General features: G+C 63.8%; 46 protein-coding genes, 5 tRNA genes and 15 pseudogenes (1 of these 66 running past the window's edge). 43 read left to right on the top strand and 23 right to left on the bottom strand.

All coding sequences use genetic code 11. The annotated features are described in order from the left end of the window. The 14 genes and pseudogenes from IPK20_21510 to IPK20_21445 all read left to right on the top strand — a co-directional run. Positions 1 to 876: the 3' portion of a phosphoglycerate dehydrogenase gene (locus IPK20_21510; protein ID MBK8019009.1), read on the top strand. The gene continues 306 nt to the left of window position 1, outside the view; the window shows 876 of its 1,182 coding nt (coding positions 307–1,182); its start codon lies beyond the left edge, outside the window; its stop codon occupies positions 874 to 876. A 6-nt stretch (positions 877 to 882) separates the two neighbouring features. Then, a complete protein-coding gene (gene pheA / locus IPK20_21505; protein MBK8019008.1) occupies positions 883 to 1,950 on the top strand; it encodes a prephenate dehydratase in 1,068 nt (355 codons plus the stop codon). Between the two features lie 2 nt (positions 1,951 to 1,952). Next, on the top strand, positions 1,953 to 3,068 hold the full coding sequence (locus IPK20_21500; GenBank protein MBK8019007.1) for a histidinol-phosphate transaminase: 1,116 nt from the start codon (positions 1,953 to 1,955) through the stop codon (positions 3,066 to 3,068). 42 nt (positions 3,069 to 3,110) lie between these two features. Beyond that, on the top strand, positions 3,111 to 3,968 hold the full coding sequence (locus IPK20_21495; GenBank protein ID MBK8019006.1) for a prephenate dehydrogenase/arogenate dehydrogenase family protein: 858 nt from the start codon (positions 3,111 to 3,113) through the stop codon (positions 3,966 to 3,968). Then, a complete protein-coding gene (locus IPK20_21490) occupies positions 3,965 to 5,935 on the top strand; it encodes a bifunctional 3-phosphoshikimate 1-carboxyvinyltransferase/cytidylate kinase (protein MBK8019005.1) in 1,971 nt (656 codons plus the stop codon). Before IPK20_21495 ends, IPK20_21490 begins: the two co-directional genes overlap by 4 nt. Positions 5,936 to 6,116: 181 nt before the next feature. Then, entirely contained in the window at positions 6,117 to 7,835 is a 1,719-nt protein-coding gene (gene rpsA, locus IPK20_21485; protein ID MBK8019004.1) for a 30S ribosomal protein S1, read from the top strand. 9 nt (positions 7,836 to 7,844) lie between these two features. Next, on the top strand, positions 7,845 to 8,219 hold the full coding sequence (locus IPK20_21480; GenBank protein ID MBK8019003.1) for an integration host factor subunit beta: 375 nt from the start codon (positions 7,845 to 7,847) through the stop codon (positions 8,217 to 8,219). Between the two features lie 41 nt (positions 8,220 to 8,260). Further along, entirely contained in the window at positions 8,261 to 8,524 is a 264-nt protein-coding gene (locus tag IPK20_21475; GenBank protein MBK8019002.1) for a LapA family protein, read from the top strand. Beyond that, positions 8,524 to 9,699: a lipopolysaccharide assembly protein LapB gene (lapB, locus tag IPK20_21470; GenBank protein ID MBK8019001.1), complete on the top strand. Its 1,176-nt coding sequence runs from the start codon at positions 8,524 to 8,526 to the stop codon at positions 9,697 to 9,699. The genes IPK20_21475 and lapB overlap by 1 nt, the downstream gene beginning before the upstream one ends. Further along, positions 9,648 to 10,418, top strand: coding sequence for an orotidine-5'-phosphate decarboxylase (pyrF, locus tag IPK20_21465; GenBank protein MBK8019000.1), 771 nt, complete (start codon positions 9,648 to 9,650; stop codon positions 10,416 to 10,418). Before lapB ends, pyrF begins: the two co-directional genes overlap by 52 nt. Positions 10,419 to 10,511: 93 nt before the next feature. Continuing rightward, positions 10,512 to 11,834 carry a UDP-glucose/GDP-mannose dehydrogenase family protein gene (locus IPK20_21460; protein MBK8018999.1) on the top strand — a complete coding sequence of 441 codons (1,323 nt, stop codon included), beginning with the start codon at positions 10,512 to 10,514 and terminating at the stop codon, positions 11,832 to 11,834. Between the two features lie 16 nt (positions 11,835 to 11,850). Beyond that, positions 11,851 to 12,813, top strand: a complete 963-nt coding sequence (rfaE1, locus tag IPK20_21455) for a D-glycero-beta-D-manno-heptose-7-phosphate kinase (GenBank protein MBK8018998.1) — start codon at positions 11,851 to 11,853, stop codon at positions 12,811 to 12,813. Between the two features lie 96 nt (positions 12,814 to 12,909). After that, positions 12,910 to 13,907: pseudogene (rfaD, locus tag IPK20_21450) on the top strand (ADP-glyceromanno-heptose 6-epimerase). Then, entirely contained in the window at positions 13,904 to 14,494 is a 591-nt protein-coding gene (locus IPK20_21445; GenBank protein MBK8018997.1) for a pyridoxal-phosphate dependent enzyme, read from the top strand. Before rfaD ends, IPK20_21445 begins: the two are co-directional and overlap by 4 nt. Positions 14,495 to 14,605: 111 nt before the next feature. Here the strand turns inward: IPK20_21445 and IPK20_21440 are convergent, their stop codons facing one another. Continuing rightward, positions 14,606 to 16,447, bottom strand: a complete 1,842-nt coding sequence (locus tag IPK20_21440; GenBank protein MBK8018996.1) for a phosphoenolpyruvate carboxykinase (GTP) — start codon at positions 16,445 to 16,447, stop codon at positions 14,606 to 14,608. A gap of 255 nt (positions 16,448 to 16,702) precedes the next feature. On the opposite strand from IPK20_21440, the gene IPK20_21435 reads away from it, so the two are divergent. Beyond that, the gene (locus IPK20_21435; protein ID MBK8018995.1) at positions 16,703 to 17,482 is read left to right on the top strand and encodes a 3'-5' exonuclease; all 780 of its coding nucleotides are present in this window, start codon (positions 16,703 to 16,705) and stop codon (positions 17,480 to 17,482) included. Between the two features lie 26 nt (positions 17,483 to 17,508). After that, positions 17,509 to 18,789: a 23S rRNA (uracil(1939)-C(5))-methyltransferase RlmD gene (gene rlmD / locus IPK20_21430; protein ID MBK8018994.1), complete on the top strand. Its 1,281-nt coding sequence runs from the start codon at positions 17,509 to 17,511 to the stop codon at positions 18,787 to 18,789. Between the two features lie 84 nt (positions 18,790 to 18,873). On the opposite strand, the pseudogene IPK20_21425 reads toward rlmD, so the two are convergent. Then, positions 18,874 to 19,559 (bottom strand): annotated as a pseudogene (locus IPK20_21425) (Bax inhibitor-1/YccA family protein). Between the two features lie 185 nt (positions 19,560 to 19,744). Here IPK20_21425 and IPK20_21420 point away from each other — a divergent pair. Continuing rightward, positions 19,745 to 19,834, top strand: a tRNA-Ser gene (locus IPK20_21420). 218 nt (positions 19,835 to 20,052) lie between these two features. Here IPK20_21420 and IPK20_21415 read toward each other — a convergent pair. Then, positions 20,053 to 20,859, bottom strand: a complete 807-nt coding sequence (locus tag IPK20_21415) for a spondin domain-containing protein (GenBank protein MBK8018993.1) — start codon at positions 20,857 to 20,859, stop codon at positions 20,053 to 20,055. Between the two features lie 197 nt (positions 20,860 to 21,056). On the opposite strand from IPK20_21415, the gene IPK20_21410 reads away from it, so the two are divergent. The 3 genes from IPK20_21410 to IPK20_21400 all read left to right on the top strand — a co-directional run bounded on the left by IPK20_21410 (position 21,057) and on the right by IPK20_21400 (position 24,605). Further along, on the top strand, positions 21,057 to 21,764 hold the full coding sequence (locus IPK20_21410; GenBank protein ID MBK8018992.1) for a response regulator transcription factor: 708 nt from the start codon (positions 21,057 to 21,059) through the stop codon (positions 21,762 to 21,764). Then, positions 21,761 to 23,254 carry a HAMP domain-containing histidine kinase gene (locus IPK20_21405; protein MBK8018991.1) on the top strand — a complete coding sequence of 498 codons (1,494 nt, stop codon included), beginning with the start codon at positions 21,761 to 21,763 and terminating at the stop codon, positions 23,252 to 23,254. Before IPK20_21410 ends, IPK20_21405 begins: the two co-directional genes overlap by 4 nt. Before the next feature lie 328 nt (positions 23,255 to 23,582). Continuing rightward, the gene (locus IPK20_21400; protein MBK8018990.1) at positions 23,583 to 24,605 is read left to right on the top strand and encodes an endonuclease/exonuclease/phosphatase family protein; all 1,023 of its coding nucleotides are present in this window, start codon (positions 23,583 to 23,585) and stop codon (positions 24,603 to 24,605) included. Between the two features lie 23 nt (positions 24,606 to 24,628). On the opposite strand, the gene IPK20_21395 is transcribed toward IPK20_21400, so the two are convergent. Beyond that, complete coding sequence (locus IPK20_21395) at positions 24,629 to 25,417, bottom strand: SDR family oxidoreductase (GenBank protein MBK8018989.1); 789 nt, start codon at positions 25,415 to 25,417, stop codon at positions 24,629 to 24,631. A gap of 303 nt (positions 25,418 to 25,720) precedes the next feature. Here IPK20_21395 and IPK20_21390 point away from each other — a divergent pair, with 303 nt between their 5' ends. Next, on the top strand, positions 25,721 to 26,338 hold the full coding sequence (locus tag IPK20_21390) for a PEP-CTERM sorting domain-containing protein (GenBank protein ID MBK8018988.1): 618 nt from the start codon (positions 25,721 to 25,723) through the stop codon (positions 26,336 to 26,338). A gap of 258 nt (positions 26,339 to 26,596) precedes the next feature. Here the strand turns inward: IPK20_21390 and IPK20_21385 are convergent. Beyond that, positions 26,597 to 26,860, bottom strand: a pseudogene (locus tag IPK20_21385) (transcriptional regulator). 372 nt (positions 26,861 to 27,232) lie between these two features. Here IPK20_21385 and IPK20_21380 point away from each other — a divergent pair. The 10 genes and pseudogenes from IPK20_21380 (at position 27,233) to raiA (ending at position 34,018) form a co-directional block, all read left to right on the top strand. Continuing rightward, positions 27,233 to 27,309: transfer RNA gene (locus IPK20_21380), tRNA-Pro, on the top strand. A 39-nt stretch (positions 27,310 to 27,348) separates the two neighbouring features. Next, positions 27,349 to 27,425: transfer RNA gene (locus IPK20_21375), tRNA-Arg, on the top strand. Positions 27,426 to 27,506: 81 nt separating this feature from the next. After that, positions 27,507 to 27,582: transfer RNA gene (locus tag IPK20_21370), tRNA-His, on the top strand. 45 nt (positions 27,583 to 27,627) lie between these two features. Then, positions 27,628 to 29,527 (top strand): annotated as a pseudogene (locus IPK20_21365) (ATP-binding cassette domain-containing protein). Positions 29,528 to 29,599: 72 nt separating this feature from the next. Continuing rightward, a pseudogene (gene htpX / locus IPK20_21360) lies at positions 29,600 to 30,485 on the top strand (protease HtpX). 158 nt (positions 30,486 to 30,643) lie between these two features. Next, the gene (locus IPK20_21355; GenBank protein ID MBK8018987.1) at positions 30,644 to 31,720 is read left to right on the top strand and encodes an AI-2E family transporter; all 1,077 of its coding nucleotides are present in this window, start codon (positions 30,644 to 30,646) and stop codon (positions 31,718 to 31,720) included. Positions 31,721 to 31,738: 18 nt separating this feature from the next. Beyond that, positions 31,739 to 31,930 carry a putative motility protein gene (locus IPK20_21350; protein MBK8018986.1) on the top strand — a complete coding sequence of 64 codons (192 nt, stop codon included), beginning with the start codon at positions 31,739 to 31,741 and terminating at the stop codon, positions 31,928 to 31,930. A 92-nt stretch (positions 31,931 to 32,022) separates the two neighbouring features. After that, entirely contained in the window at positions 32,023 to 32,487 is a 465-nt protein-coding gene (locus tag IPK20_21345) for a MaoC family dehydratase (GenBank protein ID MBK8018985.1), read from the top strand. Between the two features lie 21 nt (positions 32,488 to 32,508). Beyond that, positions 32,509 to 33,272 (top strand): annotated as a pseudogene (locus IPK20_21340) (SDR family oxidoreductase). A 375-nt stretch (positions 33,273 to 33,647) separates the two neighbouring features. Continuing rightward, positions 33,648 to 34,018 (top strand): annotated as a pseudogene (gene raiA, locus IPK20_21335) (ribosome-associated translation inhibitor RaiA). Between the two features lie 31 nt (positions 34,019 to 34,049). Here raiA and IPK20_21330 read toward each other — a convergent pair. From IPK20_21330 to IPK20_21315, 4 genes and pseudogenes are all read right to left on the bottom strand, one after another. Beyond that, positions 34,050 to 34,454: a DUF1566 domain-containing protein gene (locus IPK20_21330; protein ID MBK8018984.1), complete on the bottom strand. Its 405-nt coding sequence runs from the start codon at positions 34,452 to 34,454 to the stop codon at positions 34,050 to 34,052. A gap of 124 nt (positions 34,455 to 34,578) precedes the next feature. Next, the gene (locus IPK20_21325) at positions 34,579 to 35,046 is read right to left on the bottom strand and encodes a DUF1566 domain-containing protein (GenBank protein MBK8018983.1); all 468 of its coding nucleotides are present in this window, start codon (positions 35,044 to 35,046) and stop codon (positions 34,579 to 34,581) included. Between the two features lie 111 nt (positions 35,047 to 35,157). Then, positions 35,158 to 36,021 (bottom strand): HupE/UreJ family protein, encoded by an 864-nt coding sequence (locus tag IPK20_21320; protein ID MBK8018982.1) that lies wholly within the window; start codon positions 36,019 to 36,021, stop codon positions 35,158 to 35,160. Beyond that, positions 35,972 to 37,489: pseudogene (locus IPK20_21315) on the bottom strand (fibronectin type III domain-containing protein). Before IPK20_21315 ends, IPK20_21320 begins: the two are co-directional and overlap by 50 nt. 347 nt (positions 37,490 to 37,836) lie before the next feature. Here IPK20_21315 and IPK20_21310 point away from each other — a divergent pair. Continuing rightward, positions 37,837 to 38,247 (top strand): hypothetical protein, encoded by a 411-nt coding sequence (locus tag IPK20_21310; GenBank protein ID MBK8018981.1) that lies wholly within the window; start codon positions 37,837 to 37,839, stop codon positions 38,245 to 38,247. Here IPK20_21310 and IPK20_21305 read toward each other — a convergent pair. Together IPK20_21305 and IPK20_21300 are read right to left on the bottom strand one after the other, a co-directional pair. Beyond that, positions 38,216 to 38,920, bottom strand: coding sequence for an alpha/beta hydrolase (locus IPK20_21305; GenBank protein ID MBK8018980.1), 705 nt, complete (start codon positions 38,918 to 38,920; stop codon positions 38,216 to 38,218). The genes IPK20_21310 and IPK20_21305 overlap by 32 nt on opposite strands. Before the next feature lie 192 nt (positions 38,921 to 39,112). Beyond that, positions 39,113 to 39,188 (bottom strand) — tRNA-Arg (locus IPK20_21300). Between the two features lie 55 nt (positions 39,189 to 39,243). Between IPK20_21300 and IPK20_21295 the strand changes: the two genes are divergently transcribed. The 8 genes and pseudogenes from IPK20_21295 (at position 39,244) to IPK20_21260 (ending at position 47,069) form a co-directional block, all read left to right on the top strand. Next, positions 39,244 to 39,801, top strand: a complete 558-nt coding sequence (locus IPK20_21295; protein ID MBK8018979.1) for a YaeQ family protein — start codon at positions 39,244 to 39,246, stop codon at positions 39,799 to 39,801. Positions 39,802 to 39,905: 104 nt separating this feature from the next. Further along, a pseudogene (locus IPK20_21290) lies at positions 39,906 to 41,798 on the top strand (ATP-binding cassette domain-containing protein). 271 nt (positions 41,799 to 42,069) lie between these two features. Further along, the gene (locus IPK20_21285) at positions 42,070 to 42,510 is read left to right on the top strand and encodes a DUF2189 domain-containing protein (GenBank protein ID MBK8018978.1); all 441 of its coding nucleotides are present in this window, start codon (positions 42,070 to 42,072) and stop codon (positions 42,508 to 42,510) included. Positions 42,511 to 42,805: 295 nt separating this feature from the next. Further along, positions 42,806 to 44,226: pseudogene (locus IPK20_21280) on the top strand (DEAD/DEAH box helicase). A gap of 126 nt (positions 44,227 to 44,352) precedes the next feature. Continuing rightward, entirely contained in the window at positions 44,353 to 44,640 is a 288-nt protein-coding gene (locus tag IPK20_21275) for a transglutaminase family protein (protein MBK8018977.1), read from the top strand. Between the two features lie 59 nt (positions 44,641 to 44,699). Then, complete coding sequence (locus IPK20_21270) at positions 44,700 to 45,686, top strand: tetratricopeptide repeat protein (GenBank protein ID MBK8018976.1); 987 nt, start codon at positions 44,700 to 44,702, stop codon at positions 45,684 to 45,686. 33 nt (positions 45,687 to 45,719) lie between these two features. Further along, on the top strand, positions 45,720 to 45,980 hold the full coding sequence (locus tag IPK20_21265; protein MBK8018975.1) for a DMT family transporter: 261 nt from the start codon (positions 45,720 to 45,722) through the stop codon (positions 45,978 to 45,980). A 24-nt stretch (positions 45,981 to 46,004) separates the two neighbouring features. Beyond that, positions 46,005 to 47,069, top strand: a complete 1,065-nt coding sequence (locus IPK20_21260) for a class I SAM-dependent methyltransferase (protein ID MBK8018974.1) — start codon at positions 46,005 to 46,007, stop codon at positions 47,067 to 47,069. 379 nt (positions 47,070 to 47,448) lie between these two features. Here IPK20_21260 and IPK20_21255 read toward each other — a convergent pair whose 3' ends face one another. Further along, the gene (locus IPK20_21255) at positions 47,449 to 47,622 is read right to left on the bottom strand and encodes a VacJ family lipoprotein (GenBank protein MBK8018973.1); all 174 of its coding nucleotides are present in this window, start codon (positions 47,620 to 47,622) and stop codon (positions 47,449 to 47,451) included. A 266-nt stretch (positions 47,623 to 47,888) separates the two neighbouring features. Here IPK20_21255 and IPK20_21250 point away from each other — a divergent pair. Continuing rightward, positions 47,889 to 48,663: pseudogene (locus IPK20_21250) on the top strand (SDR family NAD(P)-dependent oxidoreductase). Positions 48,664 to 48,712: 49 nt separating this feature from the next. Continuing rightward, positions 48,713 to 50,181: pseudogene (gene gabD, locus IPK20_21245) on the top strand (NADP-dependent succinate-semialdehyde dehydrogenase). A 226-nt stretch (positions 50,182 to 50,407) separates the two neighbouring features. Here gabD and IPK20_21240 read toward each other — a convergent pair. The 9 genes and pseudogenes from IPK20_21240 to IPK20_21200 form a co-directional block, all read right to left on the bottom strand. Continuing rightward, positions 50,408 to 51,035, bottom strand: a pseudogene (locus IPK20_21240) (2-dehydro-3-deoxy-6-phosphogalactonate aldolase). 7 nt (positions 51,036 to 51,042) lie between these two features. Further along, positions 51,043 to 51,438: a 2-dehydro-3-deoxygalactonokinase gene (locus IPK20_21235; GenBank protein MBK8018972.1), complete on the bottom strand. Its 396-nt coding sequence runs from the start codon at positions 51,436 to 51,438 to the stop codon at positions 51,043 to 51,045. Beyond that, on the bottom strand, positions 51,435 to 51,602 hold the full coding sequence (locus tag IPK20_21230) for a 2-dehydro-3-deoxygalactonokinase (protein MBK8018971.1): 168 nt from the start codon (positions 51,600 to 51,602) through the stop codon (positions 51,435 to 51,437). The genes IPK20_21235 and IPK20_21230 overlap by 4 nt, the downstream gene beginning before the upstream one ends. A 39-nt stretch (positions 51,603 to 51,641) precedes the next feature. Further along, positions 51,642 to 51,917, bottom strand: a complete 276-nt coding sequence (locus IPK20_21225; protein ID MBK8018970.1) for a 2-dehydro-3-deoxygalactonokinase — start codon at positions 51,915 to 51,917, stop codon at positions 51,642 to 51,644. 6 nt (positions 51,918 to 51,923) lie between these two features. Then, positions 51,924 to 52,088, bottom strand: a complete 165-nt coding sequence (locus tag IPK20_21220) for a hypothetical protein (GenBank protein MBK8018969.1) — start codon at positions 52,086 to 52,088, stop codon at positions 51,924 to 51,926. Between the two features lie 7 nt (positions 52,089 to 52,095). Then, positions 52,096 to 52,572, bottom strand: a pseudogene (locus IPK20_21215) (RraA family protein). Positions 52,573 to 52,653: 81 nt separating this feature from the next. Continuing rightward, positions 52,654 to 53,190, bottom strand: coding sequence for an alpha/beta hydrolase (locus IPK20_21210; protein MBK8018968.1), 537 nt, complete (start codon positions 53,188 to 53,190; stop codon positions 52,654 to 52,656). Positions 53,191 to 53,530: 340 nt separating this feature from the next. Beyond that, positions 53,531 to 54,148 carry a cytochrome c4 gene (locus tag IPK20_21205; GenBank protein ID MBK8018967.1) on the bottom strand — a complete coding sequence of 206 codons (618 nt, stop codon included), beginning with the start codon at positions 54,146 to 54,148 and terminating at the stop codon, positions 53,531 to 53,533. Between the two features lie 72 nt (positions 54,149 to 54,220). Continuing rightward, positions 54,221 to 55,483 (bottom strand): annotated as a pseudogene (locus tag IPK20_21200) (PQQ-binding-like beta-propeller repeat protein). An 885-nt stretch (positions 55,484 to 56,368) separates the two neighbouring features. On the opposite strand from IPK20_21200, the gene IPK20_21195 reads away from it, so the two are divergent. Next, a complete protein-coding gene (locus IPK20_21195) occupies positions 56,369 to 56,605 on the top strand; it encodes a hypothetical protein (GenBank protein ID MBK8018966.1) in 237 nt (78 codons plus the stop codon). Positions 56,606 to 56,950: 345 nt separating this feature from the next. On the opposite strand, the gene IPK20_21190 is transcribed toward IPK20_21195, so the two are convergent. Together IPK20_21190 and IPK20_21185 are read right to left on the bottom strand one after the other, a co-directional pair. Beyond that, complete coding sequence (locus tag IPK20_21190) at positions 56,951 to 57,154, bottom strand: hypothetical protein (protein MBK8018965.1); 204 nt, start codon at positions 57,152 to 57,154, stop codon at positions 56,951 to 56,953. 286 nt (positions 57,155 to 57,440) lie between these two features. Beyond that, positions 57,441 to 57,671: hypothetical protein (locus tag IPK20_21185; GenBank protein ID MBK8018964.1), on the bottom strand; the 231-nt coding region annotated here is incomplete at its 5' end.

Here is a 57,671-nt window from a genome sequence, read left to right as displayed (position 1 = left end):
AACGTGCTGCCCGCGGTGCGGTTCGTGGATGGATTGACGGCCACGGGCGACGATCTGGACAAGAAGGTCGAGGACGGCAAGAAGCACTTCGCGGGAATCGAACTTCCACACCATACGCTGGGCATCATCGGCCTGGGAAAGATCGGCAGCCTCGTCGCGGATACCGCCATCAAGCTCGGCATGAACGTCATCGGCTTCGATCCGGAGATCACCGTCGAAGCCGCGTGGAGTCTTCCCTCGCAGGTGCGCAAGGCACACAGCATCGAGGAACTGCTGCGGTTGTCCGATTTCGTATCCCTTCACGTGCCCCAGCTTCCATCGACCAGGAATCTGATCGGCCGGGAGCGGATTGCCGGCATGCGCAACGGTGCCGTGCTGCTCAACTTCTCGCGCGAGGCCATCGTCGACGTGGACGCCGTGCTGGAGGGCATCGCGGCCAAGAAGCTCAAGGCCTACGTCTGCGACTTCCCGAACGAGAAGTTCCGCGGCAACCCCTGCGTGCTGGCGCTGCCGCACCTGGGCGCGTCCACGCGCGAGGCGGAGGAAAACTGTGCCGTCATGGTCGTGGATCAGATCCGTGACTACCTCGAACATGGAAACATCGTGAACGCGGTGAACTTCCCCGTGGCTGCCATGCCCCGGGAGTCTCCCTACCGGGTGGGCATCGCCAATGCGAACGTGCCCAACATGCTGGGGCAGATCTCGACGGCCATGGCGCAGGCGGGACTGAACATCCACAACATGCTGAACAAGTCGCGTGGCGACATGGCCTACACGGTCGTCGACGTGGACAGCCCGGTGCCTCCGGCGGTCATCGGCGGCATCCGGGCGATCGAAGGCGTATTGTCCGTCAGGTACCTGCCAGCGGAGGTGTGATCGTCCGTGGACGAGAAGATTCTGCAATTGCGTAACCGGATCGACGAGATCGACGCCCACGTGCTCGCGCTCGTCAGCGAGCGGGCGCGATGCGCCCACGACATCGGACAACTGAAGGGCGAGTCCGCGGTATACCGGCCGGAGCGCGAGGCCCAGGTCCTGCGCCGTCTGGCGGATCTGAATCAGGGCCCCCTGTCGTCCAGTGCCATTCAGCATCTGTTCACCGAGATCATCTCGGCGTGCAGGGCGCTGGAGAAGACGCCCCGCGTCGCGTACCTGGGGCCCAAGGGCACCTACAGCGGCGACGCCGTGCTGAAGCAATTCGGCAGCAGTGCAGATCCTGATCCCTGCACGTCGATCGGGGAAGTCTTCCGGCGCGTCGAGTCGGGCTTTGCCAATTACGGCGTCGTGCCCGTCGAGAACTCCACCGAAGGCGGTATCGGCGTCACGCTCGATCTGCTGCTCAGCACCAGTCTGCAGATCTGTGCCGAGGTGCTGCTTCCCGTCCACCACTGTCTTCTGTCGAACGGCGGATCGCTGCAGTCGGTGACTGTCGTTTACGCCCACGCGCAGGCTCTGGGACAGTGCAGCGAATGGTTGTCGCACCATATGGCCAGCGTGTCGCGTGTCCCCGTGGCGAGCAATGCCGAAGCGGCCCGGCGAGCATCCGAGGAGCCCGGATCCGCGGCCATCGCATCGGCGGGCGCTGCGGAGATCTACGGCCTGTCCATACTCGCGCAGAACATCGAGGACGAACCGTCGAACACCACGCGGTTCCTCGTCATCGGGAAGCAGGACGTGGCGCCCTCCGGCCGCGACAAGACGTCGCTCGCCATGAGCGCGCCCAACCGTCCCGGGGGGCTGGTGCAGTTGCTCGCACCGCTCGCGCGTCACGGTCTCAGCATGTCGCGCCTGGAATCCCGGCCATCGCGCACCGGCGTCTGGGAGTACGTGTTCTTCCTCGATCTCGAAGGTCACCAGCGCGATGCCGGCGTGAGTGCTGCGCTCGCCGAGCTGCAGGGGGTGGCCGGTTTCCTGAAGATTCTCGGTTCCTATCCCGTCGCACCGAATTGACCATGATCGACGCCTGCGAAATCGCCCCCGCCTGGATCCGTTCCTTCGCCGCCTACGTTCCGGGCAAACCCTCCAGGGAACTGGCCCGCGAGATGGGGCTGGACGAGTCCTCGATCGTGAAGCTCGCCTCCAACGAGAACCCGCTCGGGCCCAGTCCTGCTGCGGTGCAGTCGATGCGTGCGGCGCTGGACGATATCGCGCGGTACCCCGATGGGAACGGGTTCGAGCTGAAGGAGGCCATCGTCCGGCACTACGGCGTCTCCATGGGGCAGCTCGTCCTGGGCAACGGGTCCAACGACGTCCTGGAACTCGTGGCGCGGACGTTCCTGACGCCGGGGACGAGTGCCGTGTATTCCAAGCATGCATTCGCGGTGTACCCGCTCTCGGTCCAGGCCATGGGCGCCATCCATCTGGAAACGCCCGCGCAGAATTTCGGCCATGATCTCGAAGCGATGGCTGCCGCCGTGCGGGACGACACGCGCGTCGTCTTCATCGCCAATCCGAACAATCCCACCGGCACGTTCGTCACGGGTGAGGCGCTTCAGCGCTTCCTGGGCCAGGTTCCACGACGCGTCATCGTGGTCCTGGACGAGGCGTACACCGAATATCTCCCCGTGGCGGACCGCTACAACAGCCTCGAATGGCTCGGGACGTATTCCAATCTCGTGGTGACGCGCACGTTCTCGAAAGCGTTCGGCCTGGCTGGACTGCGAATCGGCTTTGCCGTCGCTCACCCGGACATCGCGGATCTGATGAACCGCGTGCGGCAACCCTTCAACGTCAACGCCGTGGCCCAGGCCGGCGCTATTGCAACACTGCAGGACAAGGACTATCTGGCGCGCGGCCGTGCGCTCAACGCCGACGGCATGGCCCAGATCATCGCGGGCCTGACTAAACTCGGCATCGACTACCTGCCTTCTCGTGGCAACTTCATCTGTCTTCGCGTGGGACCCGCCGGCGAGATCTATCAGAAGCTGCTGCATCTGGGTGTGATCGTCCGGCCGGTCGGGGGGTACGCCATGCCGGAGTGGCTCCGGGTGAGCATCGGCCTGCCCGCGGAGAACGAGCGCTTCCTCGGGGCGCTTTCCGAGGTGCTGGGCGGCGCCCGGCACCGCTGAACTCTTGCAGCACGGTACGTGAAGCCATTCCTTCGTGCCGCCATCATCGGCGTCGGTCTCATCGGGGGTTCCTGTGCGATGGCGTGGCGCAAGGCCGGTTGCGTCGAGCGGATCGTGGGCATCGGGCGTGGCCGTGCCAACCTGGAACGTGCGCTGGAACTCGGTGTGATCGACGAGATCGCGGCGGACACCGCGTCCGGCGTGTCCGGTGCGGACGTGGTCCTGATTGCTGTTCCCGTGGGTCAGCTGGCCGGAGTGCTGCGTGACGCCGTGCCTGCGCTGGATAGGGACGTGGTGATCACGGACGGAGGCAGCACCAAGCAGGACGTGGTGACGGCGGCGCGGACCGGTCTGGGCAAGCATCTGCCCCGATTCGTGCCGGCACATCCCATCGCCGGCGCTGAGCGTTCAGGCGTGGACGCGGCCCGGGCCGATCTGTACGTCGGCCGCAACGTGGTGCTCACACCCTTGCCTGAGACCGATGCGGAGGCGACCGAGAAGGTGCGTTCGCTCTGGTCGGCGTGCGGAGCCAGGGTCACAGATCTCAGCCCGCAGGAGCACGATGCCGTCTTCGCCGCAGTCAGCCATCTGCCTCACGCGCTGGCCTTCGCGCTGGTCGACATGATCGCGCGAAGAGACAACGCCTCGCAGCTCTTCGGCTATGCGGCGGGCGGTTTTCGTGATTTCACGCGCATCGCCTCCAGTTCGCCGGAAATGTGGCGAGACATCTGTCTGGCCAATCGCGCTGCGATCCTCGGCGAGATCGACGCCTTCGGCGAGCGCCTGGGGGCGCTGCGCGAAGCTGTGGCGGATGCCGATGGTGCGCGCATTGAAAGGATCTTCGGCAACGCCCGAAGCGCTCGCGACGCCTGGTTGAAGAGTATCGAGGACGCCAAGTGAGCGATTCCAGGTTTCCCCCGTTCCTCGATCTTCCACCGCTTGCCTCGGCGGCTGGAGTGGTGCGTCTGCCGGGATCGAAGAGCATCTCCAATCGCATGCTCCTGCTGGCCGCGCTCGCGGAAGGCGCGACCGAGATCCGCGACCTGCTGGATTCCGACGACACGCAGCGGATGCTGGAGGCGTTGGCGGCTCTGGGGGTCGGAGTGGAAGGGACGGCGGGCGCCGGATGCCTGATCGTTCACGGGTGCGGGGGGCGGTTTCCGGTGCGGGACGCCGATCTGTTCCTGGGAAACGCGGGAACCGCGTTCCGGCCCCTGACTGCGGCGCTGGCCGTGGCGGGCGGTGATTACCGGCTATCCGGCGTGGCGCGCATGCACGAGCGGCCGATCGGCGATCTGGTCACGGCGCTCCGCGACCTGGGGCTTGCCGTCGATTGCCTGGGCAGCGAAGGATATCCACCGCTGCGGCTCCGCGGCGGGACCGCCCGCATCGGCGGCCCGGTGAAGGTGCGCGGCGACGTCTCCAGCCAGTTCCTGACGGCCCTGCTCATGGCGCTGCCCATCCTGGGCCAGGATGTGGAAATCGCGGTGGAAGGAGAACTCATCTCGAAGCCTTACATCGACATCACGCTCAACCTCATGGCCAGGTTCGGTGTGGTGGTCGAACGCGAAGGCTGGGTGCGGTTTGCCATCCCCGCCTCGTCCAAGTACCGCAGTCCGGGAATGGTCCACGTGGAGGGCGATGCGTCCGGCGCGTCGTACTTTCTCGCAGCCGGGGCGATCGGCGGTGGTCCGGTCAGGGTCGAGGGAGTGGGGCGCCACAGTATCCAGGGCGACGTGCGGTTCGCCGACGCTCTGGCCCAGCTCGGCGCGGAGATCACCTGGGGCGACAACTGGATCGAGGCCAGGGCTCCCACGGCCGGCGGACTCAAGGCATTCGATCTCGATCTCAATCACATCCCCGATGCCGCCATGACCCTTGCAGCCGCCGCCTTGTTCGCGGACGGTCGTTGTCGACTGCGAAACGTGGCGAGTTGGCGAGTCAAGGAGACCGACCGCCTGGCAGCCATGGCCGCGGAACTGGCCAAGGTGGGGGCTACCGTGTCCGAGGGGTCGGATTTCATCGAGGTGGGGCCACCGGCCCAGTTCCGAGGGGCCGCCATCGAGACGTACGACGACCACCGGATGGCCATGTGCCTGTCCCTCGCGGCCCTGGGCGGCGTGCCCATCCGGATTCTCGATCCCGGCTGTGTGGCCAAGACCTTTCCCGACTACTTCGATCGTCTGGCCGAAGTGACGGTGCCCTGCAAGGTGCCGGTGATCGCGATCGATGGACCCGCCGCATCGGGCAAGGGGACGGTCGCGTGGTTGGTGGCTCAGGCCCTGGGCTACCGCTATCTCGACAGTGGGGCGCTGTATCGGATCGCGGCCCTGGCCGCGCTCAGGGCCGGGGTGGCGGCGAACGATGAAGCCGCTGCGGCTTCCCTCGCGGAAGCGCTTGCGATCGAGTTCCATCAAGGAAGAATCCTGCTCGCTGGCGAGGACGTCACGGAGGCGATACGGGACGAAAGGGTTTCGCAGGCGGCGTCCGCCATCGCGGCGCTGCCCGCAGTCCGGCAGGCGCTCTTCTGGCAACAGCGAGCCTTTCGTGGGTTGCCGGGACTGGTCGCGGAGGGGCGCGACATGGGCACCGTGGTGTTCCCGGAGGCCGAACTCAAGGTGTTTCTGACAGCGGGTGTGGAAGAGCGCGCACAGCGGCGATATAAACAGTTGATAGAAAAGGGGATGCGTGCTAGCCTACCCGACCTTTTGCACGAGATCGCCGAGCGCGACGCCCGCGACAGCCAACGCAGTGTCGCCCCTCTGGGGCAGGCTGCCGGCGCGGAGCTCCTCGACACCACAGGGTTGTCTCCCGAAGAGGCCCGCGACCGTATTCTGGGCTGGTTCCGGGCGCGAGCGTGCCGATAAGGGGCTGCGGGTCTGCCGCGGTCGGGCAGCATCCGATGTTCGTTGTAACGGTAGCCGGTTTCTCCCTCGTGACACGCCCCTTGGGCCAGTGACGTCAGGCGGAACCGGCCTTTTGATCATTCGTGATCCTTAACCCGGGCCGGGCTTGCGCTCCGCCTTTCACATTTCATCCGATCAACACATGACTACCTCAACCCAACCTGCCGTCGCTCCCGTGGAAAACTTTGCCGCGCTGTTTGAAGAAAGCCTTTCGCGTCAGGAAATGCGCGCCGGCGAAGTGATCACCGCGGAAGTGGTGCGGGTGGACGCCAATCACGTCGTCGTCAATGCCGGCCTCAAGTCGGAGAGCTTCATCCCGATCGAGGAGTTCCGCAATGACAGGGGGGAGGTCGAAGCCAAGGCGGGTGACTTCGTCTCCGTGGCCATCGAAGCCCTCGAAGACGGTTACGGTGAAACCCGCTTGTCGCGTGACAAGGCCAAGCGTCTTGCCGCCTGGACCCAGCTCGAACAGGCACTCGAGGAAGGCACCCTGGTGCAGGGGCTCATCACCGGCAAGGTGAAGGGCGGTCTCACTGTCATGATCAACGGAATCCGCGCGTTCCTTCCGGGTTCCCTGGTCGACACCCGTCCGGTGAAGGACACCTCGCCGTACGAAGGCAAGCAGCTCGAATTCAAGGTCATCAAGCTCGACCGCAAGCGTAACAACGTGGTCGTGTCTCGCCGTGCCGTGGTCGAAGCCAACCAGGGAGAAGAGCGCCAGAAGCTTCTCGAGACCCTGCAGGAAGGCGCGGTGGTCAAGGGTGTGGTCAAGAACATCACCGACTACGGCGCGTTCGTGGATCTGGGCGGTATCGATGGCCTGCTCCACATCACCGATCTTGCCTGGCGCCGCGTCAAGCACCCCTCCGAAGTGCTGGCGGTGGGTGACGAAGTGGAAGCCAAGGTGCTCAAGTTCGACCAGGAAAAGAACCGTGTCTCCCTGGGCCTCAAGCAGCTCGGCGAAGATCCGTGGGTCGGTCTGGGCCGCCGCTATCCGACGGGCACCCGCCTCTTCGGCAAGGTCACCAACCTCACCGATTACGGCGCGTTCGTCGAGATCGAATCGGGCATCGAGGGTCTGGTGCACGTGTCCGAAATGGACTGGACCAACAAGAACGTTCATCCGTCCAAGGTAGTCCAGCTCGGCGACGAGGTCGAGGTGATGATTCTCGAGATCGACGAAGACCGCCGCCGGATTTCCCTGGGCATGAAGCAGTGCATGTCCAATCCGTGGGAGGAATTCGCCACCACCTACAAGAAGGGTGACAAGGTTCGCGGACAGATCAAGTCCATCACGGACTTCGGCGTGTTCATCGGCTTGGCCGGCGGCATCGATGGCCTGGTCCACCTGTCTGATCTTTCCTGGAACGTTGCGGGCGAGGAGGCAGTGCGCAATTACAAGAAGGGAGAGGAGGTCGATGCCGTGGTTCTGGGTATCGACGTGGAGCGTGAACGCATTTCGCTGGGCATCAAGCAGCTGGAAGGCGATCCGTTCAACAACTATGTGGCCGCCCACGACAAGAATTCCATTGTCGAAGGGACGGTCAAGACGATCGACGCGAAGGGCGCGGTGGTCGGCCTCGAAGGCGAAGTGGAAGGCTATCTGCGCGCCTCGGAGGTTTCGCGTGACCGGGTGGAGGACATCCGTACCCACCTCAAGGAAGGCGACCGGCTCACGGCGATGATCATCAACATCGACCGCAAGAACCGGACGATCAACCTGTCGATCAAGGCCAAGGATATGGCCGAAGAGTCGGAAGCGATGCAGCGTGTCGCTTCCGAGAGTCCGACGAATGCTGGCACCACCAACCTGGGCGCCCTGCTGAAGGCCAAGCTGGACAACAAGAACGCCGCCCAGTAAGGGGGTGCGATGACCAAGTCGGAACTCATTGCCAAGCTGGCGGCGCATTTCCCGCAGTTGGGCGCCGCCGACGCCGAGCTTGCGGTCAAGATGATTCTCGACGCGATGGCCAAGAGCCTGTCGCAGGGAGAGCGCATCGAGATCCGCGGGTTCGGCAGTTTCGGACTCAACTACCGGCCCCCGCGGGTCGGCAGGAATCCGAAGTCGGGCGAAAAGGTTCAGGTTCCCGCCAAGTACGTGCCCCATTTCAAGGCGGGCAAGGAACTCAGGGAACGTGTCGACATCGAGAATCAGCCGCAATCGGATAACGATGCGGCTGGGCCGGACCAGTTGGCCGCTGCGGTCGCTGCGCCGGTCTCGGTGCCCAGCACATCCGCTTCCTGAGCGGTTGTGAGTCCGATCCAAAGGAGGAGTAGGGACAGGTGATCCGTGCGGTGGGATGGGTCCTCAAGGCGCTGCTGTTCGCGGCACTGTTGGGATTCGCCATCAAGAACACGGCACCGGTCACTGTCCGCTACTACTTCGGGGCGGCCTGGCAGGCGCCCTTGGTCGTCGTTCTTCTCGTGATCTTCGCCGTGGGTGCCGCGGCCGGCATCCTGGCGACTACCGGCTATATTCTCAGACAACGCCGCGAGATCACCCGGTTGCGGCGTCAGGCCGGACTCCCGGCTGGAGACGAGCACCCCTGATGGAATTCGAGGCGTGGTGGCTGTTGGCGCTTCCCCTGTTCTTCGCGCTCGGCTGGCTGGCCGCCCGCGTGGACATCAAGCAACTCGTCACCGAATCGCGCCGTCTGCCCCATTCGTATTTCCGGGGCCTCAACTTTCTGCTTAACGAACAACCCGACAAGGCGATCGAGGCCTTCATCGAGGTCGTGAAGGTGGAGCCCGAGACGGTCGAGCTGCACTTCGCGCTGGGCAATCTTTTCCGCCGGCGCGGTGAACTGGAACGTGCGATCCGCATGCATCAGAACATCCTGGATCGCGAAGACCTCGCGCCGGATCAGCGGTTGTCGGCACTGTACGAGCTTGCCCAGGACTACCTGAAGGCAGGCCTGCTGGATCGGGCCGAAGAGCTTTTCTCGAAGCTACGAGGCACTGCGCTGGAGCAGCAAGGCCTGCGGTACCTGCTGGAGATCTACGAGCAGGAGAAGGATTGGCTCAAGGCGATCGACATCTCCAGGCAGATGGACGCCATCACCGGCCAGTCCAGTGCCAAGGACATCGCTCACTTCTACTGCGAACTGGCTGCTGCGGAACTCGTGCATCAGCGGCTGGACACGGGGCGCAAGTACCTCCAGGAAGCGCTTGCAGTCAATCGGAAATGTACGCGTGCGAACATCATCCTCGGTGACATAGAGATGGCAGCAGGCGATTCGGACGCGGCGATCGAGGCGTGGAAACGAGTGGAAGGCCAGAACCCGGCGTACCTCGCCCTGCTGGCGGACAAGCTGCTCGGCGCCTATCGCAAGCTTGGCCGTGAAGAACAGGGCCTGCAGCTCCTGACCGGCTATCTGGCGACCTATCCATCGCTGGATCTTCTCAATTCCGTCTATCAGGCAACCATGGATTCCCAGGGCAACAAGGCGGCCTACGAACTCCTGCGCGAAGAATTGCGGCGCAATCCCACGCTGATCGGCCTTAACCGCCTGATCGAGATGCAGATCGCCGAGGCCCCCGCAGACCGCCGGCACGATCTCGAACTCACCCGGTCCCTCATCCAGCAGCATTCGCGCAGCTTGTCGCTGTATCGCTGCGACAGCTGCGGTTTTCGGGCACGCCAGTTTTACTGGCACTGCCCGGCCTGTCACGGATGGGAGACCTACGTGCCGCGAAGGGCGGAAGAAAGGGAGCTGGCTGCTTGAATTCGAATCTCGACGATTCCCGGATCATCGTTGCACTGGACTATCCGTCAGCCGACGAGGCCGTCGCCTTCGTCGGGAAGCTGCCACCACGAGCGTGCCGTCTGAAGGTCGGCAAGGAGCTCTTCGTTTCGGCCGGTCCTGCTTTGGTGGACCGTCTGCACCGGCTCGGTTTTGAAGTCTTCCTGGATCTCAAGTTCCACGACATTCCGAACACGGTTGCGCAGGCTTGCGCAGCCGCGGCCCGCCTGGGTGTGTGGATGGTGAATGTTCACGCCAGTGGCGGATCCAAGATGATGGCCGCAGCCCGCGACGCCTTGGAGTCCTTCGAGAGGCGGCCCAAGCTGATTGCCGTGACGGTGCTGACAAGCATGGGTGATGACGACCTGCAGGAGCTCGGATTGTCCGGGCGTACCGCGGCGGAGCACGCCGTGCATCTGGCAGCGCTTGCGCATGGGGCCGGGCTGGATGGGGTGGTGTGTTCGGCGAAGGAAGCGCAGGCCATGCGCGATCGCTTCGGCGCAGGCTTCGAACTGGTCACGCCGGGAATCCGGCCCGCCGATGCGGCGGTGGACGATCAGGCGCGTGTGGCGACTCCGGGTGGAGCCATCAGGAACGGCTCCAGTTACCTCGTGATCGGCCGGCCGATCACGAAGGCGGCAGACCCGGTGAAGGCGCTTGCGGACATCGATGCGGAAGTTCGGGGAGCGTTGGCGGGCTGAACCGCATTCCCGATCGCGTCGTGCGGGAGATCTCGCGCGACATATCTTCCGCCGGTTCGTGTCGAACCCGGGGGAAGCAAACAGGAAATCAACATGCGAGTGACCGTCGTCGGCAGTGGCTACGTGGGGCTTGTCTCGGGCGCATGCCTCGCAGACATGGGCAATGACGTATTGTGTCTGGATGTGGACCCCGCGAAGGTCGAGATGCTGCGCAATGGCAAGGTGCCGATCTACGAACCGGGGCTGGATGGCCTCATCCGGCGCAATGCCGCAGCGGGGCGCATCCGATTTACCACGGACATCCAGGAAGGCGTGCGACACGGCGAAGTCCAGCTCATCGCTGTCGGTACCCCGCCGGGAGAGGATGGTTCGGCGGATCTCTCCCACGTCCTCGCCGCAGCGCGCAGCATCGGTCGGTATCTGGACCACTATGCGGTCATCGTCGACAAGTCCACCGTGCCGGTCGGAACGGCTGACAAGGTGAGGGAGGCCATAGCCGGCGAACTCGCCACTCGTGGTTCGACACAGGCCTTCTCGGTGGTCTCGAATCCCGAGTTCCTCAAGGAGGGTGCGGCGGTCGACGATTTTCTCAAGCCGGATCGAATCGTTGTGGGCTCCGACGACGAGCGCGCGACTTCGGTGATGCGTGAGCTGTACCTGCCGTTCCAGCGCAATCACGAACGGATGATCGTGATGGACGTGCGGTCCGCCGAACTCACGAAGTACGCCGCAAACGCGATGCTCGCCACTCGCATCTCGTTCATGAACGAACTGGCCAATCTCGCGGAGAAACTCGGCGCAGACATAGAACTCGTGCGGCGCGGCATCGGTGCGGACCCGCGGATCGGTTATCACTTTCTCTACGCGGGCACGGGTTATGGCGGATCGTGTTTTCCCAAGGACGTGAAGGCGCTGCAACGTACCGCCCAGGAGTCCGGGATGGCGCTGCGCATCCTCGGGGCGGTGGAAGACGTGAACGAGGCGCAGAAGTCGCGCCTGCTGGAGAAGATCGACGCCCGGTTCGGGCGCGACCTTCGCGGGATGCGTTTCGCGCTGTGGGGCCTTGCCTTCAAACCCAACACCGATGACATGCGCGAGGCCCCCAGCCGGGTGATCGTGCGGGGAATCGTGGAAAGAGGCGGTCAGGTCTCGGCCTACGATCCCGTGGCCGTCGATGAGGCCCGCAAGGCCCTGGAAGGATTGCCGGGCGTCTCGTATGCGGCCTCGCCCATGAGGGCGATGGCGGAGGCGGATGCCCTGGTGATCGTGACCGAGTGGAAGGAGTTTCGCAGCCCGGATTTCGACGCTATCCGCACGGCATTGAAGCACCCCGTGATCTTCGATGGCCGCAACATGTACGATCCGCACATCGTCCGTTCCCGAGGTCTCGAATACCATGCCATCGGCCGTCCCTGAGGATCCGGTCTCCGCCATGTCCGGCGCTCTGGATATCCTGCTCGCCATGCGGGAGGCACGAGTCTTGGTGGTGGGCGACGTGATGCTCGACCGCTACTGGTTCGGCGATGTGAACCGCATATCGCCCGAAGCGCCCGTGCCGGTGGTCAAGGTGGGGCGCACGGAAGAGCGGCTCGGCGGCGCCGCGAACGTGGCTCGCAATGCAGCGGCGCTGGGTGCGCAGGTGGAACTGCTGTCCGTGGTGGGGGACGACGAGGCCGGCCGCCGTATCCAGACACTGCTGGAGCAGGGAGCCATCCGCGCAAGCCTGCAGCGGGATGCGTCCATCGAAACCACCATCAAGCTGCGCGTCATCGGCCGTCAGCAGCAGTTGTTGCGGATCGATTTCGAGACCATCCCCAGCCACGACGCGTTGCAGTCCAAGCTGGCGGAGTTCGAGAGGCGCCTGCCCGACGCTGACGTCATCATCCTGTCGGACTACGGCAAGGGGGGCTTGCAGCACATCACGCAGATGATCGACCTCGCGCGGCGCGCCGCGAAACCGGTGCTGGCGGATCCGAAGGGCGATGACTATGACCGTTATCGAGGCGCCACTCTGCTCACACCCAACCGCTCTGAGTTCCGCCAGGTGGCGGGTGGCTGGACCGACGAGGCCGCTCTCGAGGAAAAGGCGCAGCGGTTGCGCCGCGATCTTGCGCTGGAGGCGTTGCTGGTTACCCGAAGCGAGGAGGGCATGACCCTGTATCGCGACGTGGGCGCATTGCACGTTCCCACGGTTGCGAAGGAGGTCTTCGACGTCAGCGGTGCGGGCGATACCGTCATCGCAACGCTCGCAGTGATGCTTGCCGCGGGCCAGTCATACGAGACATCCGTGCGCTGGGCCAACATGGCCGCAGGCATTGTTGTCGGCAAGCTCGGCACCGCCGTCGCGACGCCAGATGAACTGGTGGTCGCGTTCGGTGCGATGGCGAAGGCGTGAACCGGACTCGCGTATTGCAAGATCGGTCCGACGCTTGCGCTGCACTGATACCGCACGGCCGACCCTCACTCGAATGAACACTCGCTGGAGATACGCATGATCCTGGTAACCGGCGCCGCCGGATTCATCGGTGCCAATCTCGTGAAGGGTCTCAACGACCGTGGCGAGAGCGACATCCTTGCCGTGGACAACCTCACGCGCGCCGACAAGTTTCGCAATCTCACGGATTGCGATATCGCGGACTACTGGGACAAGGAGCCGTTCCTGGACGCGCTCGTGGCCGGCGACTTCGACGGCGAGATCGAGATGGTGTTCCACAACGGCGCTTGCTCGGACACCATGGGTGGCGATGGCCGCTACATGATGGACAACAACTACCGCTACACATTGACGCTGCTCGATTGGTGCCAGGCCGAAGACGTGAGGTTCGTCTACGCGTCATCCGCCGCCGTGTACGGGGCAGGACCGGAGTTTCGCGCGAGGACCGTGAATGCGAGGCGCCGCTCAATGTCTACGGATCCTCGAAGTTCCTCATGGATCAGGTGGTGCGCCGTCGCTGGAACGAACTGCGGGGGCAAGTCGTCGGCCTGCGGTACTTCAACGTATACGGTCCCCGCGAGGCGCACAAGGGCCGCATGGCGTCCGTGGCATTCCACTGCTTCAACCAGTTTCGCGCGGAGGGCCGGGTGAAGCCCTTCGAAGGCAGCGGTGGCTATGGACCCGGCGAACAGCGGCTGGATTTCGTGTCGGTGGAAGATGTCGTACGGGTGAATCTCTGGTTCATGGATCACCCTGACGTATCGGGCGTCTACAACCTCGGCACCGGTCGCAGCCAGCCGTTCAACGATGTGGCGGTTGCGACGGTGAACGCATTGCGGCAGGCCTCCGGGGAGCCCAGCCTCACGCTGGAACAGATGCGGTCCGGCGGTCTGGTGAACTACGTTCCGTTCCATGAGGGCTTGAAGGAAAAGTACCAGAGTTTCACCCAGGCGGACTTGTCGCAACTTCGTGCCGCCGGATACGACGCGACCTTTCTGACCGTGGAAGAGGGGGTGTCTCGTTACGTGAAGTGGCTGCTGGAGCGTGCGGCGTGAGCGCCGAGTATCCCGTCCTCGACGACTTCGTCGGCAATACGCCGCTCGTGCGATTCAAGCGGTTGCCCGGCAGGACGACCAACGTCGTGCTGGGCAAGCTGGAAGGCAACAACCCTGCAGGGTCGGTGAAGGACCGGCCGGCGCTCTCGATGATCCTGGGGGCCGAAGCTCGCGGCGAGATCAGGCCCGGCGATACGCTGATCGAACCCACGAGCGGCAATACCGGCATCGCCCTCGCGATGGTGGCTGCCATGCGCGGGTATCGCATGGTCCTGGTGATGCCCGAGGATCTTTCGGTCGAACGCAGGCAGACCATGGCCGCGTACGGCGCAGCGTTCGTGCTGACGCCCAAGCAGGGGGGTATGGAGACGGCGCGCGACATCGCGCTGGCGATGCAGGCGCGAGGCGAAGGCAGGATCCTCGATCAGTTCGCCAACGCGCGCGAAGAAGGAATCTTTGGCGGCGTTTCGGCCGGCGGCGCGACCTGGGCTGCATTGGAGCTTTCCAAGCAGGTGGAGGACTCGGTCATCGTGACCATCATCTGTGACCGTGGCGATCGCTATCTGTCCACGGGAATCTTCGGTTGATTGCTGCGTCCGCCCGACGGAGGACAGCGTCGCGGAATCGACGCGACAAGGGTGACACGGCAGCAGGAAAGGCGCTCATCGGAGCGCCTTTCTGCTGGTGACTCGGGGGGCCTATGCGGCCCTGGGCACCCATGTCTCCGGCGCGCGCCACAAGGCAGCCAGAAGCAATTCGCGCTTCAGGACGAACTCCTTGGGCAGCCGGTCGTAGAGCTTCACGAAGAGTTCCTCGTGCAGCAGCAACTCCCGAATCCAGTCCTCGCGGCTCAGCGTCATGGCTTCACGGAACGACGCTCGGACGTTGGCCGGCAGGCCTTCCCACTCGAGATCGCTTTCCGCGGGCATCCAGCCCAGCGGGCTTTCCATGGCCGACGTGCGGCCTTCGCAGCGCTCGACGATCCACTTGAGCACCCGCATGTTCTCGCCGTAGCCGGGCCAGAGGAACTTGCCGTCGGCGTTCTTGCGGAACCAGTTCACGCAGAAGATGCGGGGCGGATCGGGCAAGCGGTGACCCATCTCGAGCCAATGGTCGAAGTAGTCGCCGATGTGATACCCGCAGAAGGGCAGCATCGCGAAGGGATCGCGGCGGACTTCTCCCACTTTGTGGGCGGCCGCGGCGGTCGTTTCCGAACCCATCGTCGCGGCAAGGTATACGCCATCGGTCCAGTTGAAGCTTTCCACGACCAGGGGCATCGTGGTGCTGCGGCGGCCACCGAAGATGAAGGCCGAGATGGGCACGCCCCGGGTGTCTTCCCACGCCGGGTCCAGAGAGGGGCACTGGCTCGCGGGCGCCGTGAATCGGGCGTTGGGGTGTGCTGCCTTGCGACCGCAGTCCGGCGTCCAGTCCTGTCCCTGCCAGTCGATCAGATGTGCGGGCGGTTCGTCTGTCATCCCCTCCCACCAGACGTCGCCGTCGTCGGTGAGGGCCACATTGGTGAACACGCAGTTCTCGCGGAGCGTGTCCATGGCGTTCGGGTTGGACTGATAGGAAGTCCCTGGGGCCACGCCGAAGAAACCGAACTCGGGATTGATGGCGTAGAGACGCCCGTCGTCCCCGGGCTTGATCCACGCGATGTCGTCGCCGATGGTGGTGACTTTCCATCCATCGAATGCCTTGGGCGGGATCAGCATCGCGAAGTTCGTCTTGCCGCAAGCGCTGGGGAACGCGGCCGCGACGTAGGTCTTGCGATGATCGGGCGATTCCACGCCCAGGATCAGCATGTGTTCGGCGAGCCAGCCTTGTTCGCGGCCCATGGTCGAAGCGATGCGCAACGCGAAGCACTTCTTGCCCAGGAGCGCATTGCCGCCATAGCCGCTGCCATACGACCAGATGGCGTTCTCTTCGGGAAAGTGGACGATGTACTTGTGATCCTTGTTGCAGGGCCAGGGCACGTCCTTCTGTCCGGGCTGAATGGGCATGCCGACCGAATGCAGGCAGGGCACGAACGAACCTTCCTCGCCCAGGGCCTCCGCGGCGGCGCGCCCCATGCGGGTCATCATGCGCATGCTCACGGCGACGTAGGCGGAATCGGTGATTTCCACGCCGATATGGGAGAGCGGCGAGCCGATGGGACCCATGCTGAATGGCACGACGTACATGGTTCGACCCTTCATGCAGCCGTCGAACAGACCCGTCAGGCGCTGCTTCATCTCGTCCGGCGCCATCCAGTTGTTCGTGGGGCCGGCATCGTGCTTGTGCAGGGAGCAGATGAAGGTGCGGTCTTCGACCCGGGCAACGTCGCTGGGATCGGACGACGCCAGGAAGCTGCCGGGACGCTTGGCGGGGTTGAGTCGGCGGAAAGTGCCGGCAGCAACGAGGTCTTCGCACAGCCGGTCGTATTCGGCCACGCTGCCGTCGCACCACACAATTCTGTCGGGACGCGTCAGCGTCGCGACCTGAGAGACCCACTTCTTCAGCAGGTCGTTGCGAACCCACGCGGGCGCATGAGCATCCATGGCGGGCCTCCCGATGTCTTCGATTTTCACTGCTTCGATCTCCCTGAGCCCGTCGCAATGCACGGACTATCAACAAGAAAAAGGCATGCTAGCACCGGGACCCTGGCTGCGGGAGCCCGTGGTGGCGTTTCCTGGCGGTTATCTGACATGCATCAACGCTACGGCACAGGAAAAAATGCCGGGCGCGGTGGGTCTGACGCGAGGCAAGCCCTGTGCCGGAATGTAGAATCGCGGCCTTTGCCGCCAAGCTGAGCCGTGAATCCCGTCCTCGTCTTCGACATAGAGACCGTACCTGACGTCGCTGCCCTGCGCCGTCTGCGGGAATTCGATCCTTCCCTGTCGGATGCCGAAGTCGCCGAAGCGGCTTTTCGCGCGCGGCGCGAGCAGACCGGGTCGGATTTTCTCCAGCACCACCTCCACAAGGTCGTCGTCATCTCCTGCGTCCTCAGGGATCGCGACCACTTCCGTGTCTGGTCGCTGGGTGAGGCGGAGGAGCCGGAAGGGCAACTCATCCAGCGGTTCTTCGACGGCGTCGAGCGCTACGCGCCTCAGCTCGTATCCTGGAACGGCGGAGGGTTCGATCTGCCGGTACTGCACTACCGCGGGCTGGCCAACGGGGTGGTCGCCTCGAAGTACTGGGATCTCGGCGAAGACGACCGCGACTTCAAGTGGAACAACTACATCAGCCGCTACCACATGCGCCATCTGGATCTGATGGATCTCCTGGCCATGTATCAGCCGCGGGCAAGTGTTCCCCTGGACGAGCTGGCGCAGATACTGGGCTTCCCGGGAAAGCTGGGCATGGCGGGGGGGAAGGTCTGGCAGGCCTATCTGGACGGGCAGATCCAGGGCATTCGCGACTATTGCGAAACGGACGTGGTCAACACGTACCTCGTGTATTTGCGATTTCAGTTGATGAGAGGGGCGCTCGGCCGCGAGGCATACGCGAACGAGTGCATGTTGGTGCGAGGAGCGCTGGAGAAGCTGCCCGGAGAACACTGGCGGCAATTCCTGCGGATGTGGGAGACGGTTTGAACGATATTGCAGGGGCGGAAGTCGAGATCGAATCGCTGGATCACGAAGGCAAGGGCGTCGGTCATCGAGAGGGCAAGGTGGTGTTCGTGGACGGCGCGCTTCCGGGTGAGACAGCGCACGTCCAGACGCTCAAGTCGAAACAATCGTACGAATTCGCGGTCGCAGCGCGGATCTCGAACGCGAGCAGCCAGCGGGTGGAGCCTCGATGCAAGCACTTCGGCGTCTGCGGCGGATGTTCCATGCAACATCTCACGCCATCCGCTCAGGTTGCAGTGAAGCAGCGCGTGCTCGAGGATTGCCTGGGACGCATCGGTGGCGTGACGCCTGACGTGATCCTGCCGGCCATTCACGGTCCGGCGTGGGAATACCGCTATCGCGCCCGCTTCTCCGTGCGCAATGTGATCAAGAAGGGGGGCGTGCTGGTTGGATTTCACGAGCGGCGCAGCAGCTACGTGGCCGACATGCGTGAATGCCACGTGGTGCCAAGACGCATTTCCGACCTGTTGGTGCCGCTGCGGGAGCTCATCGCTTCGCTGAGCATCCGGGATCGCGTGCCCCAGATCGAACTGGCGATCGGGGACCGGATGGACGTCCTGGTGTTCCGGGTGCTGTTGGCCCCCTCACCCGAGGACGAGGCGATCCTGAGGGCTTTCGCGGTGCGCTACAACGTCGCCTTGGCTCTCCAGCCCAAGGGACCGGAGACCGTGACCCCGCTTCACCCGCTTCCCTGGCCGGAAGTCGCTTACACCTTGCCGGAGTTCGACGTGAGGCTCCATTTTTCACCCACGGAGTTCACGCAGGTCAATCATCAGATCAACCGGGTGCTGGTGGCGCGAGCGATAGGCATGCTTGACCCGCAGCCGGGCGAACGGATCGCGGACATGTTCTGCGGGCTGGGCAACTTCTCCCTGCCCATCGCGCGGCGAGGTGCTCGCGTCGTGGGCGTCGAGGGCAGCGAATCGCTGGTGAAGCGAGCTGCGGACAATGCCCGGCGAAACGATCTGGATTCCCGGGCGGAATTCCGCGTGGCCAATCTCTTTGCCGTGACATCCGCAGATCTCGATCGCTTTGGCCGCTTCGACAAGATGCTGATAGACCCGCCTCGGGACGGTGCGATGGAACTGGTCAAGTCGCTGGAGGGCAGGGAGCCCCGTCGAATCGTGTACGTGTCCTGCAGTCCGGCCACGTTGGCCCGCGACGCCAACGTTCTCGTGAACGTGTTGGGCTACCGTCTGACCGGGGCGGGGGTGGCCAACATGTTTCCCCACACTGCGCATGTCGAGTCCATCGCCCTGTTCGACCGATGAGGTGGCGGGTTCGCGAATGGGTACATGAAAAGCAGAACAGGCGACCCGAAGGTCGCCTGCTCGATTCGGGTGCGCCGGGAAACGTCAGTCCCGTTCGCCGCCGAACGCCATCAGGAGGTTCAGCAGGTTCACGAAGATGTTGTACAGGCTCATGTACACGCCCGTGGCCGCCATGATGTAGTTGGTTTCACCGCCATTGACGATCCGGCTGACATCGTGAAGCAGGAACAACGAAAAACGCCGATGGCGAGGCAGGAGATGGTGAGCGACAGAGCGGGGAGGTGCAGGAACATGTTGGCCAGGCTCGCCACCAGCAGGATAACCATGCCGACCACCAGGAACTTGCCCATGAAGCTGAAGTCCCGCTTGGAACCCGTGGCGATGGCGCTCATGGCCAGCAAGATGCCGCCGGTGCCGGCTGCGGCCAGACCCACCAACTGCGGGCCGTTGCGCAGAGCCAGAGCGAAGTTGAGCATGGGGCCCAACCACCATCCCAGGAGGAACGTCATGCCCAGGAGCAGGGCCACGCCCAGGCCGCTGTTGCGGTTCGCAGCGATGGCGAACTGGAGACCGATCACGCCGCCCAGCATGACCAGGCTGGAAAGGATGGGGTGCTGTACGACGATACCCGCCGTCGACATGCCGATGAGCGCCCCGATGACGGTCGGCACCATGGTGAGAGCAAGCAGCATGTAGGTATTGCGAAGCACCTTCTGCTGAGAGACGCCCAGGGCACGGCTGCCGGACAGGACTTGCACATTTGGCTGCATCAGGTTTTCCTCTTACAAGTAGGGAGAACGTCAGCCCCTAAGACTACGCAAACACCCCCTTAGTTTCAATCTTGGATGTCGGCAAGAATGACGAGGGGCGGTATCATCCTCCTGACCCCGGCGCGCGGTGACCGTAAGGTCAGCTGGACCCGGAACTGGCCGGGTCGACGCAGGATGGTAGTGACGGAGAGTTGGCAGAGCGGTCGATTGCACCGGTCTTGAAAACCGGCAGGGGTTCACGCCCCTCGTGAGTTCGAATCTCACACTCTCCGCCAAGTTCTCGTCGCGATGCGCTTGTATCCGTCTCGTCTCTTCGCCGGATGGTGGCTCCCGACACCCCGCCGCACGACCTCGCTCGCTCCCGTGCCCACGGTCCAATGGATTCGCATGGGAGGTTGTCGGGTCGCTCCGATGGTCCGGTGCGCTGTCCCGAACGTGTCCTCCCACGCGAACTGCAGGGTTGTCCTCGCCCCCGGCCCGATGCGGCGGAAACCTAGTTCACACGGACGACGGAACGCCGTCCTGCCCATCCCACGATGGCCAGACCCACAGCCAGGAGGCCGTAGGTCTGCGGTTCGGGGACGGCCGCGACATCGAACGAGATCCGGTAGATCTCGCTGTTCGCCGCGAGCTGACTGTCGAAGGTGTAGCCTGCGGCCGTCTGGAGTCCGTTGTATGCCGCGAACTCGGCGAAATTGAACGCGACCACCGAATTCTGGTCTGCCCGGAGCGATCCGTTCCCGACGAACGCGGCGGCTGCCGGATCGTGAATCCCCGACCCGGCGTCCCAGATGTCCCGGCTGCGTTGCGTGATGGAGCTGATGAGCAGGTTTCCTCCGTTATCGAACAGCCGGTAGGCCATGGGATCGTCGTTGCCGATGAAGAAGTCGTTGCTTGGCACGACCATGGTGCCGAACGAGAAGTACGGGTTTACCGATGTGTCGACCAGAAAGGTGCCGGATGCCATGCCGCCTGGCGTGAGCGGACCGGCAGGCGAGGGAATCACCGCTCCACCGATCGAGGTGGAATCGGTGGCAGCGAGAGACGCCAGCCAGGCAGCGCCATTGCCGCCCTCTGCAATCGGCATGATCTCGGGTGTAGCGGCATCGCCGATGTTGAAGGCGTCGAAGGTGCCGCCATGGAAACCGAGCGTGAGCGGCGCGAATGCGACGCTGCCCGCCGGTGTCAGGTTCTCCACGGTGACGGTCACCATGACTTGCGCGGCGCTGGCGCCACCCGCAAGTCCGAGCACGCCGACGAAGGTTGCGAGAGGTCTGGCCAATCTTCTTGTACTGATCATTCGGGTATCTCCTTTTCGACAGTCATGACGGTATGTGGCACGAGGACTCCGGGACAATCGGGATCCAGGCGTTACCATGGTGCGCAGGACACGGTCACGGAGTCCTCACCGGAAGTTCACGGCTGCGTGAGGTCTTCGGAATCCCGAAGTGGTCAAATCCGAATGCGGCGGGAGCCCGCAGGCACACGAGGCGTGGGATGACCCAGAACCTGCTGCTCGTCGAGGACGACGACGCCATTGCGGAGGTGGTGGCACTGCACCTCAACCAGGCCGGTTTTTCCGTCCATCGGGAAAGCGATGGCAGAAATGCCATGGAAGCCATGGGTCGCCAAGCGTTCGACCTCGTCGTGCTCGATCTCATGCTGCCGGGTGCGGATGGGCTGGACGTGTGTCGCCACATCCGGGAGCGAGCCGACTACGTGCCCCTGATCATCGTGAGCGCACGGACCAGCGAGACTCACCGGGTGCTGGGACTCGAACTGGGCGCCGACGACTACTTGCCCAAGCCATTCTCGGTGCTGGAACTGGTGGCCCGGGTTCGGGCGCTGTTGCGCCGGGCAGCGAAACTGCGCCGTGCCGACGCGGCGCCGGCGGAACTTCGCTTCGGCGGGTGCGTGCTCGATCCGGTCCGGCGAGAATTGAGGCGCGGGGAACAGGTGGTGACACTCACGTTGCGGGAGTTCGATCTGCTCCACTTCCTGGCACGTCATCCGCGGCAGATCTTCAGCCGGACCGATCTGCTCAATCGCGTGTGGGGTACCGGATTCGACGGGTATGAACACACGGTCAACTCTCACATCAATCGCCTGCGCAGCAAGATTGAGGAGGACCCGCAGGCGCCCAGGCTCATCGAGACTGTCTGGGGCATGGGCTATCGTTTCGGCGACAGGGTGACGTCGAAGTGACGCTGTCACTCTCCCATCGGATCGTCGTGGCATTTGCGGGGCTGCTGCTCGGTTTCAGCTTGTTCGTGGCGTTCCTGGAGCACCACGTGACGGTCGAGCACGAGCGCGAGACGCTCCAGCGCCTGTCGCACGGACTTGCACGGCACATCGTCGAGCACTGGCCGGAGGTCACGAAGCCCGTGGATGGAGCCCTCGATCGGGCCGCGCTCGATTCCCTCCTGCACATGCTGATGACCGTCAACCCGGCCATCGACGTCTACGTGCTGGACCAGGACGGGCGCGTCCGCGCCTACCTTGGCGATCCTGGTGACGTGCGGGAGGCCCAGGTGAACATGCAGGCAGTGCGGCGTTTCCTGTCCGACGAAAGCCTGCCGATACCCGGTTCGGACCCCAAGGCGCCCGGCAGACCCAAGATATTCAGCGCAGCCATGTTCCCCTCGGTGTCCGGTAGTCCGCCCGGGTATCTTTATGTGGTTCTCAACGGGCAGGCCCGCATGCACGCGGAGGGCAACGTGGGCTCGCGGCGTTTGTGGGCATCCATCGCAGTGGGCATTGGCGCCGGACTCGCGCTCACCCTGATCGTGGGTCTCATGGCTGTTCGATCCCTCACGCGGCCGCTGCGTCAGCTCGCTCTGAGAATGCAGTCTTTTCGTGTCGACCGATCGAATCCTGACGACGGTGCCGTGTCTGCCGCCGCATCCGGAGACGAAGTCGCGGCGATCGGGCGATCATTCGAGACGATGGCGCTAAGAATCGAGACGCAGGCGAAGGACCAGGCCGCCCAGCAGGCGGCACACCGGGAGGTGATCGCCAATGTAGCGCACGACTTGCGTACGCCACTCACCGCGCTTCACGGTTATCTCGAAGCTCTGCAACAGCGCGGTGTCGCCATCGAGCCGGAGGAGAGGCGCCGCTACGTCGCTGCAGCCATTGCGCAGAGTGACAAGGTGCGGCGCATGTCTCAACAACTGTTCGAGCTTGCGCGCCTCCAATCCACGGACGAGATCATGCAGCGGGACCGATTTCGTCTCGATGAACTCGTCCACGACACGGTACAGAAATTCGAGCTTTCCGCGCGACCGTCTCCCGTCGCCCTGCTCGGCTCGCCGCCGGGTCCCATCGACATGGAAGGCGATCTGCAACTCATAGACCGCGCACTGACGAATCTGATCGACAACGCCATACGTCATGGAGCCGGGCAGAGACCTGTAAGAGTGAGCCTCACGCACAGAGGGCAGGGCGTGACGGTACTGGTGGAAGACGACGGGCCCGGATTGCCGGGAGAGATTTCCAGTCGCCTCGATGCCGGCCGGCCCCTGCGCGAATCGCCGCCTTCACGGCCAGGCGGCGGGTTCGGCGGTCTGGGCCTGGCCATCACACAGAGAATCGCCTGGCTGCATGGGGGCAGTCTGCGCACATTGCCGGCGCCGCGTGGGGGGACGCGTCTGTGTCTCGCGCTTCCGCTGGTCGCCAAGGCTGCCCGGGCATAGCAGGGCGGCTCCCGGCCCTTCGGAACTTCGGACCTGCAAGATATCTTTCGTGCACGACGGCAGGGTGAAGTGGAATTCGGGTTCTTCGCTTGCAGGTCGCCACGGTTTGTCACCGATCGCTGCCGACTATTGACGTTTGCTGTTGCTGCGGCGGTCTTCGATCGGCATCATTCCCGCGATGTCGTGTTCCGTCGGCATGACCTGGTGGAGGCGACTTCCTGCTTACCTGGATCGGGAGACAGCCATGCCCATGTACTGGCCCCTGAAGTACTGGAAGACGGCGGACCGCGAGAGGGCCATCGACCATATCAATGCACTGCGGAAACTCATCGCGCGAACCGTTCCCGGGCGGACCGCCACCGACACCCTGCTGCTTGCAACGTGGAACGTGCGCGACTTCGACTCCGACAAGTTCGGTCAGGGGCCAAGACTCGCGGAATCGCTCCACTACATCGCCGAGGTCGTATCGGCTTTCGACCTCGTCGCAATGCAGGAGGTCAACGAGGATATGCGGCCATTCGAGAAGGTGATGAACCTGCTCGGGCCTGCGTGGCGGTACGTGGCGACGGATGTCACCGAAGGGCCGTCAGGAAACGGCGAGCGCATGGTGTTCCTGTTCGACGAGACCAAGGTGCAGTTCAAGCACATTGCCGGCGAGATCGTGTTGCCGAAATCGTCGCTGGTCGGAGGCGAGCACCAGTTTGCGAGGAGCCCGTTCCTTGTGCGGTTTCAGTCCGGATGGTTCAAGTTCAATCTCTGCACGGTTCACATGTACTACGGTGACGACTCCGGGGACGGCTATGCGCGGCGGGTCGCGGAAATCGACGCGGTCGCCAAGTTCCTGAAGAAGCGGGCTGACAAGGATGGTCAGAACTACATCCTCCTTGGCGACATGAACGTCGTGAGCCCCGAGGACGATACGATGAAGGCGCTTCGCAAGCACAAGTTCATCCTGCCAGCCGACCTCACGTTGGACAGCAACGCACTGCGGTGGGCGAGCAACATCGGCGGTGACAAGAACTACGACCAGATCGCGTTTCTGGTTCGGCGGGACGAACTGGAACTGGGCCCGAGCGCGAACAACGCGGGAGTGCTGAACTACTACAAGGCCGTGTTCACGGAGGACGAGGCCGAGGCTTATTTTCCACTCGGGAAAGCCAATGGAAAGTGGCCGGATACAGTGGTCAAACGCAAGACCTATTACTCGAAGGAATGGAGGACATGGCAGATGTCCGACCATCTGCCGTTGTTCATCGAACTGCGGATCGACTTCACGGAGAAGTACCTGAAGCGGATCCGCATGGGCGAACAGCCCGTGAATTCACCGACGCCCGATGCCGTGGACGATTGAGGTCCTTCTGCGCCAAGGCGGCATCAAGCCATGTCCAGTTCTGGCGGCTCGAACCAGTTCATGAGCGACAGACCGCCGTCAACGACAATGGAGGAACCGGTGACATAGCCGGACACGCGGTCTGACAGCAAAGCGAGCGCCATGGGTGCGAGGTCCGCGGCGCCGCCCAGACGTCCGAGCGGTATGTGTCGAGCCATATCCGGGTCTGCGACGAAGCCGCCCGCCGCGATGGCACCCGGCACGAGGGCATTCACGCGAATACTGAAGCGGCCCAGTGTCTTGGCGAGTTCCTTCACCAGCATCGAAAGTGCGGCCTTTGAGGTGCTGTAGTGAGGCAGGTTGCGGGGTGTTCCCGCATGAAGCGATGTCAGGAACAGAAAGGACCCCGGTCTCTTCTGTGCGATGAGCGACCGTGCCAGGCCTCGCGACAATTCGAACCCCGCATCGACGTTCACCTCACGCATTTCTGTCCACGTATCGTCGCTCACGGAAAACGCATGGTCGGCCTCTCGCCTGGGCGGCGAGGCGCTGTGAACGAAATGCGTGATCGTGCCCAGCGTGGCAGGAGCATCGGCGAGCAATCGGGAGCGCTCGTCGCGACGGGCCAGATCGCCGATCCAGGCCAAGGCGAGTTCCGGGCGGGATGCCTGGGCCATGGCCGCCGCGACGCGCTCGGCACTGATGTCGGCGAACATGGTGCGCACGCCTTCGCGCACGAGCGCTTGAGCAATCGCCCGACCGATTCCGTTTCCTGCCCCGGTCACGAGGGCAACATCGTGCTCGCAATCGAATGGACTGCCGAGAATGCTCATGGGTGGTTCGCGACGGTGAAGGGGTCCGTGTGACTGGAGCGAATCCGCACGAAACAATACTCGGGCGGTGTACTGCGACTGGCGCGAAGGTTATTCCAGGATCGGCGGGATGAACAATCCGGGCATGGATCTTCCGTACACGGAAGGCGGATTCCGGTGTGTCGAGAGCATTGTCGGGGAGCCTGACAGCCGCCTGCAAAGGAAGGATGAAATATTCAATTTATCAAGATAATAGAGTGGTGGAATGGGCATTGCAACGCGGCAATTCGTGAGAGGTCCCTCACCCATTTGCCGGGAGTTCCAATGAAGAAGTTGATCGCCGCGCTGGCCCTTGCCGCCACCGCATCCGCCGCCCACGCCGTCGTTCCTGTCATTGTCTCGTCGTCCTCCATCTCGGGAACAATGACGAACGATGCAAGCCTCATCCACGATGGCGTGATTCCCGACGAGTACACCTCCTGGCTCGACGCGATGAACGTCCATTGGGAGGGCCAGGATGCGATCACCCCGGGAGACAGCGCCGCAGCAGCAACCACGCTCTCGTTCGACCAGGTCTACACGTTGAGCGATGTGCGGATGAGCGTGGACAACAACGACTTCTACCGCGTGCAGATCTCTCTGGATGGAACGAACTGGAACACGCTGTTCACCGTCCTGTCCTTCGATGGGGAAGTGATCAGTGGCATGGACACGATGTCCAGCGTTGCAGGGGACGGCGAGTACGTCGCTTCCATCGACTTTCCCGCAGTCCAAGCCAAGTTTGCCCGCGTCTATGCGGTGACGGGCGATGGCGCGTATGCCGTGGCGGAGATGCAGTTCAGTGGCACGCCGGTGCCGGTGCCGGAGCCCAGCCAGTACGCGCTCCTGGGTGTCGGTCTGGTGGGTGTCGGACTGAGGTTACGCAAAGGTTGCACACGCTGAAGGTTGCCTCTCATGGGCAGACACAGGGCTGCATCCGCGGCCCTGTGCTTTTGTTCAGCATGGTGATGTTCATACCGTTCAGTAATTCTGACCGACGCAAACGAAAACGGCTCCTGGAAGGAGCCGTTTTCGTTCATCCGCCGCGTCGAGAGGGGCGGCGGAGTGGCCGGGAGATCAGGCACGCGCGGCCATCGGGGCGCGCCGGGCCGAGATGGCGCTGGCGCGCGGAATGCGCGTTCCGTTGCCGTTCGCTTGCGTCTTGAGGCGGCGATAAAGTTCCGGCTTGGAGGCCTTCAGATAGGAGATGACCTCGTAGTCGGCGCGGCTCAGGCGCGAGATGTCAATTCGGTCGACATGTACCAGGCGAAGCAATTGAAGAACAGGCTTGGGCATGCTGCGACCGCTTTCGTAACGGGAGCCGCCACTTTGCGTCACACCGATCATCCCCCAGAACTGCTGCTGATTGAGCCCGAGCCGGCGACGGATCTCGCGCGGATTGGACAGTTTGTCTTGCGTCTTCATACGTTCCTCGTTACGAAAGAATCACATCCGTGGCAGGGTGCTTTCCATGAGATCGCATCGACAGCAACTAGAGACACCGCACTTCGCGATTCCGGTGACGTTGCATACGGCCCTGACATATCCCTTTTTGTCATGGCACAAGAGTTCTTCCACAGGGCCACGTGCTCCATATCGGGACACGTTGCCATCGGAATGACCGCCTCCTGCCACTTCGACGAGTCCAACTTGCAACGGGCATTCCATCGGAACGCAGTCAACTATGCCAAGTTGACGATGGACTATTCGGGCGTTCTACGTGCACGGCATGCGGGCCCGCCGCAGAAGGGTTGGTTTGACCCGTTGTCTGGCGTGGCGCTATAGTCCGCGTCCCGTCGGGGTGTAGCGCAGCCCGGTAGCGCGCCTGCTTTGGGAGCAGGATGTCGGAGGTTCGAATCCTCTCACCCCGACCACGGTTCCTGTGCCCTCGACCGAGGGCATTCCAGACGCCGGCGCCCGTAGCTCAATCGGATAGAGCACCGGCCTTCTAAGCCGGGGGTTGGGGGTTCGATCCCCTCCGGGCGCGCCATCACCGGGACGTTTACACGGAACAGGGATTTGTTCATACTCGCGGCCCTCGGCGCGTTGCCCCAAGGCAGTTCGACCGATGGTGGCGGTAGCTCAGTTGGTAGAGTCCCGGATTGTGATTCCGGTCGTCGTGGGTTCGAGTCCCATCCGCCACCCCACCTTCCTGCCGTTGCTGCGCAGCCTCTCCGCGCAGGGAACATCCGATGATCCGCCTCAGCAATCTGTCGCTCCGACGGGGCACCAAACTCCTGCTCGACGCAGCCTCCGCCAGCATTCATCCCGGGCAGCGCGTCGGCATCATCGGACCCAACGGGTGCGGCAAGTCCAGCCTGTTCTCGCTGTTGCAGGGCAACCTGAGCCCCGACGGGGGTGATGCGGATCTTCCTTTGTCGTGGGTCATTGCCCACGTTGCTCAGGAGGTTCCCGATCTGGACCGCTCGGCGCTGGACTTCGTCATCGACGGAGATGCCGAACTGCGTCAAATTGAAGCTGAAACCGTCGCCGCCGGTGCGGACGGGCACCGGCTCGGCGAACTCCACGGGCACTTCGCGGATATCGGTGGTCACGGGGCTGTGGCGCGCGCGTCGGTGCTGCTCGACGGACTGGGGTTTTCGGCCGACGATTCCTGTCGAAGCGTGCGGGAATTCTCCGGCGGATGGCGGGTAAGACTGCAGTTGGCCCGCGCCCTCATGTGCCGGTCCGATCTTCTGCTGCTCGACGAACCGACCAACCACCTCGATCTGGATGCGGTGTTCTGGCTGGAAAACTGGCTGCGCAACTACCCCGGGACCCTGCTGGTGATCTCCCATGACCGGGAGTTTCTCGACAGCGTCGTGCAGGCAATCTGCCACTTCGATCAAGGCCAGCTCCGGCTCTATCCGGGCGGCTATTCCGCCTTCGAACGCACCCGCGCCGAAGTGCTCTCCCCATCAGCAGGCGATGTACGAGCGCCAGCAGCGCGAGATCGCCCACCTGAGATCTTTCGTGGATCGCTTTCGTGCCAAGGCCACCAAGGCGAAACAGGCGCAGAGCCGGCTGAAGGCGCTCGACCGCATGGAGATCCTGGCGCAGGTCCAGGTGGCCACACCGTTCTCGTTCGAGTTCGCGGATCCGGGCGGTGCGGCCGATCCGCTGTTGCGGCTCGAACACGCCGTCGCGGGCTACGGCGATCACAGGGTGCTCTTCGACGTCGATCTGGTGATCCGTCCGGGAACCCGGCTGGGGCTGCTCGGCAGGAACGGGGCAGGCAAGTCCACGCTCGTGAAGCTCATCGCCGGAAGTCTTGACCCCATGGCAGGGTTGCGCGAACCGGGGCGCGATGTGCGCATCGGCTACTTTGCGCAGCATCAGCTCGATCAGTTGCGGGTGGACGACACGCCCCTGGGACATCTGCAGCGGATGGCGCCGCAGGTTCGCGAACAGGATCATCGCGACTTTCTCGGAACCTTCAATTTTCGGGGGGACGCCGCCGTGGCGATGGTGGGCCCCATGTCCGGAGGCGAGAAGGCCAGGCTCGCGCTGGCGCTCATCGCGTACCGGAAGCCGCACCTCTTGCTGCTGGACGAACCGACCAACCACCTCGACCTGGACATGCGCAATGCTCTGACCATCGCGCTGCAGTCCTTCGGTGGCGCGATGATTCTCGTATCGCATGACCGTTCGCTGCTTCGTTCTGCCGTGGACGAGTTGTGGCTCGTCGCGGGCGGCGCTGTGCGCCCCTTCGATGGTGACCTGGACGACTACCGGACATGGCTCGAATCGTCCCAGGCCGTGACAGGGGAGCCGGCGCAGGGAGGCGGGACGGCCAATCGCAAGGACCAGCGGCGCCTGGAGGCGGAAGCCAGGCAGCGCCTGTCGGCGGTGCGAAAGCCTGTGGAGCAGCGGGTCCGGGTCGTGGAAGCCGAACTGCAGAAGGCCGAAGCGCGGCTGCGCCTGCTTGAAACCCGCCTCGCAGCCCCCGATATCTACAGCGTTGCGCAGAAGGCGGAATTGCAGCAATGCCTGCTGGAACAGGCAGCCTTGAAGCGTGATGCGGGACTGCTCGAGACGGAGTGGCTGGAACTGCAGGAGAAGCTGGAAGGCTTCGCGGCTCAGGCAGGATGAACGTCAAGGAACTTGTGCAGCAGGTGCCGCTCCAACGCGCGGCTAAATTGACCTCGATGGAGGGTTGACTCAGTGAAACGGGTGTTCCTGTTCCTCGCCACGAACTTCGCCGTGGTGCTGTTGTTGTCGATGACGGCCCGGATCCTCGGTGTCGACCGCTGGCTGACGTCGAACGGTCTCAACCTGGGTGGATTGCTGGCTTTCGCAGCTCTTTTCGGCTTCGGGGGTGCATTCATCTCGCTCGCCATGTCGAAGTGGATGGCCAAGCGGTCCACGGGCGCCATGGTCATCGAGAACCCGCGCGATCCCACCGAGCGATGGCTCGTGGAAACCGTTCGCCGTCAAGCCGAGAAGGCAGGAATTGGCATGCCCGAGGTGGCGATCTATGACGCGCCCGACGTCAACGCGTTCGCAACCGGCATGAGCCGTAACAGCGCGCTGGTGGCCGTCAGCACCGGGCTGTTGCGATCGATGTCGCAGGAAGAAGCCGAAGCCGTGCTCGCCCACGAAGTGAGTCACGTGGCGAACGGAGACATGGTGACGCTCACGTTGATCCAGGGCGTCGTCAATACCTTCGTGATCTTCCTGTCGCGTGTGGTCGGTTACGTGGTGGACCGCGTCATTCTCAAGAACGAGCGCGGTCACGGAATCGGTTTCTTTCTGACCACGATGGTGGCGGAAATCGTGCTGGGGTTGCTCGCGAGCGTCATTGTCATGTGGTTCAGCCGCCAGCGCGAGTACCGTGCAGATGCCGGCGGCGCCTCGCTCGCCGGGCGCAACAAGATGATCGCGGCGCTGGAACGGCTCAAGCGCCTGCATGAGCCGACCTCGCTGCCGGACGGGATGCGTGCCTTCGGCATCTCGGGTGGCGGCGAAGGGGCTCAAGGCGCTTCTGCTGTCGCATCCGCCGCTCGAACGCAGGATCGAGGCGTTGCGCGCGGCCGGGCAGGGTCGGTGATTCCCGAGCGGTAGCGTCACTGGAACGGGGGCTTCGGCCCCCGTTTTCGCTTGCGGGAACCGCGCTGACGGGAAGGCGTCGCCTTGCGGGGCCCGCGTGCTCGAGCGCAGCTTTTCAGGCATTCTCCTTCAGCCTGCCACAACCCGCCGGGGAAACGATTGGACCGTATCGAACGCATCGTCCTGCTTGCCGCGCTCGTGCTGCTGGCCATTGCCTGTTTCGTGGTTCTCCGGCCGTTTCTGTCGGCCGTGCTGTGGGCAGGCATTCTTGCCCTGGCCACCTGGCCCATCTTCTGCCGCGTCCGTTCACAGCTCGGTGGGCGCAGCAACATCGCGGCCGGCGTCATGACGACCGTGTTCATTCTCGTGCTGGTATTGCCGCTGGCTCTGGGAGGAATCGCGATCGCTCAGCATGCGGACCCATGGATCGACACGATCCGGGACTGGATGGAATCCGGTCTGCCGTTGCCTCCGGCCTGGGTGGAGGGCGTGCCCGTCGCAGGCCACTGGATGCACACAAAATGGCTTGCTGTGGCCACGGACAGCAGTGCCTTGACGCGGGAATTGAAACCCTTGGTCGATCCCGCGAAACAGGTCGCCCTGGCTGTCGGCCGGGGATTGGGCGAGGGTGTCGTCACCCTGGCCCTGAGTGCGATGATCCTGTTCTTCTTCTGGCGCGATGGAGACGTCCTCGCCGCGCGCGTGCGGACCATGGCGGAACGTATCGCGGGCCAACGGGCCCTGCAACTCGCTGACGTTGCGCACGCCACCATTCGCGGGACGGTGTACGGGATTCTCGGTACCGCGCTCGCGCAGGGACTTCTGGCTGCCATCGGTTTCGCCGTGTCCGGCGTGCCAGCGGCTGCGCTGCTGGGCGTGGCGACATTCTTCCTGTCGGTCGTTCCCGTCGGGCCGCCGCTGGTCTGGGGACCCGCGGCAATCTGGCTCTACTACCAGGGACAGCCGGGGTGGGCAATCTTCCTGGTCATCTGGGGCGTCGCCGTGGTGAGCAGTATCGACAATTTTCTCAAGCCGCTGCTCATCAGCCGCGGATCCAACCTGCCCTTCATCCTCGTGCTGATCGGTGTGCTCGGCGGAGTGCTCGCCTTCGGTTTCGTCGGCGTGTTTCTCGGGCCGACGCTGCTGGCGGTGGCCTACCGATTGATCGATGAATGGACGGCGCAGCGCGCGTTCGACGCTCAAGTACCGGCTGCCGATGCCGACATAGGTCCGTAGCCTGTCCGGAGCCGGATCATGGAATCCATCAGTGCATTGTCATCCGCCTTGAGCCAGGTCCAGACCGAGGCCAAGGTTCAGACCGCCGTCTTCAGGAAGGCACTCGACGCCGAAGCAGGCGCCGCTGCGGGTCTGATCCAGTTGATCGGTACTCCACAACCTCTTGCTACCGAGGGGGCGCTCGGGACACGTCTCAACATCTACGGCTGAGCCTGGTTACGGTGCCCGCAGGAAGACCCTGGGCGCTGTGAGATCATTGCGCGATTCACGGCCCGGTCGGCCGTTCTCGAAGGAAATCGCGCATGGAAGGTCCCACCAAGTCCGCCTCTGCGGCTGAACTCGCGGCCCTCACGGGTCAGGAGATCGGCACGTCGGAGTGGTTCACGCTCGATCAGAAGACGATCGAGCAGTTCGGCGAACTTACCCAAGATACGTACTTCATCCACATGGACCCTGAGCGGGCCAGGACGACCGCGTTCGGCGGAACCATCGCACACGGCTTCCTGACGCTTTCCATGCTTTCCTGCATGGCCTATCAGGTGTGTCCGTTCATCGAAGGCACGCGGAACGGCGTCAACTACGGGTTCAACCGGTTGCGCTTTGTCGCACCGGTGCCGAGAGGTGGACGGGTGCGTGGCCGGTTCCTGCTGCGCAATCTGGACGTGAAGTCCGACCGTTGGCAGGCCACGTGGGAGGTCTCCGTGGAGATCGAGAACGGCGCCAAGCCGGCCATCGTCGCCGAATGGATCACGGCCGGACTTTTTTGAACCTCGCGGGGAGAGTGCGTCATGTCGCTATTCGATCTTTCGGGAAAAGTCGCCATCGTGACCGGTTCGTCGCGAGGCATCGGGCGGGCCATTGCGGAGCGCATGGCGGAGCAGGGGGCGAACGTGGTCATCTCGTCGCGCAAGGAGGGTCCGTGCGTAGAGGTGGCCGATTCCATCAACCGGCGTTTCGGAGCCGGACGGGCGATATCACAACCCGCCAATATCTCGTCCAAGCCGGATTTGCAGGCGCTCGTCGACACGACGCGCGAACGATTCGGGCGCATCGATGTACTGGTCTGCAATGCGGCTTCCAATCCGTACTACGGTCCCTTGGGAGGAATCAGCGACGATCAGTTCCGCAAGGTGCTCGACAACAATGTGATCTCCAACCACTGGCTCATCCAGATGGTCGTGCCGGAGATGATCGAGCGCCGCGACGGCGCGATCATCATCGTCTCTTCCATCGGCGGTCTGCGGGGATCGGCAGTGATCGGCGCCACAACATCTCCAAGGCGGCGGACTTCCAGCTGGCGCGGAATCTTGCCGTCGAGTACGGACCGCACAACGTCAGGATCAACTGCATCGCGCCGGGACTTATCAAGACCGACTTTGCCCGCGCGCTGTGGGAGAACCCCGATACGCTCGAGCACTACACGGCCACGACCCCGCTGCGCCGCATCGGTGAACCGGACGAGATTGCCGGCGTCGCGGTGCTGCTGGCCTCGAAGGCAGGGTCCTTCATGACCGGGCAGGGGATCGTCGTCGACGGTGGCGTGACCATCTGATCCTTGCGAGGGCGGAAGGTGCGGGGAGCCGCGAGTTCCGCAACAATGTCCCCTGCCGTTCCAGCGTCGCGTGGCTTCGTTGCGGCTCCTGGTGCGTCCGTCGCGTTCATCGATGTTTCCGGGAAGGCTCTCGAGGGGGAACGATTCACGGCCGGACCGTGAACCCTCATGGTCCCGGATGGTACGGGGACGGGGCCTCCGGCAGACGGCGATACACTTGGATGACCGGGCGTGGACGGATGGGCCAGAGCGCCAATTGACGCTCATCAACATCCCTGTCACCGTCCACGGTCCAATCGGACGAGGTCGACGGGAAGCGCAGTAGGGAGGGTTGCGCCGCCCGGGTCCGCCGACACGAACAGGAGCAGATACACCGTGCAGAATCCGCTACAGATCACGTTCCGCGACATGGCGCACTCCGACGCGCTAGAAACTCATATCCGCGAGAAGGCCGCCAAGCTCGATGCGCATTTCGCCCATCTCACTTCGTGCCATGTGACGCTGGAACAGCCCCACAAGCACAAGCATCAGGGAAGACTTTCCGCGTCCATATCAGCCTCCACGTTCCCGGAGAAGACATCGTGATCAACCGCCACGAGGACGAGGACGCCTACGTGGCCCTGAGGGACGCCTTCGACGCCGCCAAGCGGCAACTGGAGGAATATGCGCGAAGGCTGCGCGGTGAGGTGAAGCACCACGACAGCGGGGCTCGCCCGGCAGGGGATGCAATCGACGCTGCCGAGTAATGCATGGACACGGAGTGTGGGGGCGCTCCAGTTACTTGACAGCTTGCCGGCGGCGCACGAGTCGCACGGCCTTGGATTCGCTCTGATAGCAGCTGTCGTTGCCGTCGTCACCGCACGGGACGCCCCAGACCGCAGGTTCGCCCCGTGGGGTTGAGGCCCAGTACCAAGTCGGTGGAGCATCCGGGAAGGCTTCCGGATCCGCCGGCTGGGGTCCCTTGTCGTAGAGGGACTGCAATTCGTTTACGGTCGGCAATCGCCAGCGCGCCGACTGCAGTTGCCGGGCCTCTTCGTACCAGAGCTTCGTGGCAAGGCCTACGCAGCCAAGTCCTGTCGTCCAGCGCTGGCCCGCGCTGCAGCGTTTCCACGTTAGTCCCGTGTGTCGGTCAAGCACGATCTCGCCATCCGCCACGAACCGGCGCCTTCCGTCCGCCGTCACGGGCGCGTGGTCCTGGGGGTTCGCATGGGGGAGGCGTCCGTCGAAGCGTGTGCCTTCCAGGGCATATGCATGGCGCAGCACCACCCGGCCAGGATCAAGACACAGAGCGGATGGCGCTGCCACATCAGGGCTTTCGTGAGTGCCCGGGTGGCCGTGGTCCGGCGTCCTTGGTCCAGGGCCCGGTACGTACGAATCGCACGGCGTCGCGATTCGTACGGGGTGGAAAGTAGTGGTTGGAGCGGCCGTTCTCGAACAAGACGTACCAGGCAGAGGAACGGTCGCGGTTGTCCGTGGCCCAGAAATAGACGGGGAACGTATCCGGGAAGGCCTGACTGTCGATCGTGGGCATGCGGTCCTTCATCACGATGGACATCAACTCGTCCAGTGTGGGAACGCGCCATCCCTTGGATTCCAGCGTCTTGGCCTCGTCGAACGTGATTCGTGCCGGTTCGCCATCGCAACGCTCGCCTGAGGGTGACCAGCGCTGCCCGAGCGCGCAGCGTTGCCACGTGAGATCCGTCTTCGGGTCGTAGACAAGGGGTCCGGAGGCGGCGAGCCGACCCCTCTTGGATCGTGGCTTCGGCGGATGCAGACGGTACGTTGGCGCATGCGAGCGTGAACATCAGTACGCTCGCTACAAGAATGCGAGTGGTGATCCCTGCGATTCGTCGGGCGAGGGAAGCTTCAAGTGTGGAGGCCATGCTCAAAGCCGGGTAACGAGCAGTGCGGCACCGATGAGGGTGACTGCAGCGGAGACGGCGACGCTGAAATGACGGCCCCATCGCGCCCGGTCCCAGAGCAGTAGAGCGGGGAGTGTGACCGCGATGATTCCGATCTGCCCCAGTTCGACACCGGCATTGAAGTACAGCAGGGCACCGAGCAGGTCCTCGCGCAGACCCATCTCGCGAAGGACATAGCTGAAGCCCACACCATGAATGAGTCCGAACACGAATACAAGGCCGATTCTCCGCCAGTGCGCGCTGCGACGGGGGTGGGTTCCGGCATCTCTCGCGCGGTACAGCGCCAGCAAGTTCTCCACGCCGATGTAGACGATGGTCAAGGCAATCATCGGCTCCGTCCAATTAGGGTCCAGTCTCAGGATGCCGAGCGTGGATAACGCCATCGTCACGGCGTGCGCCACCGTGAACGCCGTGACCAGCGCGAGGAGTTCGCGGCCGCGCCGGGCCAGCATCACCAGTCCGACAATGAACAGCACGTGATCGAATCCGGCGAAGATGTGCTTGACGCCCAGAGAGACGAACCCTGGATCGACCTGTGAAAGCTGCAGCCTGCCGAGACTGGGCTGGACTTCCTGGATGCCGGGCACGGGGTTGTCAGGTGCTTGCGCGTCCAGAGAGAAGCGATGGTTGGGATCGCTGTCGAAGAACCCCGAGGCGAGGGAACTCCCCCATTGACGGAGCAGATCTGCAACGGGGATTGACAGCGTCGGCTGTTCGGCCGTGAATCGCATGCGCTGACGCTGGCCGGCCATGAAAACACGAACGAAGTTCTCGTGGTCAGGCCACTTCTCGAAGAAGAGCGAGTATCGGATCGACAGCTCGCGCATGCCGGCCGGACGAACGAACGTGAACTGGTACTGGTGGGACCCCACTGCTTCCAGAGTTCGGCTCAGCGCCTGTGAAAGAAGGCATCTTTCTCCGGACGCTTCGACCTGCCATCCGCCTTTCACCCGTTCCAGATACACGACAGGCAGGGCGGACGATGGGCTTGCCTTTCCGGGGTCGCCCGCCAGTTCCAGCAGATTGTCCGCAGGCACCGAGTAGATGATCCGCACGCCGGTGGCCGCGATCTGAATCGACGTATCCGTGAACCCGGACACGTGCGCATGGGCAGTGGAGCTCGCCAAGGCGAAGAGCCACCCTCACCCGCCACCGTCTTCCTGCCCTACGCGTTCGCCAGGTCCAGTTGGCGATCGTCTTCTGTACATCATCGAAGTCGCGCTCGGTCGACTGGCCCCAGAACTGGTCCCACGCCGTGCCGCCGGAGATCATGTGATAAGTCGGGAAATCGCGAGTCTGACCGCGAGCGTACAAATGGTGATGGCCCGCCACGTTCAATACGTGTTTGCGCGTGGAAGACAGGATCGGCATGATTTCATTGCGCAGCCACGTGGAGATATCGCCGACGTACTGTTCTGCCTGATATGGGCGATGCAGGACGCTGATGATCCAGTCCACTTCCGGATCGTCCTTGGCGGTATTGATTACCTGCTGGACCCAGGCTTTCTGGGAAGCGCTGGGGGCCTCGCTGTCCAGGTGGATGAACAGAACACGTCCGACGTGGTTGGCGTAGTAGCGCTCGTCGGGCCCGGCCACATGCGTCTTGTACGCGATCGTCCCGTGGAAGAAGTGTCCCTTCCAGTTGGTGAGTCCCGGATCGTAGTAGGTCTCGTGATTGCCCAGCGTGGTCTGGATGGGGACGTTCTTCGACATCGGCGAGGACTGCCAGAAATGCAGGTTCTCGTAGTGGTCCAATGTACCCACATCGACCTGGTCGCCGTCGTTGACGATCAGGTTCAGCACCTCCTCGATGGGCTTGCCGTACTCTGCTTCCAGTTTGGCCCGGGCGGCGTTCACGAGCCGGAAATGACGATCCTGATCGCGGATCTGGTGGTCGCCCACAAGAGATCCTGAACTTCCCGGTGACCGTGCTGGACGCCGGTTCGGTCTTGAACCGGTAGACGGGAGAGGTCTGGGCACCGGAGCGGATGCGGTACTGGTATACGGTGTCAGGCGACAGGCCGCTCAGCTTGACGCCGTGAAAGTAATAGTTCGAGGCAAGACTCTGCGCAGTCCCGGACGTTTGCTGATTGAGGGTGCCTCGGCCGGGCCGTACTCGACGATGGACGTCGCAGCGGCCGCCGTTTTCCAGGTGACGTAGACGGAAGTGGAGGAGGCCGCCTGAAGGTAGGGCACCATGTCGGCGGCGAATGCAGCCGCCGAGATCCAGAGAAGAACCGCCGCGCCCGCCAGGCGCAATGCCCATTCCCCGAAGCGATTCTTTAGGGTCCCCATGCAAGACTCCCGCGAGTTGATGGCTGGAGTCTCCCAAGCGGCCGTTACACGGTAGTGAGCACGTTCAGAGAATTCGTAGTTCGATCAGATCAGTGAGCGAGCGGTCCCGGTTTCGGACCAACGTCCCCTTCGCGGGAACACCGCCCTGGGGCTCGGCCGAATGCAGCGTCCATCCGGTCCCCTGAGTCCGGCCGGACCAAAGGCGAGAGGATCTGCTGGCATTCGCCGGAAACGGGAGTGGTGCCAAATGAGCCCGTGGTCCGGTTCAGTCGCGCGGGATCTTCCTGCCGAGGGTTTTCTCGAGGACGTTTCTCGTTTCTTTCCCGATTCAGTCGTTGTGGCTCCCCATGAAACAACTTGCTCATCAAACTTCGGGCGCGGCTCGCCGTGCTTCTCCCGTATCCCACTCCGGCAATCCGGATCGGTCGATCGAGTGGCTTCACCGGGTGCTCAGGACACAGGCAGCCATTTCGTGGTCCGTGGTCGTCGGGAGTGCAGCCGTCGTCATGCTGTCCGACCGGTTGAAGGACGGTCCCGGAACGGCCATCGTCGCGCTCAGTGGAGTCGCGGCGTTCCTGTATTACGGCTGGCGCAGCGACAGCGTGGGAGACCTTCGAGTCGATCATGGCTGGGGCGACCGAAAAAGCGCGTCTGGCAGAAATCAAGGAGAGACCGGAACCGGGATGGCCGCCGGAACGCCCGGCGGCGGAGTGAACGACGAAAGAGTCATGGGCGGCCCCGAGCGATCCATTCTGTGAAGGCACCTATCAGTTCGATGGTGCGGTCCGGCGCCTCGGTCATCGGGAAATGCCCGATCCCCGGAATCACTTCGATGCGGACATCCGGGATAGAGCGCGACAGCTCCTCGAGCCAGGATTGCGATTGCCCAGGTTCGAGAGACGAGCGCCTGGTCGAGGCGTCGAGATACGTGGACTGGATGACCAGGGTCGGTACGGCGATTGTCGGCAGCAGGGACCGGTATCTCGAGGCGTCCCATCGCACCAGGTCCAGCCAAAGAGAACGTGCGAACGCCGGATCCACACGCGGCAGTTGTTCGAGCACGGTGGACCGGACGCCCTCGGGTGTGTCCGCCACGAAGAACCCCTCGTACAACCTGCGCAGGAACTCGCCCATGCCGATGCGTCCGATGATCTCTTCGAACTGGGCCACCGCATCGTCCGGCGATGCTTGGGGTGAGAGGCTCCCATCCACGTAAACGAGACCGCGTACACGAGCTGGAGAATGCGCGTACATTTCCGTGACCATCCGGCAACCCATGCTGTGTCCGATCAGCACGGCTTCATCGATGCGCAGCGAGTCGAGGCAGTCGTTGGCCGCGTTTGCCAGAGATCGCAGGGTCGGATCGGCCGGGCTTCGCGATCGCCCGTGACCGGGCAGGTCGAGCGCGATGCAACGATACCGCTCTGACAAGGCCTCGACCTGAGGCGCCAGTCGGACGAACTGCAGGTGAAGCCGTGGATGAAGACAAGAACGGGCAGACCGTGTCCCCGGTCGATGCGATGCAAGGAGGTTCCGGTCACTTGTCCTCCGGAGACGGAGACGGCTGCGATGCGTCCGGCGTCCCGGCGGGACGGCGTGGCGAGCATGCACAGTCCGTCGGATTGGCGCCCCGAACACGAATCGAACGTGCGACCTACCCCTTAGGAGGGGGTTGCTCTATCCACTGAGCTACCGGGGCGCGAGGTCGAGGATTGTAGCCGAGACGCGCAAGGCTCCATCGCCTATCATGCGTCATGGCTCTCAAATCGACGATCTTCAAGGCCGATCTGCAGGTGTCGGACCTCGACCGGCAGCACTACGGCACGTATTCCCTGACGGTGGCGCGGCATCCGTCCGAAACGGACGAGCGCATGATGGTGCGCATCCTTGCCTTTGCGCTCAACGCCGGCGAACGACTCGAGTTCGGCAAGGGGCTCAGCACCGACGAAGAGCCGGATCTCTGGCTGCGCGACTACACCGGTGCGATCGAGCAGTGGATCGACGTCGGGTTGCCGGATCCCAAGCGGCTGCGCAAGGCGTCGGGACGTTCCCCCAGGGTGCGCGTGTATACCTACGGTGGACGGGGCGTGGATGTCTGGTGGCGGCAGAACGGCGGTGACCTGAGCCGAGTGTCAAACCTTTCCGTGATCAACATCCCGCCCGAGGCGACTCAGGCCATGGCGGCGCTGGCCGAGAGAAACATGGCGCTTCAGTGCACGATCCAGGATGGTCAATTGTGGTTCGGGACACAGGCGCACACCCTCTCGATTCAACCCGTCGCGTTGCTGCAGGCAGCCGAAGAAAACGCCTGACGGGCCGTCGCTCACGCCGGCGCTGGCCGGGTGCATCCGGCCCGACCTCTGGCGCCTGTCTTCCATGAATCTCTCCGGGCGCCATTGGCGTCCCACCGACTGACATGCCGATCCTCACGCTTACCGGAATCTCTCAAGCCTACGGCCATGTGCCGCTCCTCGACCGCCTGGACCTCGTCGTCGACCGTGGCGACCGGTTTGGACTGATCGGCCGCAATGGCACCGGGAAGTCCACGCTCATGCGGGTGGTTGCCGGATTGCAACCGCCCGACGACGGCGAGATCTGGCGTTCGCCGGAGGCTCGTGTCGCATGGGTCCCCCAGGAGCCCGAAATCGCCGCCGGGAGCTCCGTGTTCGAGGCCGTCGCGGAGGGGCTGGGTGCCGTGCGCACGGCGATCACGGAGTACCACGAGTTGGCCCATCGAGCGTCCACGGCGGGCGATGACATTGGTGCGGTCCTGGAGCGCCTTGCCGAGATCCAGTCGGTGCTGGAAGCCGGCGATGGCTGGAGTCTGAAGGCGAAGGTCGAGGCGACGATTTCGAGACTGGAACTGGACGCGGATGTCGCCACCGAGACGTTGTCGGGTGGTCAGCGGAAGCGGGTGGCACTGGCGCGGGCGCTGGTGCTGGGACCCGATCTGCTGCTGCTCGACGAACCGACGAATCATCTGGACATCCAGTCCATCGAGTGGCTGGAAGGCGTGCTGCAGGAGTTCAACGGTGCCGTGCTGGTCGTGACCCATGACCGGCGCTTTCTGGACAAGGTGGCGACGAGGATCCTGGAACTCGACCGTGGCCGGCTGCGTGTTTTCGATTGCAGGTTCTCGGAGTATCGCCAGCGCAAGGAACAGATGCTCGAGCAGGAAGAGATCGAGAACGCCAAGTTCGACAAGGTCCTTGCGCAGGAGGAAGCGTGGATCCGCAAGGGCGTGGAAGCCCGGCGCACGCGCAACGAAGGCCGGGTGCGGCGGCTGGAGGCTGCGCATCTCCCGGGCCGAGCGGCGGGAACGCATGGGCAAGGTCACGCTCGCACTGGACGAAGGCGAACGCTCCGGAAAGCTCGTCGCGGAGTTCGAGCACGTCGGCAAGGCGTTCGGTGACCGCGTGGTGGTGCGCGACTTCAGCGGCCGGATCATGCGGGGAGACCGGATTGGCCTGGTGGGGCCCAACGGCGCAGGGAAGAGCACCTTCATCAAGCTGCTGCTGGGGAGATCGAACCGGACTCCGGACACGTGCGCCATGGCACCCGGTTGTCGGTCGCCTATTTCGATCAGTTCCGGGCACAACTCGATCCTGAGGCGAGCGTGGCCGACGTCATCAGCCCCGGCTCGGACTGGATCGAAATCGGCAAGACCAGGAAGCACGTGATGAGCTATCTGGGCGAGTTCCTGTTCGCGCCGCAGCGCGCCCGATCGCCCGTGAAGTCGCTGAGCGGAGGGGAGCGCAACCGCCTGTTGCTCGCCCGCCTGTTCGCCCGCCCGGCGAACGTGCTGGTGCTGGACGAACCGACCAACGATCTCGACATCGAGACGCTGGAACTGCTCGAGGCGCTCGTCGCGAGTACGAGGGCACGGTTCTTCTGGTGAGCCATGACCAGGAGTTCCTCGACAACACGGTCACGGAAGTCATCCATTCGAAGGCGACGGAGCCTTGAAGGAATACGTGGGGGGCTACGACGACTGGCTCCGGCAGCGCCCCGCGCCGGTGGAAGGATTCCGGCCGCTGAGGTGCAGAAAGCCGAAAGGCAGACTCGGCCCCGTCAAGCCAGGTCCGGGCTGGGCTTCAAGGAAAAGAAAGACCTGGAGGCACTGCCGGGACGCATCGAATCCATGGAAAGCGAGCTGGCCGAGCTCTCCACGGTGCTGGCAGATGGCGAGGTCTACCGGACGGACCCAGGGCGGGTGAAGCAGTCCCAGGAACGCTGTGCCCAGCTGGAGCGCGAGATCGCGGAAGCCTATGCGCGGTGGCAGGATCTGGAGGAACGCGCCCGAGCTTGATCGGCCGCCTTATCCGCCGCAATATCCCGCCAGACAAAGGGAGGATGATGAGCCAGCCGAGCGAATTATCCGAACGGGACAACATCAGCGTTCCGAAGGTCCGGCAGGTCGCCTCGGGAGCGCCATGGCGATGGGTTCACAAGGCGGTGGCCGACATGAAGGCCGCGCCCGGGCCCAGCCTCTTCTATGGCGGTGTTCGCCATCATGGGGCTGCTTCTGCAGAGCTTCGTCGGTGTGGCCGCCCTGGAGCTGGCATTGGTGACAGGGGTTCCTGCTCGTCGCACCGTTTCTGGCCATCGGCCTGTACGACATCAGCCGCACGCGCGAGCAGGGCAGGCCGCTCAAGTTCTCACATACGCTGGTGGCGTGGCAGGCCAATGCCCCGGCCATCGGTTTCTACGCGCTGATCCTGGCACTATTGCTGACGGTATGGATGCAAATGTCCATGGTGATGATCGCCCTATTCTTCACGGGCGAACTTCCCTACGAAGGCGGGCTGCTCGCGCAACTGGCCTCCACCCCCGAAGGGTGGGTCTTCATGGCCGCGTACTGCGCTGCCGGCTTGGGCTTTGCACTGTTGGTGTTCGCCACGAGCGTGGTCTCGGTCCCCATGCTCCTCGACTGGCACGGCATGGACACCCTGACAGCCATGATCACCAGCTTCAACGTCCTGCGCAGCAACTTCAGGTCATGCTGCTGTGGGCTGGGTTGATCGTTCTTCTGATCGGCGCGGGGATCTTCACGTGGTATCTGGGACTGGTCATCACCGACCTCTGATCGGGCATGCCTCATGGCATGCCTACCGGGAAGCGGTAGCGCGAGACACTTGAGGAAAAGGACCGCCGCGGCGGCAAATGCAACAGCCGCACTGAACGAAATGCTTTGTCCGCGGTCATCCGTGGGGTAACATCTTGTTCGAATGAGCGTTCGAATGCTGTTCCCTTTCCGGCCCCGCCCCGTCGCGGCGAGGTCCGACCCGCCTTTCGTCGAGTAGAGACCTCCCCTGCATGCAGTTCAAGGAACTCCGGACTCGCAGACAGCTGCTGCGAGCCATTGAAGACCAGGCTACACCGAGCCCACGCCGATCCAGGCGAAAGCGATTCCACCCATCATGTGGGAAAGGATTCATGGGCGCAGCCCAGACGGCACAGGCAAGACGGCCGGGTTCACGCTTCCGCTCCCTGAGCGGTTGAAGGGATACGCAATACCAGCATGTCCGGCCCGGCATCCGGTCCGGGCGCTGATCCTCACACCCACGCGCGAACTCGCGGCCCAGGTCTGGAAGCGTCCGCGCATACGGCAAGTACCTTCCTCTGCGCAGCACCGTCGTTTTCGGCGGGGTGGATATCGATCCCCAGATCAAGGACCTCCGGGCAGGTGTCGAGATTCTCGTGGCCACGCCCGGACGCTTGCTGGACCACGTGCAGCAAGACCGTGCAACTGGGACAGGTGGAGTTCCTGATCCTGGACGAGGCGGACCGGATGCTCGACATGGGGTTCATGCCCGACCTCAAGCGAATCCTGTCTCTCCTGCCCAAGGCTCGGCAGAACCTCCTGTTCTCGGCCACCTTCTCCGAAGAGATCCGCAAGCTCGCTGACGGACTGTTGAACGATCCGATCCTGGTCGAGGTCGCCCGTCGCAATTCCGTGACCGAGACCGGGACTCACTCGGTCTACCGGGTGCGGGAGTCTGCCAAGCGGGAAATGCTTGCCCGGCTCGTCAATCATCTCGAACTGAGGCAGGTGCTGGTCTTCGTTCGGACCCGCTTCGGGGCGAACCGCCTCGCGCACCAGCTCGTGCGGGACGGCCTCAATGCGACGGCGATTCACAGCAATCGCACGCAGGCCGAGCGGATGGAGGCGCTGCAGGACTTCAAGGACGGCAAGGTCCGTGTTCTGGTCGCGACGGACATCGCCGCCCGTGGCCTGGACATCGAACAACTGCCGTGTGTGATCAACTTCGAGCTGCCGCATACGCCCGAAGACTACGTCCACCGGATCGGAAGAACCGGGCCGTGCAGGCCAGGCTGGCGAGGCGATATCGCTCGTGAGCCGCGAAGAGCAGGAACTCCTGGAACGCATCGAGAAGTTGCTGAAGACCAAGATTCCGGAGCGTCACCTGGACGGATTCGACGGTTCCGCCGCCACGCGCCGTCACGAGCGTCCCGGCGGTGGGGGGGGCTCCCGCCCGGACTCGCGTTCCGAGTCGCGGGCGGACTCGCCGCGTTCGTCGGCTCCCCGGTCCAAGGTCCCCGAGGATCCGTTCTTTCAGCAGCCGTACGAGCCGCGCGCCGTTTCTCCGGCGGCCAGCCCGGCGTCGCCGCGCCCGCGGCGGGCGGGGCCACGACCACCGCGCGCAATGCGCCCCGGCGACCGGTGGCGGCTCTGCTGGCACCGCGACCTGGGAACACCGACGACACGCCGGTAGGTTCCTGCTGATGCTTGTCCCCGTACCGCAGCGGTTGCTGGATCTCATCGATTCGCCGGACGATACCGCTGATCTCGCCGAGGCGGCGCTGCTGGTGCGCGGACGCAATACCCGGAACTCGACGTCGTGCGCGAACTGACCAGAATCGACGCCATGGCAGAAACGGTCCGCCAGCGCCTCGAGGCGGATAGTACGGTGGAGCAGCGTTTGGCCGAGCTCAACGACTATCTCTACGGAGAACTGGGTTACGGGCCCGAGACGGGGGAATACTACGATCCGCGCAACAGCTATCTGAACGACGTGCTGGAGCGCAAGTGCGGCATCCCCATCACGCTGTCCATTCTCTACATCCGGCTGGGTCGCACACTGGGCCTCGAAATGGAAGGATCTCCTTCCCCGGCCGCTTCCTCGTGAAGTGCCACGTGGAGGCGGCATGGTGGTGATCGATGCCTACCACCGCGGCGTCTCTATCGATGGAAGATCTGCACGAGCGGCTGCCGCTGTCCGAGCGCACATCGGTCAAGCTCGATTCCGTGGCCGAGTATCTTGAAACGGCCGATGTCCGCGAGATCGTCGCCCGCATGCTGCGCAATCTCAAGGCGATCTTTCTCAAGGCGAAGGACTGGAGCCACGCACTGACCGTGATCGAATGGCTGGTGCAGGTTGTGCCCGACACGCCCCAGGAGCTTCGGGGACAGGGGCTCGTCTATCAGGAACTGGAGTGCTTCCGTGCCGCGCTGCACGACTTCGAGGCCTACCTGCGCCAGGAACCGGAGGCGACGGATGCATCGAAGATCCGCACGCGCGTGCTGGATATGCGAGGCCGCGGCGCGACTGAACTGATGTCGACGCCGCCGGCTGCGGGTTGGCGGTCTCCTACGTGCTGCTCTGCGTGGCGAGCATGCTATGGGCGGAATCTGGTCGTCGGGCGAGCCATGCGGGCGGAGATTCCGCCGGTGGCCATGTCGTTCTGGCGCTGGACCATCGCCTTCCTGCTCATCCTTCCGTTCACCTATCGTGATGTGTGGTCGAAACGCGCCGACATTGCGCGGGCATGGCCGGTGCTGACCCTGCTGGGTCTGGTCGGTATCGGCCTGTTCAACACGATGTGCTACATCGCACTCACCATGACCACGGCCACCAATGCGACCTTGTTCAATTCGGTGGTGCCTGTCTTCATTCCGCCGATCGCCTGGGTCTTGCTGCGTGAGCGCACGACCGCGCGGCAGATGATCGGCATCCTGTCCTCTTTGCTGGGCGTGCTCGTGATCGTGGCGAAAGGCGACATGCAGGCGCTCCAGGCACTGGATTTCAATCGCGGCGATGTCTGGCTTCTGATCGCCATGGTGCTGTGGGCGCTGTACACGGTGCTGCTGCGCTTCCGTCCCGGCGGCATGGGAATGTTGACCTTCCTTGCGACCATCCTCGTGTTCGGCTGGCCCATGCTGGCCGTCTGGTAGGCATTCTAGCTCGCGGGCGGCGCCCGGTTCTCGTTGTCCACCACGACCGCCGCGACCCTGGCGTACTACGGCGTGTTTCCATCCGTGGTGGCGTTCGTCTGCTACAACCGCGGGGTGAGCTCGGTGGGGCCGACGCGCGCGGGCATCTTCGTGCACCTGGTGCCCGTGTTCGGGATCATCCTTTCGACGCTGGTATTGACGAACCTCCACGAGCCTTCCACTTTGCCGGGATGGCGCTCATCTCTTCGGCGGCATCTTTCTGACGACGCGCGGGCGCGGCGAAAGGCGGGCTGATGGCAGATCCCGCGCAGTTGCTCGATGCCTTCGAGAACCGTGTCACGCGGCGATTCCGCACCTGCGCAAGTGGGCCAGGCAGTTCCCGACCGACTGCTTTCGCGTGTACGACCGCGATATTCCGAGCTCGCCTTTGTCGTGGACGTGTACGGCCGCGCGCGCTGCTTCAGCAATATGCGCGAGTCCGCGAGGACGTCTCGGACGACTGGCTGGAAGAAGTGGCGCAACGGACGGCCCGCGCGCTGGGTCTCCCGCGTACCGACGTCACGGCCCGGGTACGCCTCAAGGTGGACCGGCGGGTCGAGCAGCACGAGAGGCAAGGCGGTCGCCGGACGGAGTTCGAAGTGCAGGAGAGCGGGCTCCAGGTTTCTCGTGGACCTCGAGACCTACGTGGATACGGGGCTGTTTCTGGACCATCGCCCCCTCCGCTCGCGGGTGCGGGCGCTCGCCGATGGCAAGGCGGTGCTCAATCTTTTCTCCTACACGGGTAGCTTCAGTGTCTTCGCCGCCGCCGGCGGGGCGCGCGCAACGACCAGCGTGGATCTCTCGAATACCTATCTCGAGTGGGCCCGGCGCAATTTCGCGCTCAACGGGCTCTCGGAGAACAGCACCGATTCGGCGGAGGACGTGCGCCGGTGGCTGGAGATGGCGCGGGAAGCCGGAGAACGTTTCGACCTGATCGTCGTGGATCCCCCGGTATTCTCCAATTCGAAGCGGATGGACGGCGTCTTCGACGTCCAGCGCGACCATCGAGCCCTGCTGCTCGCCTGCGCCGGGGTGCTGGCGGCGGACGGAGAGATCTACTTCTCCACGAACCTTCGCGGATTTCGATTCGAGGCAACGATGCCGGGTTTCGATGTATCGGACATCTCGCTCAAGACGATTCCGGAGGATTTCCGCAACCAGTCCATCCACCGATGCTGGCGGATCGCGCGGATCTCCCGGTCTGAGCATGCTCGATCCGCGAAGCGAGCGTCGGGCGACGATCCGGTTATTTCGGATCGTCGGCTGACCCCTCGCCGGGATCTTCGAGATCGTCGGGGTCGTCGAGCTGCGTGCGGCTGCGCGGCGGATTGCCGTCGTAGATGATTGAGCCGGCGCTGCAGATAGGCATCCCGCAGGAGCTGAGCGATCCACCGCTGCTTCGTCCAGCACCTTTTCCACCTGGAGCAGCGACGCGCGTATTCACCGCCCGCAAGCCGACCAATGTGTAGCGCGACGGCGTCGTTGACCCGCCATACGAGGTCGGCCTGGGTATGAACGGCGTAGCCTCCCAGATCGCGAAAATTGCTGGGGCCCAGAACCGGGAGCATGAGGAACGGGCCGCTACCGACGCCCCACCGTCCCAGCGTCTGGCCGAAGTCCTCGTTGTTCTTGTAGAGACCGCGCTTGCTGGCGACATCCACCAGACCGAGGCCGCCGAAGATGGTGTTGGATACGAGCCGCACGCTGTCCTGGGATGCCTGCGTCATCTTGCCTTGAAGCAGGTCATTGGCGACGACGAACACGTCGTCCACGTTGTTGAAGAGTTCCGCACGCCGGTGCGGATGAATTCCGGTACCAGCGTGTCATAGGTACGGGCAACCGGTTTCGCGACGTACCGGTCCGCCACGTCGTTGAACTTGTAGACCGCCCGGTTCATGGGCTCCAGCGGGTCTCCCGGCGTGCGGGCGCCAGGGGACGCGCACCCGGTCACCGCGAGGAGCAGGAAGGCGCACCCGAGACGCCGGAGCGGGGCCGGGTCGGGAGCGCTGGAGCAAGGATTGTCATGACGCATGAACGGTCGGATTATAACCATCGAAAGTTTGCAAACCCCTTGTCGTTGGGTCAGCATTACGGCCCTTTTCAGTCGCGATTTAGCGACACGTGCGCCCTTGACGGGTGCGCTTCTTCGCAGTAGAACGGAACGTGGATCTGGGAATCAAGGGCAGGAAAGCGATCGTCTGTGCGGGGCAAGGGTTTGGGGAAGGGATGCGCACTTGCTCGCCCGTGAAGGTGTTGAACTCACCATCATTGCCCGGGGCAAGGAGGCACTGGAACAGACGGCTGCCGAGATCCGGGCCGCGACCGGAACAGCCGTTCAAGTCATCTCCGCCGACATCACCAAACCCGAGGGCCGGCAGGCGGCGCTCGATGCCTGTCCCGCTCCCGACATCCTCATCAACAACGCCGGAGGCCCGCCTGCCGGAGACTTCCGTGACTGGAATCGCGACACATGGATCGCGGCGCTCGACGCGAACATGCTCACGCCCATCGAACTCATCCGTCTCACCGTGGACGGGATGATCTCGCGAGGCTTCGGCCGCATCGTGAACATCACCTCCAGCGCGGTGAAAGCTCCCATCGACATCCTGGGGCTGTCCAACGGCGCACGCACCGGACTGACCGGCTTCGTGGCCGGACTGTCCCGCAAGACGATCCAGCACAACGTCACCATCAACAACCTCCTGCCCGGCCTCTTCGCCACGGACACCGTGTTCTCGCGCATCGAAGCCATGGCGAAGACGAACAAGATCTCGGTCGACGATGCCAAGAACACGCGGCTCCAAGACGATTCCGGCCGGCCGGTTCGGCAGCCCGACGGGTTCGGTGCGATGTGCGCCTAATCTGCAGTTCGCATGCGTCCTATATCACCGGACAGAACTTCCTGATCGACGGCGGTGCCTACCCCGGCACGTTCTGACACCGGAACCCCGGCGTCCATTCCACAGGAGAGGGACATGAATGCACCTATGACCCGCCAGACACTGGCGTTGAAGGATCCTTCGTTGCTGCGTCAGCAGTGTTACGTGGACGGCCGGTGGGCGGATGCGGATTCCGGCGCGACCATCCCGGTCGTCAACCCCGCCAACGGCGCGCTGCTCGGCACGATTCCCCGCATGGGCGCTGCCGGGAACGCGCCGAGCCATCGAGGCCGCCGACAAGGCCTGGCGAGGATGGCGCGCGAAGACAGGCAAGGAGCGGGCCGCGGTCCTGCGCAAGTGGTTCGACCTAAGATGGCCCACCAGGACGACCTGGCCGCCATCATGACAGCGGAGCAGGGCAAGCCACTGGCAGAGGCCAAGGGCGAGATCGTCTATGCGGCATCGTTCATCGAATGGTTCGCCGAAGAAGGCAAGCGGATCTACGGCGACGTCATGCCGCACCCCCAGGGCGACAAACGCATCGTGGTGCTGAAGCAGCCCGTGGGAGTGTGTGCAGCCATCACTCCCTGGAATTTCCCGGCGGCCATGATCACTCGCAAGGCCGGTCCGGCTCTGGCGGCGGGATGCGTGATGGTGCTGAAGCCGGCCACGCAGACGCCGTTCTCGGCTCTGGCTCTGGCGGAACTCGCGGACCGCGCCGGCATTCCGGCGGGCGTGTTCAGTGTCGTCACGGGCAGTTCCGCCGAGATCGGCGGCGAGATGACCTCGAGCCCGATCGTGCGCAAACTCACGGTCACCGGATCCACCGAGGTGGGGACGCAAGCTGATGGCCCAGTGCCCGAAACCATCAAAGAAGATGTCGCTGGAGCTCGGTGGCAACGCGCCGTTCCTGGTGTTCGACGACGCCGATCTGGACGCGGCGGTGGAAGGCGCGATGGCGTCGAAGTACCGCAATGCCGGACAGACCTGCGTGTGCGCCAACCGGCTGATCGTGCAGGGAGGGCGTGCACGACGCCTTCGTGGAAAAGCTTGCAGCCAAGGTGAAGGCATCTCTCCAGGTCGGCAATGGCGCCGAGGCAGGCGTCACGACCGGTCCCCTGATCGATGAGGCTGCGGTCGCCAAGGTGGGAAGAACACGTGTCCGATGCGGTGGAGAAGGGCGGCAAGGTCATCGTGGGCGGCCAGCGGCACGCCTTGGGCGGGCTTTCTACGAACCCAGGTGATCGCCAATGTAACGCCGGAGATGAAGGTGGCGCGCGAAGAAACCTTCGGTCCCGTGGCTCGGTGTTCAAGTTCAAGACCGAGGCCGAGGCGCTGGCCCCGCTAACGACACCGAGTTCGGCCTGGCGTCCTGCTTCTACGCCCGGGACATGGGCCGCGTGTGCGGATCGCCGAAGGCATCGAGTCGGGCATTGTGGGCATCAACGTCGGGATCATCTCCAATGAGGGTGGGCCCTTTCGGCGGCGTCAAGCAGTCCGGGTTGGGCCGCGAAGGCTCGAAGTACGGGATCGAGGACTTTCTCGAACTGAAGTATCTGTGCATGGGCGGGATCTGATCTCCCGCTCCGGGAGGCGGGACACCCTCCTGCCTTCGCTTGAACCGGCGACGAAGAGATGGTCCTGACGCCAGTGGCGGACCGGGTTTCCGTCTCGACGCGCCGGGACGATGGCGGACGGGTTCTTCCACCGCAGGTTCCAGCGTCCCCGAGGGCCCGGTCCTGACCCTTGTCTTCCGTGCTTCAGGCGCTTGCGTGGTGACCGCGAGCCCCGTTGGGCCCGCGTCTAGCCAAGCAGCCTGATCGTCGACACGAAGGTCGCAGCATTGGCCGCCACACGGTCGGCCGACATGCCCGCCTTGTAGAGGGCAGAGCCGAGACCGAATCCGTCGGCCCCCGACGACCAGTACTCCGCCATGTTCACGGGCGTGATGGAACCCACGGGGAGCACCGCAACCTCCTTGGGCAGCACCGGCACGCCTGGCCTCAACACTGCCGGCGGACTGGCCTCCGCCGAAAGAGTTTCAACCCCGACGCGCCTGCCCGCAATGCTGAAAACGCCTCCGTCGGCGTGGAAAAGCCAGGACAACATAAAGTCCCGCCTTGGCGGCGGTTGCGATGATCTCCGTGTCGGTATGGGGCATGACGATCAGCCGTCCTCCGGCGTCTGCGACCTGCTCCACCTGCGCCGCTTGAAGAACCGTCCCCGCCCCGACCAGCATGCTGTCCCCGAAGCGTCCGGATAGCAGTGCGATGCTCGTCAGGGGATCCGGCGAGTTGAGCGGCACCTCCACGATCCGGAATCCGGAGTCGAACAGGACAGACGCGATATCCACGACTTCCGCAGGCTGCACTCCGCGGAGGATGGCCACCAGGGGACAGCGGTCCAGCCAAGACTTCAGAGGAGATGTCATCGGAACCTCAGACGAGCCGACGCGATCGGGCGATTTGCCATTGGCCCGCCACGACGGCGTCGGGATCCAGAATCCGGGTCGACCGGCCGAGCACCTCGCAGGCGTAGGCATAACGATCCACCAGCACGCCTGCGCCAAGGAGGTTCACGACGGCGTTACCCCGAGCCTGCCGCAGTTCGTGTCCCAGCAGAAGTCCCGACAGGAAATCGCGGGAGCGCTCGGCGTCGAGATCGCCGCAAAGGCACTCTGCGCGCACGCCGAACAGGTGGTGCAGCAGTCCGCTTGCGTCGGCCGAACGGTGCAATCCGTCCGCGAATGCCTGCCGGTCGTAAGGTGCCGAGGAATTCGTGATGCGTCCCAGGATGCTGTGATCCTTCAATACGGCGAAGACCTCGCCTGTCATGAATGTCCGGAATCCGGTGATGGTGCCATGCTGAACTTCCACCCACTTGCTGTGGGTTCCGCAGACATAGCATGGCTTCCTGGTCCCAGGTCATGAAGGATGCCCAGAATCTGCGTTTCTTCGCCTCGCATGACGTCATGGATGCCATCGGCGTTCACCGTCACGACTCCGGCACGATCCAGCGTCGATGCCGGGCCGCACGTTCACCGGGACAAGTGGCGGGCGATCTCCGGCACCGGCCGGGGCTGACGCGTAGGGGCCTCCTTCCAGCCCTGGCGGCTGCCGATCATTCCGCTCAAGAGCAGGACACGTTCGCCCGAATCGAGCCAGTCGCGGGCATGGGTCTCCAGGGTCTCGGCAAACCCGCCATCGGTCACCGTGAGGATTCCCGCGGATGCCGACCTGCGATCGATGATCTGCCCCGAGTCGTCCAGCCGGTATGCCCGGAATGAACTGGTTCCCCAGTCGACGGCGATCACGATGCTTCAGATGCGGCCGAATTCTTCGAGAAGCTGCTCGAACGTGCGGCCCTGCTTGATTCGCTGGCGGGTGGCTTCCTCTCGGTCGGCCTGATCCTTGGCTGCGGCAAGCACCGATTCGAGATCCGCCTTCGGCACCACCGTGATCCCGATCTCGTCGGCGATCACCATGTCGCCTGGGCAGAACCACGATCCCGCCGCACTGGACGGGAACGTTCAGTTCGACGTCGTCCTTGCGGCCGGAAAACATGGTGTGAGTTCCACGGGCCGTGACGGCACGGGAGAACACCACGAAACCGAGATCGCGCAGTTCGTCGATGTCCCGGCACGCGCCGTCGATCACCGCTCCCTGCACGCCGCAGTTCTGGAAAAGACTGCCCATGAGTCCGCCGAAGACCGAAGTCTCGGTTTCACCGCCCGCATCCACAATCACCACATCGCCGGGTTTCGCGACATGCAGCGCCGCCAGAGGATCCTGCAGGTCGCCGGGAACAGCCGGACAGTCAGTGCCGGCCCCACGGCCTTGCGAGAGAAGATGGGCTTGATACCGCTGTGCATGACGCGCCGCGGCGCTGTACGTCGGCGAAGACGCAGGACGCGCTGTAGCACTTGGCCACTTCGCGGTAGCTTTCCACGAGCTTGCCGTCGGGCCGATCGAAGTCGCGCAGGTTCATTCCGCATTCTCCCTGGGTGTTGGTTGAGAGACGCGGAATGTAGCCGGAACGGCACGGACCCGCTATACCGCGAGGAGGAAGGACTCCACGACCGACATCTGATCTTCCGACATGAACATGGGAGCGTGGCCCACGCCGGCAAACTCCACCAGGCGTCCCCGGGCCGGGCCCTGCTTGATCATCGTCTGGGCCGTCTCGGCGCTGAGAAGGTCGGACTTCGCGCCGCGCGTGATGAGGACGTCGCACTGCACCTGTTTCCAGACCGGCCAGAGATCCACATCGCGGATTCCCGAACGGAAGGCTTCGGCGATCCCGGGATCGTAGGCGAGGGCAATGCGCCCACCCTCCGCGGACCGCGTTCCGAATCGGGCCAGATGACGCCACTGATCGTCTGTCAGCGGGCCGAAGGGTTCGATGGACACGCCGAAGGTAGGCCTCTGCTTCGCAGCGTCGACAAAAGTGCGGATCGCGGCCCACGTAGGCGGCGATCCGTTCGAGCGCCTGCCTTGGGTATGAAGGCCTGCCTCGTCGCTGATCACCAGCCGGCGGATGGGAGCCTGAGGCATTGCAGCCAGGAGCATCCCGACAAGACCGCCCATGGACGTTTCCTATCCAATCGGCCGTTCCGCGCCGCTGCGGGCGATGAGGGCCGCCATATCGCCCAGATAGAGCGGTAGCCGTAGTCCGCCTTGTGAGGCAGCCGGTCACTCTTGCCCCGACCGACGACATCGGGACAGATCACCCGGCACTTTCTCGAAAGGCGAGAGGCGAGGGCGTCGAAGTCCCGTCCATTGCGCGTGAGTCCGTGGACGCAGATGACCACGTGCGGATTGCCGGGGTCTCCCCATTCGGTATAGGCAGTGCGATGAAATCCGTGCGGACCAAGGCAGGCCAGATGCCCCTCCCGCACGGCAGGGTCGGTCACGGCGGAAGGCTGCATCAGTTCAGGTTGGCGATGTAGTGGGACAGCGCCTCGATGTCTGCTTCCGGAATGTTCTTGATGTAGGCGTTCATGTCTGCGTAGTTGTTGCGTTCCTTCGTCTTGAACGCCATGAGCTGCTTGTAGATGTAGGCCTGATGCTGGCCGGCCACGCGCGGAACCTCATTCTGCCCGAAAATCCGCCCAGGTGGCACATGGGACAAAGCGCATCGTCGGCCACCTTCTTGCCTCGCGTCACCTTGTCGGCATCCGCCTTGAAGCCGTTCGGCTTCTGCTTCTTGGAGCTGAAGTAGTTGGCGAGATCCCACATATCCTGCTTGCCCATCCCCCGACGCGATGGCGGACATGATGGGGTTGAGGCGGCCTTCCTTGTAGTCCCTGAGCTGCAGGTAGATGTACCGGGCGCTCTGTCCTGCGCGATCGGGGTTGTCGGGAATGGTCGAATTGCCGTCTTCGCCGTGGCAGGCGATGCAAGCGGCGACCTTGGTCGTCACGTCCTCCGCGACTGCGCTACCGGAAACGAATGCGGCTGAAGCCAGCACACTGCCGGCAGCCCAGCAGGCGATGCGCCGTGTGGCGCGGAATGTTCCGGTTCCTGCTTTCTGGATCGTCTTCATTCATCCTTCCTGTCAGGAAAAGGCCGCCTCGGGGGCGGCTTTTCGTCAGACCCTGACGCCCGAGAGACGTTCTCAGGGCAGGGCGAACACGAACACGCTATTGCCGCGCTTGAAGTCGAGCTGGGTGTTCCGCCCGCCGCCACGGCAATGTACTGCTTGCCTGACAGTGTAGGACACGGGCGGGGCATTGACGCCTGCGCCGCAGTTGAACGACCACAGCTTGCCGCTGCGGGCGTCTAGGTCATCGGCTGATGCAGGTTGGCCGCATAGCTCAGGCGCAGTTTGGGGTTGACGGCCAGGGGGTTCCATTCCACGCCGCCGTTGGCACCGGGAAGCATCCGGGCACCCTCGGGGGTGGGCAGGACCCACATGTTTTCCTGCGGGATCATCGCCTCCGAGAACCGGATCAGCTCCAGTGTCGCGGCATCGTGGACGTAGACGTGACCGGTCTTGCCGCCGTGAATGACGACCTTCTGGTTCTTGCCGGTCCTTGCCCTTGGCTTCCGTGATGATCACGGGCGAAACCGCGTCCAGATCCCACATCGTCGTGAGCGATGTACTGGAAGTGGGCCTTAGGCGCCGGAATCCAGATCCACGGCCACGATGGAATCCCGTGTATGGGTTGTCGCCGGGCCGGATGTCGCCGTACAGGTCGGGCGAGGGGTTGCCCACCACGAAGTACACCGTGCGCGTGGAGGTATCGACCGCGGGGGTCATCCACACGCCGCCACCGAGGGTCTGGTAGAAGTCGCCGCCGTTCTTGGCCAGCAGTTCCTTTTCCTTGGCGATGTTGCGGAGCATGTCGCGATTGGTGGCGTCGTGGGTGGCCCACTTGCCCTCGTGACCCTTCTCCGGAATGGTGTGGAACGTCCAGACGAGGTTGCCGGTCTTGGCGTCGTACGCCTTCACGAAACCGCGAATGCCGTATTCACCGCCATTGGTGCCGATCAGGACCTTTCCGTCGACGACGGTAGGCGCCATGGTCTCGCTGTAGCCGAGTTCAGGATCGGCGATTTCCGTTTCCCACACGACCTTGCCCGTCTTGGCATCCAGCGCCACGAGCTTGGCGTCCAGGGTGCCCATGTAGAGCATGTCGCCGTACGCCGCCACGCCTTTGTTGTTCGGGCCGCAGCAGTAGGTCGTGATGGGACCCATCTTGTGCTTGTAGTGCCAGAACTCCTCGCCCGTGACGGCATCCACGGCATAGACGTGGTTGTAGGAGGTCGTGAGGAACATCACACCGTTGACCACGAGGGGCGCGGTTTCCATCGATGTCCAGCACCGCCGTCTGGAAGACGAAGGCGGGCTTCAGCTTGAGACGTTGCCGCTGTTGATCTGATCGGCGGGGTAGTAACGGGTCTGGGCGTAGCCCTGTTCGGATGAAGCCAGTTCTGCTTGTCACCGGGGAACCTGCGAGCATCTGCTGCGTGACCGACACCAGATTCTTGGACATCGGCTTGCCCGCCGTCGTGCTCTGTCCCTGGATTTCATCTGCCAGCGCTCCGGTCGTGATACCGGCGAGCAGCAGCGAGAGCGCGACCTTCTTCAGTGGGTTTCGTCAACCTCCATGCTTCCTCCTAACGTGGTTAGCTTTTGAATGCAACATTCGTTGTCGAATTCCCGCCAGGACCAATTCGGAACATATGGCAAGAAAGTTCAAGAAGTTTTCCTAGCGAAACCGAGGAATGTGCGTAGAACAGTGCCTCGGGCATGTACAACATAACTTGCGAACTCTCGTTCATCCAACACCATGGCCATTCCTATTTCCATCGTTCGCCGCTTCGTGAATTTCTTGCTGTTGTTTGGCATTTCCGCGATGTCATGTCCTGCGGCGCACGCCCAGAACATGGGGGGACGGCGGACGACGCCAGTGCGTACAACCTCAACCGCGCAGCTGCTCGCCGTTTCCAAGAAAGGCGATGCGGAGCGCGTCTGCGCTGCTGAGTCGCGGCGCGGCACCGAATGCGCGCAACCGCAACGGCGAGACGCCCCTCATGCTCTTCGCGCGGAAGGACGGTCCCATGGTCCGGACCTTCTGGAGAAGGGCGGAGACGTGAACCTCCCGGCACCGGACAAGACCACGCCATTGATGGCCGCGGTTACGGGGGCTATGTGGGGGTCATGACGCTGTTGCTGGATGCGGGTGCCGATCCGCAGGCGCGCAGGACCAATTGCGCAAGTCCGCCATGATTTACGCGGCGGCGGCGGCGGGCTGCCGCCGTGGCTCTGCTCCTGAATCAGGAGCGTCGAGCTGGATCGCCGGTGCGAACACGACCCACCGCGCGGATGTGGGCGGCCACGGCTCGGGAGATCGGGAAAACTGTCAGGGTTCTGCTGGATCGCGGCGCCGAACTCGACAGCCGGGACGATCGTGGCATGACCTCCGCAGATCGCGCGCAAGCTGGTTTACGAAAAGATCGCGCGCTGATCGAGGGCAAGGCAGTGGAGGGCAGGTGACGGAGGCCGGTCGGCGCAGCCTTTCTTGCCGTGCTGAGGCGATGGGCCGGCTCCGCCGGCGGAGCGGCCGGCGCCGTACTGCAGGTGGCATCCGGGCCGGGTCCGCGTCACACCAGGCGAAAGGCCGGACAGTGTTGCGGCTGCCAAACGTCATGACCGCGAAGTGACCGCAGGTCCAGAGCATGAGGTGGCGTGGACAGAGCCTCTGGCGGTTTCCCGCTCAGCAGATGGGACGCCCGTCCTGGGGCGTCTGCATGAGATGCAGCCCGGGCCGGGTGGCCCGCACCATCTGGGATCGCAGCACTTTCGGAACGCGCTGCGGCTTAGGCAGTCTCCCCTCACCCTTCAGATCGGACTCGCCGTTTCGATCCTGGTCGAACCGGCGCAGGAGATCCGGCCTGTCTCTTCTTCCACTGCAGCGAGCAACTCGCTCACCTCCTCGTCAGAAGCCTCGTGATCGCCGCCATGCGGCGTGCACACCGCCCAGCGCATAGAGCAGGTCTCCCGGGCGATCCACCATTCGGTCTTCCGGTGGGCGAACTCGTCCATTGACGGCGATGCACAGCCACCACCGTCGCGCCGTCGGATCGATCACGCAGTCTTCCCGTGGCATCGCTGAGCAGAAACGTGTCTTCGCTCGATCCGCTGTCGATCGGCGTGTACTTGTTGTTGCGTGACGTTCCTCCGACCAGATAGCGGTACCACGCAGCGCATGTTCCCGAGCTTGGAGTGGAGGTAACGGTCTTCGTGCGTCTGGGCGGTTCCGGAGTTCCACAAAGCCCTGGGGCGCCGATGCGATCCGTGAGGGTGTGGGGATGTCGTTGACGTGCCGCAGCTAGCGAGGGCTCTTGATCCGTCCATAGGCAGCTGCCGCCGCCATGAATGCCGCCTGGAGAGCCATCGACGTGCAACCTGTATGCACGGCGACGATGACGGCGCCGACGTACAACGCCGCCAGCGTTTCGTCGAGCGTCGAGAGCGCGCAACCCCGCGCAACCACTACCCAGGGTGCGCCGCCGTTTTCCCAGCGGCGAGTGCCTTCACCGTCCACATCGGCCTTTTCCTC

This window comes from Betaproteobacteria bacterium (assembly GCA_016713305.1).
Lineage (GTDB): Bacteria > Pseudomonadota > Gammaproteobacteria > Burkholderiales.
Note: the sequence above shows the minus strand (reverse complement) of the source record. Positions and strands in the feature narration are given on the sequence as shown.

Excerpts from the sequence above, each read along its gene's own strand:
- IPK20_21345 (MBK8018985.1), top strand. The coding sequence starts at position 32,023 with ATGGAAGGTCCCACCAAGTCCGCCTCTGCGGCTGAACTCGCGGCCCTC.
- IPK20_21260 (MBK8018974.1), top strand. The coding sequence starts at position 46,005 with ATGCCTTCGAGAACCGTGTCACGCGGCGATTCCGCACCTGCGCAAGTG.
- IPK20_21395 (MBK8018989.1), bottom strand. The coding sequence starts at position 25,417 with ATGAGCATTCTCGGCAGTCCATTCGATTGCGAGCACGATGTTGCCCTC.
- rfaE1 (MBK8018998.1), top strand. The coding sequence starts at position 11,851 with ATGTCCGGCGCTCTGGATATCCTGCTCGCCATGCGGGAGGCACGAGTC.
- IPK20_21210 (MBK8018968.1), bottom strand. The coding sequence starts at position 53,190 with ATGGGCGGTCTTGTCGGGATGCTCCTGGCTGCAATGCCTCAGGCTCCC.
- IPK20_21310 (MBK8018981.1), top strand. The coding sequence starts at position 37,837 with ATGAAACAACTTGCTCATCAAACTTCGGGCGCGGCTCGCCGTGCTTCT.
- pyrF (MBK8019000.1), top strand. The coding sequence starts at position 9,648 with ATGGGAGACCTACGTGCCGCGAAGGGCGGAAGAAAGGGAGCTGGCTGC.
- IPK20_21410 (MBK8018992.1), top strand. The coding sequence starts at position 21,057 with ATGACCCAGAACCTGCTGCTCGTCGAGGACGACGACGCCATTGCGGAG.
- IPK20_21415 (MBK8018993.1), bottom strand. The coding sequence starts at position 20,859 with ATGATCAGTACAAGAAGATTGGCCAGACCTCTCGCAACCTTCGTCGGC.
- IPK20_21440 (MBK8018996.1), bottom strand. The coding sequence starts at position 16,447 with ATGGATGCTCATGCGCCCGCGTGGGTTCGCAACGACCTGCTGAAGAAG.
- rpsA (MBK8019004.1), top strand. The coding sequence starts at position 6,117 with ATGACTACCTCAACCCAACCTGCCGTCGCTCCCGTGGAAAACTTTGCC.
- IPK20_21460 (MBK8018999.1), top strand. The coding sequence starts at position 10,512 with ATGCGAGTGACCGTCGTCGGCAGTGGCTACGTGGGGCTTGTCTCGGGC.
- IPK20_21270 (MBK8018976.1), top strand. The coding sequence starts at position 44,700 with ATGGAAGATCTGCACGAGCGGCTGCCGCTGTCCGAGCGCACATCGGTC.
- IPK20_21480 (MBK8019003.1), top strand. The coding sequence starts at position 7,845 with ATGACCAAGTCGGAACTCATTGCCAAGCTGGCGGCGCATTTCCCGCAG.
- lapB (MBK8019001.1), top strand. The coding sequence starts at position 8,524 with ATGGAATTCGAGGCGTGGTGGCTGTTGGCGCTTCCCCTGTTCTTCGCG.
- IPK20_21390 (MBK8018988.1), top strand. The coding sequence starts at position 25,721 with ATGAAGAAGTTGATCGCCGCGCTGGCCCTTGCCGCCACCGCATCCGCC.
- IPK20_21235 (MBK8018972.1), bottom strand. The coding sequence starts at position 51,438 with ATGACAGGCGAGGTCTTCGCCGTATTGAAGGATCACAGCATCCTGGGA.
- IPK20_21220 (MBK8018969.1), bottom strand. The coding sequence starts at position 52,088 with ATGGTGATCGCCGACGAGATCGGGATCACGGTGGTGCCGAAGGCGGAT.
- IPK20_21255 (MBK8018973.1), bottom strand. The coding sequence starts at position 47,622 with ATGAACCGGGCGGTCTACAAGTTCAACGACGTGGCGGACCGGTACGTC.
- IPK20_21320 (MBK8018982.1), bottom strand. The coding sequence starts at position 36,021 with ATGCGCGAGCTGTCGATCCGATACTCGCTCTTCTTCGAGAAGTGGCCT.
- IPK20_21350 (MBK8018986.1), top strand. The coding sequence starts at position 31,739 with ATGGAATCCATCAGTGCATTGTCATCCGCCTTGAGCCAGGTCCAGACC.
- IPK20_21190 (MBK8018965.1), bottom strand. The coding sequence starts at position 57,154 with ATGGACGAGTTCGCCCACCGGAAGACCGAATGGTGGATCGCCCGGGAG.
- IPK20_21295 (MBK8018979.1), top strand. The coding sequence starts at position 39,244 with ATGGCTCTCAAATCGACGATCTTCAAGGCCGATCTGCAGGTGTCGGAC.
- IPK20_21500 (MBK8019007.1), top strand. The coding sequence starts at position 1,953 with ATGATCGACGCCTGCGAAATCGCCCCCGCCTGGATCCGTTCCTTCGCC.
- IPK20_21205 (MBK8018967.1), bottom strand. The coding sequence starts at position 54,148 with ATGAAGACGATCCAGAAAGCAGGAACCGGAACATTCCGCGCCACACGG.